The sequence below is a fragment of the Bradyrhizobium sp. JR4.1 genome, assembly GCF_040548605.1.
Taxonomy (GTDB): domain Bacteria; phylum Pseudomonadota; class Alphaproteobacteria; order Rhizobiales; family Xanthobacteraceae; genus Bradyrhizobium; species Bradyrhizobium canariense.
The window spans coordinates 228,362-282,828 of sequence record NZ_JBEPRY010000002.1 but is presented as its reverse complement, the minus strand read 5'-3'; the positions used below and the strand labels follow the sequence as shown (position 1 = coordinate 282,828).

The following is a 54,467-nucleotide window of genomic DNA, read 5'->3' as shown; positions in this document are numbered from 1 at the left end:
TCCGCCTCGCGTGCGGCGTCCAGCGCGCGATCAAAATCCCGCACGCAGATCGCATTGACCTTGCCGTCGTGCCGTTCGATGCGATCGATCGCATCGCGGGTGAGCTCGACCGCGGAAACCTTCTTGGCGGTCAACGCGGCCGACAGTTCGACCGCGCTCTTGAAGCTCCATTCGGATTTGGCCATGGCGCATCTCCTGTTCTTCTTGTCGAACGATGATGCGCAGTTTGGCGGAAGGCCGCAACGGTTGTTTGATCGCGATTGCTGTGCCGCTAGCTGTCATCGCCCGGCTTGACCGGGCGATCCAGTACGCCGAGACGGCTGTGATTGAAACGATAGGCCGCGGCGTACTGGATGCCCCGCCTTCGCGGGGCATGACGCCAGGAGTGGAGGCCTACGCCGCTCCGATCAAAATCCCCACCGCCAGCACGATCGCGCCGCCGAGCACGATCTGGAACACGGCCTGGAGGAACGGCGTGTCCATGTAGCGCGCGCGGATGAAGGCGATCGCCCACAATTCGAAGAACACGACAATTCCGGCAATTCCGGTGGCGATCCAGAATGCGTTGGCCCAGCTGTCGGGCACGAGATAGGGCAGGGTGTGCCCAAGCCCGCCGAGCGTCGTCATCAAGCCGCAGGTGAGACCGCGCAGCCAGGGCGAACCACGTCCGGTTAGCGAGCCGTCGTCGGACAGCGCTTCCGCAAAACCCATGCTGATGCCGGCACCGATCGAGGCGGCGAGGCCGACCAGAAATGTTTGCCAATTCTGATGCGTGGCGAAGGCAGCCGCAAACAGCGGCGCCAGCGTCGAAACCGAGCCGTCCATCAGGCCGGCGAGACCTGGCTGCACATATTGCAGCACGAACATGCGCCGGTTGGTGCGGTCTTCCTCGGCGCGCACGTCTGAACTCAGGATCTGGTCTGTCAGCTTCGCCGCCACCTCTTCGTGGCCTTTCTCGGCTTCGGCCAGATCGCCGAGCAGGCGGCGCACGCCGACATCTTGCGCCTGTTCAGCGGCCTTCACGTAAAAGCGCTCGGCCTGCAATTCCATTGTCTCGACTTCCCTGCGGATGGTGTCGAGCGGCAGGTTTTTGGTGAGCCAGACCGGACGGCGGCGCAGGAAGCCTTTGACATCCTCGCGGCGGATCGGGGGCAAATGCGGACCGAAGCGCTGCTCGTACATTTCCAGCAGCATGTGGCGATGGCCGCGCTCTTCCTCGGCCATCTGCTCGAAGATCTTGGCGGAGTCCGGATAGCGCTCCTTCAGGTCTTCGGCGAAGCTCATGTAGATGCGGCTGTCCTCCTCCTCGGAGGAGATCGCGACCGCAAGCACCTCGCGTTCGGTCAGATCGGCAAAATTCTTCACGGCGGCCCTGTCTGATTAGTTTAGAACAATTCTAAACTATATAGGGCGCTTGGGTTCCCGGGTCAAACCACGCCGCGGCTCTTTGCTAGGAAATCGAGTAGCAGTCGGCTTACCTCGGCCGGCTGCTCCTGCTGCACCCAGTGACCGGCGCCGTCGACGAGGCGGCAGCCGAGCAGCTTCGTGCAGGCCCGCGCCTGCATGGCCTCGAACACGCCGGGACGCTGGTAGGTGCCCCAATCCTGCTTGCCCGAGATGAAGCAGGAGGGGACGTCGATGGTGCGGCCGGCTAGCAACTGGAGCTGGTTGTTGAACGCACCCGATGTGCCGCAGCGATACCATTGCAGGCCGCCCTGGAATCCAGTGCGGCCATATTCGGCGCTGTAGTAGCCGAGCTCGCGGTCGGGCAGCCATTGATTGGCGGCGATCGCGGACGGCGAGGGCATCTCCTTTGCGACCGTCTCGGCCATGGTCTCGTTCAGGTCCATCACATAATAGGTCGGCAGCTTCGCAAGCTCATTCGCCGACCAGGACTTCAGCGGATATGGCTTGTTGTCGGTCCAGTCCGCGCTCTTATGGTGATAGTAGGCCCGCAGGAAATCATGCACGCCCTGCGCCGCGCGGTGCATGTCGGCATTGGCCGGGCGTGTCGCATAGTACCACTGATAATGCTTGCGTGGACGCGGCAAGGCGGCGAGCTCGCGATGCACGGGGTCTTCGGACGGTGGCTTTGCCGGCGCGTCGATCGTGTTGAACGGCAGCGGCGGCGCTCCGCCGAACGGCGCGCTCATCATCGCCACCGAACGGAACACGTCGGGCCGCATCAGCGCGCACCAGGCCGCGACTGGGCTGCCGAAATCATGTCCGACCACATCGACCTGCCTGTACCCGAAAGCCGACACCAGCCCGAGCGCATCCCGCACCAGGTTGAAGAGCGAAAACGGCGCGAGGTCGCCGTCATACTCCGCACTCCATCCCGTCGTCCGGCCATAGCCGCGCTGGTCCGGGGCGATCACGTGATAGCCGGCCGAGCTGAGCGCCGGCATCACCTTGCGCCAGGAGAAGGCTAGCTCGGGAAAGCCGTGCAGCAGCAGGATGCAGGGCCGCCCCTTGGTCTCGAAGCCGGCCTCCAGCACATGCATGCGCAAGCCGTTGATATCGTCGACATAGCGTGAGCGGATGCCGGCGGGGAGAGGGATCTCGGGGAGGTCGGTCATTGCTTTCTCCACACGGGTGGAATCGTAGGGTGGGCAAAGGCGCGCTTCGCGCGCCGTGCCCATCATCATTCTATAACGCGTTTGGCATGGTGGGCACGCTTCGCTTTGCCCACCCTACGGGATATCGGCTAGATCACACCGCCGCGCAGACGAAGCCGCTGCCCTTGCGCCGGATCTTCCCCACCGAAGGCGAGGGGAAATGCGCGGTGCAGCACAGCGTGTCGGTGTCGCAATAGCGTTCCAGGAAGCTGCGGCGCGTTGCTGCCGCCCTGGCCTGATCGAGGTCGAACTTGACCGACAGCTCCGGATAGAGCGTCTGGATCGGCGAGTGCATGAGGTCGCCGGAGAACACAGCGTCGTCCTTGCCGTGTCCCATGGTGATGGCGATATGGCCCGGCGTGTGGCCCGGCGTCGGCAGAATACGAACGTGGTCGCCGATCTGGTGATCGTTGCCGACGAGCTCGTGGCGTTTGGCCTCGACCACCGGCAGCACGCTGTCCACGAAGGGCGGCACTTCTGCCTTCGCGTTCTGCTCGGTCCAATGATCGAATTCCTGCTTGGCGAAGACGTAGCGCGCGTTGGGGAAAGTCGGCACCCAGCGGCCGTTCTCCAGCCGCGTGTTCCAGCCGACGTGATCGACATGCAGATGCGTGCACATCACGAAGTCGATGTCGTCAGGCGAGAATCCGGCAGCGTTGAGTCCGCGCAGATAGGTGTCGTCGGTCTTCATGTTCCATTTCGGACGCTGCGGCCGCGGCTTGTCGTTGCCGATGCAGCTGTCGACCAGAATGGTGTGGTGCGGCGTCTTGATCACATAGGACTGGAAGCACAGCATCAACGTGTCGCTGTCATCCAGGGCTTTCGCCTGCCTCATCCACGCCCGGTTCTCAGCCAGCAGCTCCGGTGTCAGCCCCGGCAACATCTCCAGCGCCGGCACGAACGAGGTTTCCTGCTCGACGACGCGATGGATGGTGAGGTCGCCAACCGCGTATTTCAGGCTCATGCTCGCTTCCTTGCACTCAGCGTGCGTCACGCACGGATGGAATGACGATGTTGGAGAGGACGTCGATCGCGGCCAGCCCTTCCTTCGGCTGGCCGTATTGGGCAGCGGTGGTCATCATGACGAGATCAAGCTCGGGCACGATGAAAATGCGTTGTCCGCCCCAGCCGAAGGCGCCAACCCATTTGATTTCCCTCCCGCCGGCCAGCGAGCGGCCCATCCACCATTGATAGCCGTAGAACAGCGTGCCGCCGAAATAGCCGATCGCCTGGAAGCGCGGTGCGATCGATTGTGCAATCCAATCGGCCGAGACGATTTGTTGGCCGTTCCACTGGCCGCGATCGAGCACGAGCTGGCCGAGCTTGGCGGCATCTCGCGGACGCAAGCGCAGGCCGGCGGCCGCCGCGATCTTGCCGTTCTTCGGGTAGGCCTTCCACACGAAATCGGCGATCCCGAGCCGCTGGAACAGCGCCTCGCGCGCAAACGTCTCCAGCGGCTTGCCCGAGACGCGTTCAAGGATATTGCCGAGCAGTTCAGTCCCGCCGCCATTATAGGTCCAGAGCACATCCGGCGGCGCGGCGACCGGCCTTCCGAGCACATAATCAATCGGATCGGCTTCAAAGGTGAGATGCGGCTCGTCGTTGTTCGGATCGGTCCATGCCCGCGCCTCGTCCCATTTCATTCCCGAGGACATCGTCAGCAGATGGCGCAGCGTGATGGCCTCCCAGCCCGCCTGCTTCACCGCCTGATGGTCGGGGAAGAATTTGAGCACAGGTTCGTCGACGCCTTCGATCAGCTTGCGATCGATCGCGATACCGATGAGCAGCGAAACGACACTCTTCGATGCCGAACGCATGTCGTGCTTCGTCGTCGCGGTGAATTCGTGCTGGCCTTCCGGTTGTCCCCAGGGTTGATCGTAGCCGGCGAAGTATTGCTCGAAGACGAGCTTGCCGTGGCGCGCCACGACAACCGAATGAACCGAAGTCGCGCGTTGTTCGAGTCGTGCGGCGATCCCGCAAAGTTTTGCGCCGTCCATGCCGACGCTGTCGGGCGACGCAGTCGTCCAGCCGTCGTCGGTTGACGATGGCGGCTCGCAGGCGAGGTTTCGCTGTCCAGGCACCATGCCGTCGGCTTGCACGGAAGTGGTTGAGACGGTCAACGCGAGCATGAGGCTCGCGCCGAGAATGCTGAGGCGGGGGAAGCGATCGCGCATCATCCTTCTCCCCGCAGTCGCGATACTACGCCGCCGGCGGCACCGAGATCTTCACGGAGGGCCGCTCCAGCATCTTCTGGTGGAACGCGTCGAGCTTCGGATAGGCCTTGCGCCAGCCGCAATCGGCAAAGCGGAAGTCGGCATAGCCGAGCACGCAGACGAGGCCGATCTGCGAGATGTCGAAGGGGCCGTTCAGCACCTCGGGCATGTTCTCGAAGCGCGCCATTCCGGTCCAGGCCCGGTTCCAATGGTCGTCCGACCACGCCTGCCATTGCAGGCCCTGCGGCCGCACCATCTTCTCGTAGCGGCACAGCAGAATGGAATCGAGCATGCCGTTGATCAGGGCGTGATTGGTCTTGGCCTTCCAGCGCCGCGGACCGTAATCGGGGATCAGGCTGCCGCCGGCCATCTCGTTGAGATATTCGACGATGACGTAGGAGTCCAATATGACATCGCCGTCATTGGTGATCAGCACCGGCAGCTTCTTCAGCGGCGTGATCTTCGAATAGTCCTCGTTGGCCGTACCGGGCGCGACGGCTGCCGGCGTGAACTCGATCTTGTCGATCAGCCCGAGCTCGATTGCGGCGATGCGCACCTTGCGGGCGAAGGGCGAGGCGGGGGAGAAGGTGAGCTTCATGGCGAGTATCCAAAAAAATGAAAGTTTTAGTTCGTCATTGCGAGGAGCACTTGCGACGAAGCAATCCAGACTGTCTCCGCGGATGGATTACTGGATTGCTTCGCTTCGCTCGCAATGACGGGGAGAGGGCCACGGCTTACGCCGCGACGATCTCCTGGCGCTGCTCGCCGAGGCCCTCGATGCCGAGCGTGATGACGTCGCCGACATTGAGGAAGGTCGGCGGCTTCATGCCGAGGCCGACGCCGGGCGGGGTGCCCGTCGTGATGATGTCGCCCGGCAGCAGCGTCATGAACTGCGAGACATAGGAGATGCACTTGGCCATCGAGAAGATCATGGTCTTGGTCGAGCCGGTCTGGCGGCGCTGGCCGTTGACGTCGAGCCACATCGGCAGGTTCTGCACGTCCTTGATCTCGTCCTTGGTGGCGAGCCAGGGGCCGAGCGGGCCGAACGTGTCGTGCGACTTGCCCTTGGTCCACTGACCCAGGCGCTCGATCTGGAAGGCGCGCTCGGAGACGTCGTTGCAGACGCAGTAACCGGCGACGTGGTTGAGCGCGTCGGCTTCAGAGACGTATTTTGCGCGCGTGCCGATGATCGCGGCGATCTCGACCTCCCAGTCGAGCTTGGTCGAGCCGCGCGGCTTCTCGATGGCGTCGTTCGGGCCGGACAGCGAGGTGTTGGCCTTCATGAAAATGATCGGCTCGCTCGGGATCTCCGCGCCGGTCTCCTTGGCGTGGTCGCTGTAGTTGAGGCCGATCGCCACGAATTTCGACATGCCGGTGACGGGGGCGCCGAACCGCGGCTTACCGGAGACGGCGGGCAGCGAGGCGGGATCGAGCGCCGCCAGCTTCTTCAGGCTCTCGGGCGAATAGGCCTCGCCGGTCAGGTCCTTCACATGCGCCGACAGGTCCCGCAACTGGCCGGATTTGTCGATCAGGCCGGGCTTTTCCGCACCCTTCTCGCCATAACGAACAAGCTTCATTCTCGTTTCTCCCTGGAATGGACCGATCGGTTGAACAGCTTCATGGAACAGGGCGGCGGGAAATTCAACCGCTCATAGAGGGGCGCATTGCAGCCCTCTCAATTCGGGAGGTTCGTCCGGGGCACGAGACTAGGCCAGCGCCTCGAACCTGAATGCGTCCCTGTCCCGCTTGATATGCCCGGCCGAAAAATGCCCGCCGATCACCAGCGTCGGGGTGTCGGCAAACCGGCCGAACAATTCGCGCCGCGTCGTAGCCGATTGGCTTTGGTCGGAATCCGCGGTCGAGGACCAGCCGAGATGCGCCATCTGGCAGGGATGATGGGCGACGTCGCCCGTCAGCAGTCCCTGCTCGCCTCCCGACTGGATCAGAATGCTCATATGCCCGGGGCTGTGGCCGGGGGTTGGGATCATGCTGATCTCGTCGCTGAGCCGGTGGTCGCTCGCGACCAACTCGGCCCGGTCTGCATCGACGATCGGCTCCACGGAATCGCCAAACACGGCCTGCTTGTCCGGCTCGGTGGAATGGTCGCGCCAATGCTCATACTCGGTCTTGCCGAAGACATAGCGCGCGTTGGGGAAGGTCGGCACCCATTTGCCGTCGACCCATTTCGTGTTCCAGCCGACATGGTCGACATGAAGATGCGTGCACAGCACGGTATCGATGCTGTCAGGGGGAAAGCCCGCCGCAATCATCGTCTCCAGGAACGGCGTGGTGCGATTGTTCCAGGTCGGGACGTTGCGGCCCTGCTTGTCGTTGCCAAGCCCGGTATCGACAACGATGCGGCGCGTCGGCGTCTCCACCACCAGCGAATGGATTGACATTTTCAGCCGGCCCTCTTCGGTGGCGAAATGCGGGATCAGCCAGGGCAGCTTCTGGATTTCTGCATTGCTCGCCAAGGGCAGAATGAAGCGGGTCGAGCCGACCGTCTCCAATTCCACGACCTCAGTGATTTTGACCCTGCCGACCTTCCACTGCATCCGGCGCATCCTCATGTTCTTGCTTTGGCGGGGAACATGCGCAGTTTCGCTGTCAGGCGCAATGGATCATCTGACGCGGTGCGGCGTTATCGCGGGAACCCAGGGAAAGACAAAGGGCCAGCCATGCCAGAGCTTGCGATTTCCGCGGAGAAGGTCGCCTTCATCATCGAAAAGGCGCGTGAATTCGACGTCAAGCAGGCGGATTCCGATCCGGATTCCGGCTCGAACGCGACTGATGACGATGCGGTCGACGTCCTCGAGGATGACGGCTCCGATCCGGTCGTCAACGAGCTCGGAAGTTTCATCGTGGCCATGAACGAGGACGAGCAGATCGATCTCGTCACACTGACCTGGCTCGGCCGCGGCGACGGCACGATCGACGATTGGGACGATTTGCGCGCACGCGCGGTGGAGGCGCGCGCCGAGTATCGCAGTCCCCGGCGCGAGACGGCGCATTATCTGCTCGGTGAGCCGATGCTGGGCGATCTGCTCGCCGACGGGCTCGACGAATTCGGCGTCGACTGGACCGACGGAAACCCAGTCGCCGATTCATCCAGTCCGAGCCAGCGGGACGAAGACGAGCCCACCAAGCAACAGCGGTGATTCCGGCCGATATCAGCGCGCGCAGTCAACGACCACGGTGCCGAGCTTGTCGCCTTTCTCGACGGCGATATGGGCCTGCGCCGTCTCCGACAGCGCAAACTGCGCCGCGACATTGTGGATTCGCGGCCCCGCCGCCAGCCATTTCGAGATGTCGGCCTGCGCCGCCGCAAGCAGCGCCGGCGGCAGCGCGAACAAGACGAGCGAGCGGAGCGTGATGCACTTTTCCATCAACTCGCGTAGCGGCACGGTCGGCGTGCGGTTGCCATTCGTGGCGTAGACCGCGATGGTCGAATTCATGGCCATCAACTTCAGCGTCGTCGCAATGTTGCCGCCGAAATCGACATCGACCAAGTGGTCGACCCCGCGTCCGCCGGTGAAGGCCATCGCCTTGGCAACGACATCTTCGTCCCTGTAATTGACCACGAGATCGGCACCGGCTTGTCGCGCCTGCTCGCCTTTCATCGCCGAGCTGACGGTCGCGATCACCTGCGCGCCGCCCCATTTCGCGAGTTGCACGGCGTAATGCCCGACGGCACCCGCGCCGCCGGTGACCAGCACGGTCTTGCCGACGATCGGCCCGTCCGCAAACAGGGAGCACCACGCCGTCATTGCGGGAATGCCCAGCGTCGCGCCTTCCGCAAAAGAGAGATTGTCCGGCAGCGGCGTCACCAGGTGCTCGGCAAGCGCGATATGTTCGGCCGCGGTGCCAAAGGCGCGGCCGTTGCGCTGGCCGTTGAACAGCCAGACCCTGTCGCCGATCTTGAACCCCGTCGCGCCATCGCCGATCTGGTCGATAAAGCCCGCGCCATCGCTGTTCGGAATGACACGCGAAAATTCCTTCGCGCGATAGCTGCCCCCGCGCCGGCCGACATCGGCCGGATTGACGCCGGAGGCTTCCAGTCGAACACGAACTTCGCCTGGACCTGCGACCGGCGTCGCCATCTCACCATAGGTGAGGACGTCCGCCGCCGGTCCTGTCTCCTCGTACCAGACTGCTCTCACAGCGTTCCTGGGAATGCACCGCCATCGAGCAGAAGGTTCTGCCCGGTGATGAAGCCCGCCTTGGCGCCGCACAGGAAGGCGCAGGCGTAGCCGAACTCGTCGGGGTCGCCGAAGCGGCCCGCGGGATTGAGCTTGGCGCGCTCGGCCAGAACCTGGTCCGGCGTGATGCCGCGCTTCTCGGATTCGCCTTTCGCGGTGCTGCGCAGGCGGTCGGTCTCGAACGGGCCCGGCAGCAGGCCGTTGATGGTGACGTTGTTGATCACGGTCTTGCGCGACAGGCCGGCAATGAAGCCGGTGAGGCCGGCGCGCGCTCCGTTGGAGAGACCGAGAATGTCGATCGGCGCCTTCACCGCGGCCGAGGTGATGTTGACGATGCGGCCGAATTTGCGCGTCATCATGCCGTCCACGGTCGATTTGATCAGCTCGATCGGGGTCAGCATGTTGGCGTCGATCGCCTTGATCCAGTCGTCGCGGGTCCAGTTGCGGAAATCGCCGGGCGGCGGTCCGCCGGCATTGTTGATCAGGATATCCGGCTCCGGGCAGGCCTTCAGCACGGCCTCGCGGCCCGCCGGCGTCGTGATGTCGCCGACGATCTCGGTGACGGTCACATCAGGATAGGCCTTGCGGATGTCGTCGGCCGTCTTCTTCAGGGCCTCGGCGCCGCGCGCGGTCAGCGTGACGTGAACGCCGGCCTCGGCCAGCGAGATGGCGCAGGCGCGTCCGAGGCCTTTGCTGGATGCGCAGACGATGGCGCGGCGACCTTTGATCCCAAGATCCACTGTTTCACTCCCGTAATGTCAGCTAGGTTTTTAGAGCCGCTATTCTAGCCAACCTTGGCGCCGCTGATAAGGGATTGGCTCGCATCAAAATGCATGCACGCTCGCGCGGCGATGCAAATGTGCGGGCATCATCAGATGTGCCGCTCCTGCTTGAGACGGTCGATCGCGGAGGCCGCCTCCGGCGGCAGCGACTTGAAGCCCATCCGGCCGACCGTCGAGAACAGCGGCCGCAGGTGCGAACCGGCGAGAAACGGCGGCTCGCGGTTAGCCGGCACGATCTGGTCGAACACCAGCACCAGGGTGGTGGCGACGAGGCCGACCCTGATGGCGCCGAGGGCTGCGCCGCCAAGCCGGTCGCCGATGCCGGCCTGCCGTATCGTGTCGCTCAGCGCCAGCCGGCCGAGATGTCCAAACAGCATGCCGACCACCACGAAGATAACGAAGAACCAGAGCCAGTTCTGCAACAGCGGCGCATTCGGATTGCCCGCGACCTGAGGGACGATCAGCGGCATCAACGCGACGGCGATGGGGGCGGCGAGGAGATAGGCCAGGATCGTCATGGCGCTGCCGAGCAGGCCGGTCCTGAAACCGAAGCCGATCGCGATGACGAACGCCGCATAGACGGCGAGATCGAAACTGTTCATGCGCGTGACCCTGCCATGGAACGAGTGAACGCAGAACCGATCATTCCGGTTTCAGATCGTTAAAGTCGTCTGTATTGATGGCTGCAAAGCTCAAGGAAAGCGTCATGTCGGACCTATTCGACGTCAGTCAGGAAACCATCCTCGTCACAGGTGCGAGCCAGGGCTTGGGGCGGCAATTTGCCCGGGTGCTGGCGGCGCATGGCGCGGCCGTCGCGCTCGCGGCGCGGCAGACCGACAAGCTGAAGAGCCTGGAAGAGGAGATCCGCGGCAAGGGCGGCCGTGCCGCAGCCGTCGCGCTCGACGTCACCGACACCGCATCGATCGCCAGGGCCGTCGATGCCGCGGAAGCCGCGCTCGGCCCGGTCACGGTGCTGATCAACAATGCCGGCATCGCCATCGAAAAGCTCGCGACCGAGCAGACCGAGGCCGATTGGGACGCGGTGATCGGCGCCAATCTCAAGGGCGCCTATTTCTTAGCGACCGAGATCGCGCGCCGCATGATCGCGCGCAAGCAGGCAGGCAACATCGTCAACATCGCCTCCGTGCTCGGCATCGGCGTGCTGAAGGCGGTGTCGCCTTACGCGATCTCCAAGGCCGGCATCATCCAGGCGACCAAAGCGATGGCGCTGGAGCTCGCGGGGCAGAACATCCGCATCAACGCGCTGGCGCCCGGCTACATCGACACCGAGATGAACCACGCGTTCTGGTCGACGCCGTCGGGCGAGCGCCTGACCAAGCGCATCCCGCAGCGCCGCATCGGCGCCGAGTCCGATCTCGACGGCGCGATCCTGCTGCTGGCCTCGAAGGCCTCGCGGTACATGACGGGCAGCGTGGTGACGGTGGACGGCGGGTTCTTGTTGAATTGAGGAGCTGCCGCACGCTCCGCCCTCATCCTGAGGAGCCGCGAAGCGGCGTCTCGAAGGATGAAGATGAGTGCGAGGTGCGTCCTTCGAGACGCGCGCAAGAGCGCGCTCCTCAGGACGAGGTCGGAGCAAGTGGCTGCCGTAGCCCGCGCAATGCTAGTTTACCCGCATCTCCGCCCTGATCATATCCGCCGCCTTCTCCCCGATCATGATGGTCGGCGCATTGGTATTGCCGCCGATCAGTGTCGGCATGATCGAGGCGTCGACGACGCGCAGGCCCTCGACGCCGTGCACCTTCAGCGCCGGATCGACCACCGCCATCGCGCCCGTGCCCATCTTGCAGGTGCCGACGGGATGATAGACGGTGTCGACCCGCGCGCGCAGGATGGCGCGGATGTCGTCGTCCGTTCTCACATCGGACGTGAACATGTCCTTCTTCTGCAACGCGCGCATCGCGGGCGTCTCCATCAGCCGTCGCGTGGTCTTGAAGCCCGCGACCATTGTCTCGAGATCCTCCGCCTCGCCCAAGAAATTCGGATCGATCATCGGCGCCGCCAGCGGATCGGCGCTTCTCAGCCAGACGCTGCCACGGCTCTTCGGTCGCAACAGGCAGACATGGCATGAAAAGCCCGCCTCCTTGTGCTTCTTGCGGCCGTGGTCGTCGAGCATCGCGATGATGAAGTGCAGCTGGATGTCGGGCACATCGAGGTCGGCTCGGGTCTTCAGGAAGCCGCCACACTCGGCGAAATTGGTGGTCATCAGGCCGCGCCGCTCCCGGCGGTAGCGCTGGATGGCGCGGAGCAGGGATGGCAGCCGTCCGATCGATGAATGGACGAAGTGCGGATAGTCGGAGGCGTAGACGAACACGAAATCCGGATGGTCCTGCAGATTGCGTCCAACGCCCGGCAAATGATGCACGACGCCGATGCCGTGCGCGGCAAGCGCCTCGCCGTCGCCGATGCCTGACAGCATCAGCAATTGCGGTGACTGGAATGCGCCGGAGGCGAGGATCACCTCGCGGCGGGCGCGCAGCTGTTTTGTCTGCTTGCCCTGGAGATATTCGATGCCGACCGCGCGCCCGCCTTCGAACAGGATGCGCGTGGCATGCGCCTGCGTCTCGACACGCAGATTCGCGCGCTTGCCCATGTGCGGATTCACATAGGCGCGCGCCGCGCTCCAGCGCTCGCCATTGTGCTGGGTCACCTGATAGCTGCCGAGCCCTTCATGGTCCTCCGCATTGAAGTCCTCGCGGATGCGGAACTGCGCCTCGCGCGCGGCCTGATGGAAGACGTCATGGATCGGATTGTCCGCGCGCAGCCTGTTGACGTGCAGCGGGCCGCCCTTGCCATGATACGCGCCGTCGAAATCGGCGTTGTTCTCCGAGCGCTTGAAATAGGGCAGCACGTCCGCGTACGACCAGCCGGCATTGCCGAGCGAGGCCCAGTGGTCGTAGTCCCATTTGTTGCCGCGGATGTAGACCATGGCGTTGATCGCCGAGGACCCGCCGAGCCCCTTGCCGCGCGGTTGATAGCCGATACGGCCGTTCAATCCCTTCTGCGGCACGGTATCGAAGCCCCAGTTCGCGACCTTGTACGGCAAAGCGAGTCCGAACGGCGTGGTGATCCGCCAATTGTCGTTCCGACCGCCGGCATCGAGCAGCGCCACGGATGTCCCCGCATCCTCCGACAGCCGCCCCGCCACCGCGCAGCCGCCGGAGCCCGCGCCCACGACGACGAAATCGAATGTGTCCGTCACTGATGTTTCCCCCTTTTATCGTCATTCCGGGGCGATGCGGAGCATCGAACCCGGAATCTCGAGGTTCCGGGTTCGCTTCGCGCCCCGGAACGACCACCCCTACGACATGAACCGCATCATCTTCTCCAGCCGCGCGATCTTGCCGCCGTAGGGGGGATAGAGGTCGGCGAGCCGGTTGAATTTCGAACGATAGAACACCGGCTTCAGCTTGCTGAAGGTGCGAAAGCCCCATTCGCCATGATAGGCGCCGGTGCCGGATGCGCCGACGCCGCCCATCGGCTGGTTGATTTGCGCGAAGTGGAACAGGCAGTCGTTGATGGTGACGCCGCCGGAGACCGTGCGCGCCAGCACCTCGTCGCGCGCAATGCGGTCCTTGCCGAACCAGTACAGCGCCAGCGGCCGGTCGCGGGCGTTGACGAAGGCGATGGCGTCCGCCGGTTCGCGATAGCCGAGCACCGGCAGCACGGGGCCGAAAATCTCCTCCTGCATGACCGCCATCTCTTCCGTCGCGCCCACAATCAGCGTCGGCGGGAATTTGCGGTGCGCCTTCCAGTTCGGATCGTCCGCCTTCGCCGGCTGCAGGATCTTGGCGCCGCGACGTGCCGCATCCGCGACGAGATTCTCCAGCCGCGCATAATGCCGGTCGGAGATCACGGAGGTGTAGTCCTTGTTGGCGGGGTCGGTGCCGAACATGCGTCGCATCTGCGCGCGCACTTTTTCGGCAAAGGCCTGCAGCGAGCGCTCGGGCACCAGCACATAGTCGGGCGCGATGCAGGTCTGCCCGGCATTGAGCAGCTTGCCGTAGGCGATGCGTTCGGCGGCCTCTTCGAGGTCGGCCGAGGCGTCGATGATCACAGGCGACTTGCCGCCGAGCTCGAGCGTGACGGGCGTGAGGTTACGCCCCGCCGCCTCCGCGACCAGCCGCCCCACCCGTGTCGAGCCGGTGAACACCAGATGATCGAACGGCAGCGATGCAAAGGCCTTCGCGACCTCATCCTCGATGCCGGTGACGAGCAACTCCGCAGCATCGAACCGCGCGGCGACCGTCTCCTTCAGCAGGCTTGCGAAATGGGCGACGTGTTCGCTCGGCTTGATGATGACGCGGTTGCCGGCGGCGAGTGCGCCGATCGCGGGCGCGAGCGTCAGCTGCAGCGGATAATTCCACGGCGCGATGATGCCGACGACTCCGAGCGGCTGCGGCATCAGCCGGTTGCGCGCGGGCATGAATTGCAGCGCCGTCGAAACGCGCTGCGGCGCCGTCCAGCTCTTGAGGTGTTTCGTGGCATGACGGATCTCGGAGAACACCATCATGGTCTCGGCGATATTGGTCTCGACCGCGCAGCGGTGGCCGAAATCGGCCGAGATCGCCTGCCGGAAGCGCTCCTCGTTGTCGGCGACGACAGTGCGCAGCCGCGCCAGCCGGTCGAGCCGCTCGGCAAGGCCAGGCGCCGGCTCGGCCCGCGACCGCGCGACCATGGCATGGAAGGCGTCTTCGAGGGCCCGAAGCGGGGCGCTTGTCGGGGACCGGTCCAGGGGGCGGTCAGAGGGGCCGTCCAAGGGACGTCCCAAGGCGTGGTCCATGGCGTTCTCCCCTTGAACTGGCATTTCCGCCTGGTTTTGTTGCCAGCAAGCTGGCCCCTTGGGGAACTTCTGGCAAGGGCGGGCCAAACAGGCCGCAAATTCGTCCACCACGCTGTCATAAAGTCGAAAAAAACGTCCCCGCGGCCCTTTCCAAAGCCATCCCGGGTTGGTACATACCGCCCGCACCCAACGGGCTTTGCCCGGGGTTGCCTTCCAAGGAAGCCTTCGGGACGGACGAAGCAAGCCACGCGAACAGCGCCGGCCCTTCATTCACCGTCCCCGGCACTTTCACGAAGGCAAAGCAACGGTTAACGCGGGGTGGAGCAGCCCGGTAGCTCGTCAGGCTCATAACCTGAAGGTCATAGGTTCAAATCCTATCCCCGCAACCAAGTTCGGACCTTACCGGTCCCGATCCGAAAATGGCCCGCATCGCGCGGGCCATTTTTGTTTTGGGGGGAGCCGTGCGTGAGTGTCACGGGCTCCGACGAATCCCTTGCGGCTGCCTCAGGTGGGTGAGCGTTGCGCCGACAGCGCCGAATTCGGACGTGGCAGCCATTGCGATTTCGACAACCGCTATCGAGCGCACTGTCCCCGTAGTCGCCGGCAGGCGAGCGTCGTTTCGCTGGCACTGCCGAGGAAATCATGCCGCGCCTTGCTCGACGTCGCGCCGAGCATCTGCTGGTGGGGAGGCGTGGTCTCGTGATTCAGCGTCCTTCGAAAGCACGCACGAAAAAAGGCGGGCCGGCAAAGTGCCGGCCCGCGCCAGATCAAATGGTATTACCGCCAGAGTGCGTCTTACTTTTCGGAGAGCTCCTGCCGGGCCTCGACTGAGGCATCCGCCTGTCGCGGCTTGGCTGCATGGGGGCAGACCATGGTCAGATTGAGCAATGTCGGCGCGTGATCCTCGCCATTGCCGTACTCCCAGACCAGACGAATCTCGTGTTGGTCGGAATTGGCGTCGTCCTTCTGGTGCTGCCTGATGTCCGCCTTCATCGGAATCGGCGGCTCCGAGTTGAAGCACTTGCGGATGGACGCATCCAGCAGCGCGCATTTGGTCGGCGGGACCACGACACGTTCGTCGTTCGACAGCGGCGTGGTGTTGGGCTGGGCGGTGAGCTGGAGGCGGGCATGGCCGAGCGCCTTGAACCACACCTTGCCGCTACCGTTCGGCCATGTCTCCAGCGGCGACAGGATCGGCTGATACTGGCCGTATTCCATCGTCTCGATGTCGATCTGCTTGGAGGCCTTAAGCCTGGCAACGCTCCGCTTCATGTTCTCGAGCGGATAGTAGTTGCCGTTCATCAGGTCTTTGTAGTTTTGATCGTCGTAGATTGTGCCCATTGATCGCTCTCGATTTTTCGCCGCGTACTGGCACAGATACTGGCAAGTATTCCACGGCAGCGAGCTCAACGACGAGCCACGCTTGTGCCCCCAAGCTTACCTGCGAACGCTATCATTCGCGAAGATGTGGCGTCAACGAAAGCAATCTGAGAGCGTCTCACTGTGCATGTCTTGCGCTCTTATTTGTCGGCCGCACCGGCCAAGGTCAGCGGGCCTTTCGCATCGGCGTTGCGAGGCCCCCAGCGTGTAAACGCAACTGCGGCGGAGGAAAGGAGGCCCAGCAACATCATTGAAGCAGCCGTGAGCGAGAAAAAGCTCTCGGTCGTTGCCGTCTGCGAGACCAGATACCAGCCGCCAAGCACGATGAAGAGCAGCCGTGCGGTCTGCGCGAGCACTGGACCGAGCACATTCCCGGCACCCTGCGACGAGAAATACATCGCCGAGGCAAGCCCGATGAAGGCATAGAACGGAGCGACGGTGCGGAGAAATTGCCGGCTGGCGGTGCCCGCCTCGGCGTCGTCCGTGAAGAGACTAACCCACGGTCCGGGGAAGAGAGCAACCGCGCACGCTAGCGTCCCGATAACAACCAGTGCCACGAGGCCGGTCGTCCAGGCGATCCGGCGGGCACGCGCGATGCGCCCCGCGCCGATCGCAACGCCAATCATGGGCACCGAGCCGATGCCAACAGAGAAGGCGATGGTCGCCAGCACGTATTCCAGGCGCGCGCCGATGCCATAAGCCGCGAGGACCGCGGTGCCGAACACGGCAAGCATGTGAGTCAAGACGAGGTTCGTCAGCGTATTTTGCAGTGGGGAGAAGCAGCCGACCACGCCGACCTTGAGGATGTCGGCAAACAACGGCCACCGCATACGAAACCCATTCAGCCGGGGAATGATGCCACCCCGGCCGGAGAACAGGTACCAGCTCATAATCGCAATATTGATCGAATACGCGATCAACGACCCTGTCGCGACCCCCGGCATCCCGAATTGGGGTACGGGTCCGAGACCAAGACCTAGCGTTCCGCCAAGGATGATCTGCAAGATCGCAGAGTTGACGATCATCAGCGACGGCAATTTCATGTTGCCGGTGCCGCGCAGGACGCCGGCTAGAATATTGACCAGCCAGGTGAGCACGGCTCCGCCGAAGTACACTTGGCTGTAGGCGACTGCCAGCGCCAGCACATCCCCCTTGCCGCCGAGCAACTCCAGCAGTTGCCGGCCACCGATGAGCATGCCAAGCGTGAAAACCAGGCCGAAGAAGACGGCGATCAGCAGTGCGTGCGTGGCCAGGCTCTCCGCCCGGTCGCGGTCACCCGCGCCGAGCGCGCGGGAAATGGCCGACGCCACACCGCCGCCCATCGACGCGCCCGACATGCTCATGGTCAGCATCACGCAGGGAAACACCAGCGCCATTGCTGCCAGCGCTTCGATCCCGAGTTTCCCAATATAGGAGGTTTCCGCGATCGCAACCAAGGTGCCGGCCGAAAACGCGAGCGCGTTCGGCCAGGCGAGCGAGAGCAGCGTCCGCAGGATCGGTCCGTCGAGCAGCGTATTCGCGACTGGGCGAGGGGGCGGCGACAACGGACCTTCCTTGTTGTCGAACTGTCGGGTCCGACCAGAGATCAGGACTTGGGTGGCTTGTGCGGACAGACCATCGTCAAATTGAGCAGTTTGGGCGTGTTGCTGTCGGCCTCGTACTCCCACTCCAGCCGGATCTCGTGCCGGTCGGCGTTCCGATCCGTCGACGCATGCGTGATGATGTTGGTCTTCATCGGAATCGGAGGCTCCGAGTTGAAGCACTTCCGGACACAGGCATCGAGCAAGGCACATCGCGTCAGCGGAATCACGTCCGGCTCGTCCTTCGACAGCGGCGTGGTATTCGGTTGGGAGGTGAGGTCGACGCGCGCACGGCCCTTCTCCTTGTGCCAGTGCTTCGCGCTGCCCTGCGGCCACTTGCTCTTCGGCGTCAAAATCAGGTGATACTGGCCGTATTCCAATGTCGGGAGATGGATATTTTCCGAGGCTTTGAGCTTCTTTACGCTCTTCTTCATGTTCTCCAATGGATAGTAATTACCATTCATCAGGTCCTTAAATGGCTTACCCGTGTAAACTCTCATGCCCATGTATTTTGTCCCTCAATCAATGCTTGGCTTCCCTGGGAAATATGCAGCTCTGCGAAGCTTGACGGTTAGAACACGAGCCTGTGCCCGTTACTCGTAGCATCTTCTTCGCTCGGCTTTTGGCAAGCTACCACCCAGGACTGTGAATCGTCCAGATCAGCAACCGTTTCTGGGGGCGCTTTGTCTGGGATGCATCGCATGCCCCGTTGCTAAGCGGGTTTTCATAGGCGATCCTGTCGCCATCGTTCGCAGTGGCCTACCGACCGTACCGCTGCAAGGTCTTGAGAGCACGGAATGCTTTGCACGGCATGTCAGTCGACGATCGAAGCAAGCGACAGCCGCTGCCCCAATTGCGGTGCAGGCGTGAGCCGCTCCGATCCCGACAGTGAACGACGGTTTGTCACAATTCTCCGGGCCGATGTCGTCGATTCCACCGGGCTTGTTGCAGAGCTCGATCCGGAGGAGGCGGTCTCGCGCCTGGAGCCAGCCCTGGCCGCTATGCGGGGGGCGGTTCGGCAGTTCGGCGGTATCGTCAGCAAGGAATTGGGCGACGGCCTTGCCGCCGTGTTCGGTGCCCCCATTGCGGACGACAATCATGCGCCCTTGGCCTGCCACGCTGCGATAGAATTGGTTCGGCGCGTCGCGAGCCTTGGTGATCCCGGGCTTCAGGTCCGGGTTGGTCTCCACTCCGGCCATGTCGTTGCCTACATGGTCGCCAGCGAGTTCTCCAAGGTCTACGAGATCGGCGGCGCGGCCCAGCATTTGGCCGCTCGGCTGGAGGCGACGGCTGAGGCGAACCAGATCTGCGTCTCCGAGGCCTGCCAGAAGCTCGCCGACGGGCATGTCCGCTTTGAATCCTTGGGCGGAAAATCACTGCGCGGCTTCAGCCAACCCGTGCCGGTCTATCGGATCGTGGGCGCGAGCGACTTGTCAAGCTGGCGGGTGCGAAGGGCTCGCAGCGTCTCCCGTTTCGTCGATCGCACGACCGAGCGCGCGCTGCTGGAGCGCAGTGCGGGAAGCGCCGCGACAAGCCGGCAGACAGTGCTGCTGCTGGGTGATGCTGGTATCGGCAAGTCGCGGTTGGCGCACGAGTTTGCCCAGCAGCTCAAGGCCGATGGCTGGAGGCTGATCGATGCCGAGTGCAGCCCGAACCTCCAGGGTGCCCCCTTCAGCACACTCAAGCGGATTTTGCTGTCGGCCATGGACGCGGCTGCAAGGGAGCCGGACAGCCCGGGAGATATTCGACAGGGACTGCCATCGATTCAGCAAAGTGCGCTCGATGCAGTGCTCGATCTCCCCATATCGAATTCGCATTGGGATGAACTGGAGCCTCATGCACGGGGACGAGCCATCTCCGATGCAAGCTGTGCCATCGCCGGAAGCCTGGCAAATCGCGGGCGAACGGTGCTCCTGCTGGAGGATCTGCACTGGATCGACCGGGCGAGCGACGGCGTCGTGGCTGCCATCGCGTCGTTGCAGGCGGCCGGCCTTCTCGTGCTTTTCACCTCCCGGCCAAATGGCATGCCGGTCTGGATTGCGCGCTGTCAGGCCGAGATCGTCGCAATGCGGCCCCTCGACGACGATTCGGGGCTCGCCATGCTGGCAGACATGCTCGGCTCCTCCGAAACCAACGCGGATTTGAAGAGCCGGATCATTTCTCATACCGCCAACGTTCCTCTGTTCATTGAGGAGGTCTGCCGCGGATTGAAGGACAGCGGCACGCTACGTGGCCAATGGGGCGACCTCGCACTCGTGCGTCCGATCGACGAACTCGGCATTCCCACAAGTATCCAAGGCGTGATTGCAGCACGCCTCGATCGGGTGTCGAAGCAGGAACGGTCCGTTTTGCAGATCGCCGCCAGTCTGGGGCCGAGATCGAGCGAAGTCATGCTGCGGAAGATCGCGGCCCTGCCCGAGGATGCTCTTCAGGGATGCCTCGTCGCACTCGATCGCGCCGAGCTACTGGTCAGGATCGACAGCGAATTGGAAGATGCGCTGGAATTCCGGCATGAAATGGTCCGGCAGGTGACCTACGACTCCATGGTCGAAAGGGCGCGCGAAGACATCCATGCGCGCATTCTTTCGGCCTTGGAAGGCGGCGAGGTTGGAGCCGACGATCCAGACAAGCTCTGCTATCATGCCACGCGAGCGAAGGATTGGACCAAATCGTTCAGCTACGGCAGAGCCTCGGGGCGCAAATGTCTTGCGCGGTCGGCGTTTGTCGATGCGGCTGACTATTTCGAGATCGCGATGAAATCGCTGGATCAGACCCCGATCTCTCCTTCGAGAGAAGCGAACGCCGTGGATGTTCGCATCGAGGCGCGTGCGGCGTTTATCGCCTCCGGCCAGATCGCCGACTGGTTGAATCTTGGCAAGGAGGCCGAGCGCCGCGCCGACGCGATCAACGACATCGGACGGAAGGTCGCCGCAATGACCGTGATGGCTGCCGCACAGAATTTCTACGGCACCCCGCTCGAAGCAGTTACGATTGGTGAGGAAGTCGTGCGCCTCGCGGAGGGGGCGGGCAATCCGGGTTGGCTCAATGCCGCGCAATACGGTCTGGGCCAAGTGTACTTCCTTGCCGCACGCTATCGTGAAGCTGACAGATTGTTCGCGCGAGCCTGTGCCCAACTGGCGGGGCCGGAGCCGAGTGCTCCTTTCGGCACGACACCGAAGCCTGCCCTGTTACTTTGCTGCATGATGAACAGCGTCACCCATACCGTCATGGGCGAGTTCGACACCGCCGAGCAGCTCCAGCAGCAAGCCGCCGCGATCGCGGAGGAAACCGGTCGCCCCTACGACCGCGTCGCCGCGGCCTATAGCGGCGGGTGGCTGATGCTCGGCCGCGGCGAGCCGGCGGCGGCCGCGGCCATTCTCGAGGATGGTTTTGTCCTGGCGCAGAAGCACGGCATCCGGCTGTTCGTGCCGGTGCTCGCCTGCCATCTCGGCATGGCCTATCTGGAGCAGGGGCTGTTCGACCGGGCGCGCGGCATGCTGACGGAAGCGCGCGAGGAGGCGAAGGCGGTCGGCTATACCTCGGCGGTGCTGCGCAGCTCGATCTACCTGGCGCTCGCCACCCACCGTCTGGGCGACGTCCAGGCCGCGCAGAACATGCTGCGCGAAGCGCGCAACACCGCGCGGCAACAGGGGTTCTCCGGCCTGGAGGCGGAGGCCCTGTTCGGCGAGGCCGTGGTGACGCCGCCGTCGGATGCGGAGGCCAAGGCGGCCATCCTTGGCGCCCTGCGCGCGGCCATCGCGATCGCCGCCGAGAGCGGCGCGCTGCCGCTGCGGCACAAGGCCGAGGCGATGCTCAACGAGATGCAGGCGACCGATGACGAGCTCAGCTGACGGCAGCGGCGGCCGGGCCGCCATCGCGGGCCAAATCTGCCCGACGCGTCAAATAAATTCAGTAGTCGTTGCAACGACTTAGCTACTGTGCATGGGGTTGTTTTTGCCCTTTTATTTTGGAGGGCCCCCATGGTGCAGCGCGGAGGAGGGCCCGCTGGTGCGGCCCGCTCCGATGACTATGCCCTTGCACGCGCAGCAAGGTCGGCTACCGTCGGCCCTGGCCACACGGCCAGGCGACTTTTGATTTCAATTTTTTAGCATCCGATTTTCCGGCGCCGCGACGGCGCGACGCCCACCGAACGAGGCGGGGCCATGATCACACGGGACCAGTCAGCGCTGCTCGCGCCGGTCGAGCGCGACCTGCGGCTCGATCTCTTCCGCGGCATCGGTCTGTGGATGATCTTCCTCGACCACATCCCGCACGACGTCGTGGCCTGGCTGACCTTGCGCAATTACGGCTTCAGCGACGCCGCCGAGTTCTTCGTCTTCATCTCCGGTTACCTGGTCGGCTGGATCTACGGGCCGATCGTCGCGGGCGGCTGGTTTGCCGCGGCGCTGAAGCGGCTGTGGCGGCGCGCGGTCGAGATGTATGTCGCCCACATCATGCTGTTCCTGCTGTTCACCGCACAGATCGCCCGTACCGCGCGGCGCTTCGACAATCCGATGTACGAGCACGAGTTCAACGTGTTCAATTTCCTGTCGCATCCGGACGAGCTGATCGGGCAGGCGATCCTGCTGAAGTACAAGCCGGTCAATCTCGACGTGCTGCCGCTCTACATCACCCTGGTGTTCGCCTCGCCTTTCATCGTGTGGTGCCTGGTGCGCCGGCCGAACCTGACGCTCGCCGCATCCGTGGTGCTCTACGTGCTGTCGCGCTGGTTCAACTGGAACATCGCCTCCTATCCGCCCGGCACGACCTGGTACTTCAACCCGTTCTGCTGGCAGCTGATGTTCGTGTTCGCGGCCTGGTGCGGCATCGGCCAGATCGACAAGGTCGCGAGATGGGTGTGGTCGAAGGCGGCGATGGCGCTGGCCGCGGCCTGGCTCGCCTTCGCGCTGCTGATCGTGATGACCTGGCACGTCCCTGCGCTCGAAGCCCTGATCCCGAAATGGATGATCAAGGCGATCTACCCGATCGACAAGACCGACCTCGACATGCTGCGCTTCACGCATTTCCTGGCGCTGGCGATCTGGGTGACGCATCTCATCTCGCGCAAATGGCGGACCCTGCACGGGGCCTGGCTGCGCCCCGTGATCCTCTGCGGCCAGCATTCGCTGCCGATCTTCTGCCTCGGCGTCTTCCTGTCGTTCTCGGCGCACTGGATCCTGACGCAATACACCAAGGGCGTCTGGGAACAGCTCGCGGTCTCCGTCGTCGGCATCGTCATCATGGTTGCAGCCGCCTGGCTGCTCGACCGGACCGAGCGGGTGCCGAATCTGTTCGTGAAGGTGACGGAGATCGAGGAGGCCGACACCGTCCTGGAAAGCGCGCCCGCGGACAGGTCTGCCGTGGCGCCCGCGGGTCATTGAGGATCGCCGGCCTGCATTTTCGTGGAGAGATCCAACGGAGAGGTTCATGTCCAGACTTGTGTTGACGATCGCCGGCGCCCTCCTGCTCCTGATCTCCGGTGCATCGGCGCAAGCACCGTCGCCGGAAGCGATGAGCGCGGCGCGCAAGCTCGTGGTCACCTTGAAGATCGCGGATCAGTATCGCGCGCTGTTGCCGCAGCTCCTGCTCAAGCTGAGGCCCGTGGTCGCGCAGGACAGGCCGGAGATCGAGCGCGACTATGACGCAGTGACGGCACCCGGCTCCGAGATCTACACCCCGGCCCTCACCTCGATGATCGACCAGGTCGCCGCTCTCTACGCCCAGAGCTTCAGCATCGACGAGCTGCGCCAGATCGAGGCCTTCTATGTCCAGCCGGCCGGGAAGAAGCTTCTGGAGAAGTCGGATGCGCTGGCGCAGGCAAGCGCGCAGATCGGCCAGGACGTCGGCCAGAAGACGGCCGACGAGTTGAAGCAGCGCCTCATCGAAGCGTTGCGCCAGAAGGGGCACAAGCTCTGATCTCAATTCTTGCGTAACTGCGCCGCGCTCGCTGGCTGATTTGACGCGGCCGGCGCCCGCGCGGCTCGACGTGTTCTTGGGGCCGCAAATCTATCTCGGCGCCTCCGGCGTGATCACGGGCAAGCCTGCGGCCGACAACATCCTCTCATTGATCCAGGCGCACAAGGTCACGTCGTTCTTCGCGCCACCGACGATCTGGATCGCGGGCAAGCGCGAGCTGCGCCAGCGCTTCGTCGGCGGTGAACGCTCGACAAGGCGATCCAGAAGAATTTTGGGACTTGACGCATTCCTCTTCTCGCTCTCCCGCAAGAACAGGGAGAGCGAAAAAGGACGCCTCAATACTTCTTCACGTGGGCACCGAACGCGAACCACAGCGCCATCGACGCGAGGCCAAAACCGCCGAGCAGCAGGAACGTCGGGCCGTAGCCGATCCATTGCGCGATCCAGCCACCAAGCGCGGGACTGAGGCTCGCGCCGATGCCCTGCACGGTGATCACGGCACCCTGGCCGAGATTGATGCGGCCGGTGCCGTTGAGCGCGCGCGCGACCATGCCGGGGACGGCAACCGTCTGGAGTCCCGTGCCGATGCCGTCGAGCACCTGCATCGGTACGACGCCCCACCAGCCCGTGACGAAGAAGGCGAGCACGCCGCGGATGGGCAGGAACATGAAGGAGACGAGGATGACAGGCCAGTAGTTGCGCTTGCTCGCCGCTTTCATGGCGATCAGCGACGTGATGATCATGACGCCTTGCGCGATCACCACGGTGGTCGCGACGAAGCTCGGGCCATTGGCTTGGCCTTCCGCGACCGCCGCCAGGCCATAGAGCGGAACGATGGCGGCATTGCCGAGATGAAACAGCGCGAGCGCCAATGCCAGCACCAGCAGCGCGCGGTGCTTGAGCAGCATCGTGAACGCGTCCGGCGCGCTGTCGGGATCGTCCTCCTTGCTGCCGCGCGCAGCGCGATCGTCGATCGCCTTGGCCGGGATCATCATCACGCAGGCGATCGCGATGGCGCCGAACACAGCCGCCAACACGAACACCGAGACGTAGCCGAACTTGTAACCCAGATAGCCCGACAGCGCGGCGCCGACCATGTTGCCGGCGTGGTTGAAGGCCTGGTTGCGGCCGTTGAGCGCGTTGAAGCCCTTCTGCTTGGCAATGCCGAGCGTGATGCCTGTGACAGCCGGCACGATCGCGGCGCTCGCAAGGGATTGTGCGACTTGCGAGAACGTCACTGCCCAGAAATTCTGCGAGATCAGGATGATCGCGGACGCGAGCACCACGCAGATGCCGGGAATCACGACCCACATCCGCTTGTTGCGGCTCGCGTCGATGAAGCCGCCGATCGGCGTCGTGATCAGCATGCCCGCGACATTGCCGATGGTCATCGCGGTACCGATCAACCCGCTCGCCCAGCCGCGCTCCTGGAGAAAGACGCCGACGAAAGGGCCGATGCCCGACTGCATGTCGGCCATGAAGAAGTTGAGAGCGAACAGGGGCCAGATACGAGACGAGGAGGGGGACCGCGATGTCATCGATACCAAAACGTGGTCTCAGCCGGGATACGGCGGGTGGGACATGATCCTTTCAGCCAATCGTTCTGGCGCGGACGAGAGTTTAACGAGCGCTGATCGGGTTGGTTCCAGGTTTCGCCCGGTCGGCGGGCCTTGCGGTCACGGCCAGCAATTCCCTATTGACGTTGCATCGTCTTTGTCGGGAGTACGGCATGCCCCTCTGGACCTGCGAAACCTGCGGCGCGCAATTTCCGGGCGAAAATCCGCCAACGTCCTGTCAAATTTGCGAGGACGACCGGCAATTCGTCGGCTGGAACGGCCAGACTTTCCTGACGCGCGAGGCGCTCTCGGAACGTCACCGCATGGTCTGGCGCGACGATCTCGGCCTGACCGGCATCGCGCTCGAGCCAAGCTTTGCCATCGGTCAGCGCGCGCTGCTGGTGCCGCTCGCGGACGGCTGGCTGATGTGGGACTGCATCCCGCTGGCGACGCCGGAGGCGATCGCGCATGTGCGGTCGCTCGGCGGGTTGAAGGCGATTGCGATCTCGCATCCGCATTATTATGGCGCGCTCGCCGACTGGAGCGAGGCGTTCGGGGGCGTGCCGGTCTATTTGCACGCCGATGATCGCCAATGGGTGACGCGTCCGCATTCCTCGATCGTGCACTGGACCGGCGAAAGCCATCGCATCTCCGACGATGTGCTGCTGCTGCGCACCGGCGGTCATTTCGCCGGCGCCACCATGCTGCACCACGCGAGTGGTGCGGACGGCAGGGGTGCGCTGCTCACCGGCGATATCGCGCAGGTGACGATGGATCGCCGCTTCGTCAGCTTCATGTACTCCTATCCGAACTACATGCCGCTCAACGCCGCCGCGGTGCGACGGATTGCGGCTGCCATCGAGCCGCTGGCCTTCGACCGTGTCTACGGCGCCTGGTGGGATCGCAATATCGCCGCAGGCGCCAAGGCCGCATTCGCGGCCTCTGTCGCGCGCTATCTGGCCGCCATCGCATGAGCCGGCGCGAGACCGCATTTATCTTGCTGGTCCACAATAAATGGACTATAAGTACAGTTATTAAGCGTGACGCGACGATGCGTCTGCGGGACCGGCATGATCGATGCATCGCTGTTTCCGCGGCGCGCTTGCCGCGTGAGCGGGAGTTCGGTCCATGACGGCAGGGCGCGACTACGAGATCTTCGAGGCCGGCGACGTCGCGCTCCGGTCCGGGGTCGTCGTCCCTTCGCTCAAGCTCGCCTACAAGACCTACGGCACGCTCAGTCCGGACAAGGACAACGTGATTCTCTATCCGACCTCGTTCAGCGCGCAGCACGCCGACACCGAGTGGCTGATTGGCCCCGACGGGATGCTCGACCCTACGCGGTACTTCATCATCATCCCGAATCTGGTCGGTAACGGGCTGTCGTCCTCGCCGTCGAATACCGCCGCGCCGTTCCCGATCCTGACCTATCACGATGCCATCGCGGTCCAGCACCGGCTGCTCACCGAGCGGTTCGGCATCTCGAAGCTTGCCCTGGTCTATGGCTGGTCGATGGGCGGCATGCAGGCCTATCACTGGGCGGCGCTGCATCCCGATATGGTCGAGCGGGCGGCCGTCGTCTGCGGCAGTGCCCGCTGCGCGGCCTATAATTACGTCTTCCTGGAAAGCGTGAAGGCCGCGCTGACCGCCGACCCCGCCTTCCGCGACGGCCGCTTCGCCGAGAAGCCCGTCGCAGGCTATCGCGCCATGGGGCGCGTCTACGCGGGTTGGGCGATGTCGCACGGTTTCTATCGCGACGAGATCTGGCGCGAAGCGGGCTTCACCTCGCTGGACGACTATCTCGCCCGCAGCTGGGACGCGGCGTTTGCCCGGCGCGATGCCAACGATCTCCTGGCGCAGATTGGGATCTGGCAGAACGGCGATATCAGTCGCTGCGCCACATTCGACGGCGATTTCGATCGCGCGCTCGGTGCGATCACGGCGCACATGCTGCTGATGCCCGGTGCGACCGACCGCTATTTTGACGTGCGCGACAACGAGGACGAACTCGGCCGGCTGGTCAATGCGCGCTCTGCGGTGCTGCATCCGATCCCGTCGCTGCACGGCCATCGCGCCGGCAACCCCGTCAACAATCCGCGCGATCAGGCCTTCATCAAGGCCGAGATCGCGGAGCTCCTCAGCAAGTAGGACAGGCATCCGATCATGAACGACGCAACGATTTCAGAGTCCGGCCATCGCTTGAAGCCGCTGGCGCCGACGATGCTGCGGGAATTGTCGGTGCGCTCCAATCTCAGAGCTGCCGCGCAAAGCCTCAGCCATTACGGCCTGGTCGTACTAGTCGGCGCGCTGATCTGGAGGGTCTCTTCGACCTGGGGTGTCTTTTGGGCGCTGCCGCTGATAGCGGTGCAGGGCTATCTCGTCGCCTTCCTGTTCATGGCCGTGCACGAGACCGCGCACAAGACGGCGTTCAAGAGCCGCGGTCTCAACCTCGTGGTCGGCTACCTCTCGGGTTTCATCATCGGATTGCCTTACGAATATTATTGCCTGTTTCACTGGGACCATCACCGCTACACGCAGGATCCGGACAAGGACCCCGAACTGGTCGTCGGCGTGAAACCGAAATCCGACACGCAGCTCGCGCTCGCCTATAGCGGCGTGCTTCAGGTCGCCGGACGCCTGCGGCTGATGCTCGGCCATGCCGTCACCGGCAAGGTCGTCGTGCCCTGGATTCCCGAGAACAGGCGCGCCATCATCGTCACCGAGGCGCGCGCCTATGCCGCGCTCTATGCGTTGCTGCTCGTTCTGTCCTTGTGGTTCTCGTCGGCGCTGCTGCTCTGGGTCTGGATCGTGCCGCTGATCATTGGGCAGTTCTTCCTGCGGCCCTATCTCTACGCCGAACACACCGGCTGCGAGCGTACCCGCAGCGCATTCCAGAACACCCGCACCACCTACACCGGCGCAATCGTCAAATGGATCGCGTGGAACATGCCCTATCATGTCGAGCACCACGCCTATCCCTCGATCCCGTTCCACGCGCTGCCAAAGCTGAACGGAATCGTCGACGGCGAGATCGTCCATCGTGGCCGCGGCTACATCAGGACGACGCGCGAGACCTGGGCCTGGTTTCGCCGGCAACGTCAGGGCGGCTAGCGGAAGAAAATTCGACGCGCAAAGGCCCCGATCGCGGTGCGATCGGGGCTTTGTCGTGAATGCGGCTGATATCAGTAGATCCCGTACGCGCACACGTTCACGACGCGGACGCGCAGGCCGTGGCGGGTCTGGACCACGCGCTCCTGATAGCAATTGTTGACGCCGCTGTTGACGTAGACGCCGCCAAAGCCCCAGCTGGGACCCCAATGATGGTGGAAGCCGTGGGCCGACGCGGCGGTGGGGGCGAGAGCGGCAACGCCGAGCGAGCCGGCGGCGATCAGACCAAGTGCAAGCTTACGAAACATCATTATTCTCCAGTGTGGCGCAAGGGCCGTTGTTGTGTCCCTGCATCTCGGTCGAGCCGAAACGCGGATGCGTTCATGCAGGCAGGGGAGAATCGTGTTTCAGGAGTGTTTCGTCGGTCGCGGAGCATTGCGCCGCCGTCCTCTTTTCCGCGCCGCGCGATAGCGCACAGCCATCGCCTCTGTCAGCTCGGTCATCTTCTCGCGCAGATCGGCCGGCTCCAGCACTTCGGCCTCGGGCCCGAGCCGCAACAATTCGGCCGCGGCATGCCATGACGTCTTGCCGGTCGGCACTCTGGCAATGCGCCAGCCGTCAGCATCTGCGGTCTCTTCGAGCTGCGTACGCGCCCTGACGTAAGGTTGGCTCAGTGCATCGAGCAGTTTCACGCCGAAGGGCGACAGCCGGACGACCGCCACATTGGGATGCATCTCGGCCTCGAGACGCAGCGTTGCGTCCCGCCAATAGCCGGCGAGATCGAAGCCGGCGGGCCGCTCACAGCGATCGTCGAGCGCCATGCAGTCGAGCACGCGCGCGACGCGATAGGTCCGCACGCTGCCGTCGACCAGACCTGCGAGATACCAGCTGCCGCCTTTCAGCACGAGACCGAGCGGCGCGACGCGGCGGTGCTTCTCGGCGCGCCAGCTCTGGTAACGGATTTTGATCAGTGTCCCGCGCAGGGTCGCGGCAGCGATGGTGCGCAGATGCTTTGGCTCTTCCGCCTCGCCGAACCAGCCCGGCGCGTCGAGGTGAAAACGCTCCTGCATCCGGCTGGCATCTTCGCGCAAATTGGCGGGCAGGGCGGCCATCAGCTTGTTCTGTGCGGCGATCATCGCCGCATCCAGCCCGAACGCCGCCGCCGGGCCCGGCAATCCCGCCAGAAACAGCGCTTCCGCCTCGCTTTGCGACAAACCATTCAGCCGCACGCGATAACCGTCGAGCAGGCGATAGCCGCCCTCCGCACCGCGGTCGGCATAGACAGGGACGCCGGACGCCGCGAGCGCGTCGATGTCGCGGTAAATCGTGCGCACCGAGACTTCGCAGGCCTCCGCGAGCTCGGGCGCGGTGACCTGCCCCTTGGCCTGCAGGGTGGTGAGGATCGACAGCATCCGGCTCGCGCGCATGATCCTTTAAACCATACCTGACACAGGATGTCAGGTATGGTCCGCTACAACGCCATCGCCAGCCGGCCAGATGGAGACCGCTATGACCGATCCGAACCGCATCACGTTATATTATTCGCCGCAAACCCGGGCCACCGGCACGCGGGTGCTGCTGGAGGAGCTGGGAGCGCCCTATGATCTTCATGTCCTCAACATGAAGGCCGGCGCGCAGCGCCAGCCGGCCTATCTCGCCATCAACCCGCTCGGCAAGGTGCCGGCGATCCGCCACCAGGGGCAGCTTGTGACCGAGCAGGTCGCGATCACCATCTACCTCGCCGATCTGTTTCCGGAGGCGGGGCTGACGCCTGCGCTGAACGATCCGCTGCGCGGCCCCTATCTGCGCTGGATCGCCTATTACGGCTCATCCTTCGAGCCGGCCCTGATCGACAAGTTCATGCAGCGCGAGCCGGCACCGATCACGCAATCGCCGTATGCCGACTATGACATCATGCTCGGCGCGCTCGAGGCGCAGCTGTCGAAGGGACCGTATCTGCTCGGCGAGCGCATGACGGCCGCGGATGTGCTGTGGGGCGTCGCGTTCAGCTGGACCATGATGTTCGGCATCGTGCCGAAGAAGGATGTGTTCGTCCGCTATGCCGAACGGATGACGGCGCGGCCGGCGTTCCAGCGTATCACTGCGGCCGATGCCGAGATGGCTGCGCATCATGCTGCGGCTGCTGGAGCGTGAGCGGCATGCATCGGTGAACGACGGCGCGCACCTCAAATCCGGTGTCGTCCCGGCGAAGGCCGGGACCCATAAGCACAGGATTACGTTTTGCGAAGACCCGGAGTTACCAGTTCGCCCTACAACTCCTTCCTGGGAGTATGGGTCCCGGCCCCCGTGCGCAATTGCGCACTAGGCCGGGACGACACTGAGGGTGTGGCGCGCTGTTGCGAAATAATGTCCATCTCACTCAAAACCGAGGCAGTCGTTTTTCCGCGAACGCCTTGATGCCTTCCTTGATCTCGTCGCCGCGCATGCTGTCGCGGTGACGGTGGTCGGCGGCTTGCTGGTCGAGTTCGCCGCGGGCAAATTCGTTGATCGCGCGCTTCATGCCGCGCATCGCCTGCGGAGCGTTGCCGGCGAGGATGTTGGCGAGCTTGTCGACCTCCTCGTCCAGAAACTCGACCGCCACCATATCGGTGAGGTAGCCGATCCGCAGCATCTCCGGCGCGCTGATCTTTTGCGCGGTCAGGAACAGCTTCTTCGCATTGTCGACGCCGAGCCGCGTCACATAGCGTTTGATGCCGCTGCTGTAATAGTGCAGCCCGAGCCGGGCCGCGGGCATGAACATCTCTGCGGTGTCGACGCCGATGCGGAAGTCGCAAGCGAGCGCGAGGTCGGTCGCGCCGCCATAGACGCCGCCGTTGAGCCGGCAGATCGTGGGCACGCCGAGATCCTCCAGCCGGTTGACGACGACCTCGAACGCCGAGCCCGCGCTCTGCTGCTCGTTGGCACTGACGGCACGCTCGGCAACGGAATTGAGATCGTAGCCCGCGGAGAAGGCCCGTCCCGTGCCGGTCAGCACCAGCACGCGGATGGCGGGATCGGCCTCGACCCGGTCGAACAGTCTGACCAGCTCGCCGAGATCCTCGGCCTGGAGCCGGTTGAGATGTTGGGGCCTGTTGAGGCGAATGGTGGCGCGTGCGCCGGTGATTTCGAGCACGGGGCCAGAGGCCGCGTCGGTGATATCCGACATTCTTGTCTCCATTTATTTGTTTTCGAGCGTGCGCCGCTTCGCCTCTGCATCGATGGTCTCGGCGAGATCGGGATGCCGTGCCATCAGCACGCGGAAGTCGACGAGGTCGAGCACAAGGAGCCGCGACACCTTGGTGGTCGAGACATTGGCGCCGCGCAAATTGTTGCCGAGCAAGGCCATCTCGCCGAAGAAGGCGCCGTCGCCGAGCTGCACCTTCTTGCCGGGCAGGTCGACCTCGACCTCGCCGGCGGCGATGAAATACATGCAGTCGCCCTGCGTACCCTTGCGGATGATCATGGTGCGCGCCGGCAGCTCCATGGTGCGCAGCATGTGGGTGACGTCGGCGATGGCGGCCGGCCCAAGCGCCGCGAAGAACGGCACCTTGCTGACGGATTCCCAGGTCTTGAGGAAGTTGTCACGCCGGGTCTCGGCGGCAAAGCCGGTCGCCAGGATGCCGGTCCAGAGGCCGAACACACCGAGGCCGGAGATCATCACCAGCGCGGCCACCATGCGGCCCAGCGGCGTCACCGGCACGACGTCGCCATAGCCCGTCGTCGTCAGGGTTGCGACGGCCCACCAAAGTGCGGCGGGGACGCTGCCGAAAGTCTGGGGCTGCACGTCCCGCTCCAGGAAATATTCCGCGACCGAGGCCAGGAAGACCACCATCAGGAAGATCACGAGCACGCTGACCAGCGGTCCCGATTCCAGCACCAGCACGCGGCGGAGCTGCCGCAGGCCGGGAATGCCGGGCACCACCTTCAGCACCCAGAGCACGCTGAGCAGCCACGCCGTCCTGGGCTCGATCCCGAGAATCAACGCGGCCGGCACAGCCAACGCTCCGACCGTGTCGACCAGCCCGGCGGAGGAGGACATGTAGAGTGCAAGGCGCCCCTGTCGCGCCATATGGCGTAGCCGGACCACCCATTCGAACACGAAGTAGACGAGGCAGGTCCAAAGCAGGGCATCGACCCAGCGATGCGCTGTCTCATAGGCCGGGTTGACCGTCAGCAGCACCATGGCGAGCACGCCGACGGCGACGGCCACGTAGGCCGCCCTGGTCATGTTGCGGCCGGCTGTGGCGGCCGCGAACTGGGCCATAGCGGAGATCAGCGGCTTGGACATGCGGGACGGCGGCTCGGTTTTGTCTTTGCGGTCCCCGGCTGGAACCTCGGTGCCAAAGTGCCTGCCCGGGCCGAGGTCGTCAACGACGGGCGCGTCCGCCGGCCACGCGCCGCTACTTGAAATGCGGCGGTTCGTCGTAGCCGCGACGGCTGCTGAAGAACAGCAGCACCATTAAGCCGATGCCGACAACAACGGAAAACCCGGCCCCCAGCGCCAGCGCCACATAGCCTTCCGTCGGGATCGGCTCGCCCTCGACCGTCATCGCGGAATAAGCGAAATAGCCAACCGCCGCCAACATTCCCAGCAGGAAGATGATGAGGAGTGCACGCATGGCGCGGTCTCCGGTTGATCCGAGAACAAACGGTTGTGGACGGGGACGGTTCCCGGACTAGGGCCCCCCGGTCGCTCGGCCCGCCGCAGGCGGGCGTCTCGAAGGATGGCCGCAGTCGAGCTTCGATAGGTCAGGCACTCTGAGCTGTCTTCACCACCACGACATTGCTCTCGTCGTGGTGGGGAGGGGCCACATCCTGAGCTGCCTTCTCGCTCTCGCCGGCATGGCGCTTGAGGTAGTCGCGGCGCATGCCGATCTCGTCGCGGACGAATTCGTAGCCGAGCTTGAACGTGTCGAGCCCGTCGGTACTGATCGTGCCGTCTCTGAGGCCGATGACGGCGCCGCGTAAAATGCCTTCCAGCTCGTCCTGGAGATATTCGAGCTGGTCCAGCGAATGAGCGTGTTCGATCCGCTCACCGATGTCGAGAATGGCGGTGGAGAGCTCGCTCGCCTTCTCCGGCGCGATCCGGGTGATCTTGGCGTAGATCGCGGCGAAGATCGAGCCGATGACGCTGAGCGCGGCAGCGCCCAGATACATCAGGTCGCTGTACTTATCCATGAACGACTTGGTGTCGTCGTTGATGTAGTCGGCCGCCCCTTGATGCGCCATCACGAAGGCGTCCTTCTCGACGGAGGCGGGCTCGATTCTGCTGGCAAAGCCGCTGTCGAGCCCGAGCGCGGACTTGTTCTCGTAGACGGTGCGCGCGAGTTCCCCGGCCGCCGTCGGCGACATCCTGGATTGGGCGACCAGCAACCATTCGAGACCGATCGTGTCGAGATCGTCGTCGGGAATTTCCGGCGATGCAGACAGCGTCCCCGCCGTCAGCGTCTCGCTGGAAATGCCGGGGATCCTGCGCGCCAGCGCTTTCGCCTCGTCGATCGCGTTCAGTGTGAAGCCGCCACGCCTGGCGACCTGCTCATACGCCTTGTCCCGCACCGCCCGCGAGGCGTGAACGATGGCGACGACCGCGCCAAAGCCGCTCGCCGGCGCGAACAGCTTGTCGAGCGTTGCGCCCTGCGGCGCCATCTGGATCTTCGCCGCGTCCGGACCGTCGGGAATGTCGAGGATGCCGCGGACGAAGGCGAGCGAGGATTCGCTGTCGGCGAGGACGGCGACCTTCTTCTTCTTCAGCTCGGCGAGCGACTTGATCTTCTTGTTGCCGGGCCCGAGCAGCAGCACGAGATCGTGCTCGAGGATCGCGAGCGTGCGTGCCCGCAGCGGCACCTTGGCGTCGGTGCGGAGCACCGCGAGGTCGGCCTGCTTGCGGTCGAACTGGGCGATCGCCTTGGCGTTGTCGGCGTTGTTGACGATCTTGATCCGGAAGCGCGAGGCGTTGTTCTTCAGGACGGCGGCGAGCTTGGCTGCGAACAGCGCCTCATCGCTGTTGGGCGCGCCGACGGCAAAGGTCAGCGTTTCCGAATTGTGCACCAGCATGCGGCCGCCCCAGACGGTGGCAAGCGACAACAGCAGGGTCAGCACGACGTAGAGGAAGACCTGCTGCTGGTTGGTCTTGATCACCTTGGGTCGCCAGGGCGGTGGCTCGATCGGCGATGAGGTCGGGCCCTCAGTACTCATGGCAGCACTCTGGCCTTATGCTTCCGGTGGCGGGCGGCTCGCGGATGTGATCGCTGCGGTCGCCCTGCAATTCGTAAACGTCTGAAAAAAGAACGATATTCTCTACCGGCGATGATAGCGCGCAGCCCGCGGAATGCAAATTCCGAGCCGAAGGTAACCTTACTCAAGTCGGCCGCGGCGATTGGCCATCCTATCACCAGTTAGCCACAGTTGGCGATTTTCCGGTTCCCCCCGGCTGCATTCCGCCGCGGGAGGTGTCATAAATCGCAAGTCCCGGCGATTTGACCGGTCCAGGAAGAGATTGCGCTGAACGCTCCAATTCTTCTTGTCACGTCAACGAGGGCGCCTTGTCGTTTCCACCCCTGTCATCGGCGGTTCCGGTCGAAGCCCTCATTGGTTGGATGTTGCTGCTGACGTTCAAGCACATCATCGCCGATTTCGTCCTCCAGACCGCCTGGATGGCGCACGGCAAGGACCAGAAGCACGGCTGGGCCCTGCCGCTCCTGGTACACTGCCTGGTTCACCTCGCGGTTGCGCTGCCGCTGATCCTGATCGTGGCGCCGAAATTCTGGTTCGTGGCGTTGATCGACTTCGTGATCCACATCACGATCGACCGCGCCAAGGGCCTCGTCTCGGCCAATTTCGGCGTCGACCTTGCGCATCCCTGGTTCTGGACCCTGATCGGTGTCGACCAGGCCCTGCACCATCTGACCGGCTTCGGCCTCTCCATCTTCATGGCGGCGAACTGACGGACGACGGCCCTCTGAAGTGGCTGTCGGGCCTGCATGGTTCGAGACGGCGCTTCGCGCCTCCTCACCATGAGGGTGAGAATCTTTCAGCAGAAAACAGACCTCACCCTGAGGGCACGCCGAAGGCGGGCGTCTCGAAGGATGGCCACAGAGAAACCCTTTCCAGCCCATTGATTCGCTGCCCACGCGCAAGCACCCCGGGCGACTACCGGGCAGCGTGGTTAACCTTTCATTAGAGAATTGCACTGCATCTTCGCCCACGAGGGAGAACTGCAATGTTTTCAAGCCGCGATACCTTTGAAGGCGATTCGTGCCCGGTCCGCGACGAGCTCCTTGGCGAGATGTACCGCGCCAGCGAGAGTGGCCTGCCGAGGTTGGTTGAAAGTGTTTCCCCAGACGCGCGCGCCAGGCTGGCGCTGTTCTGCTATCGCCGCAGCCATTTGCACTCGCTGGCGGTCGCGATCGCCGGCAGCTGTAACGAGCGCGACCTGATCGAGAACGGCGGCCGTGTCGGTTCGACGCTCTACGCGCTCGCGCGCGAAGGCGCGGCGAAATCCTCGCCGTCGCTGTCCGGTGGCCGCAAGCCGATCACGCTGTCGACCAAGCCGCTCTCGGTGCTCGCGCCGCTGGACGACGAGATCGACGACGAGATCAGTGAAGCCGTCCCGGCCTAAACGCTCGCGATAATTGGCAGCCCGAATTTCCGTCGCGCCATCGCGCATTCGGCATCACCCGGCATGCATGTGCGGCACACCTCCGGCCGCACTGCGTAGATGCCGCACGCGGTCGCTTTTCCAATTTCTCCCTGCAACGCCGAACAGCGATCGCCTTCGCAGCGCATGCCGGATTGACGCGCATTGACGAGCGCTTCGGGAATCGCGGCGAGCTCCTCGTCGCTCTCGATCGAGAAGCGAGGCCAGTTTGCCGAATAGCCGCAGCAGGCGCCGCAACTCTGGCAACAGCTCGACAGGTCGACGGGGGCGTTCTCGTCCATCGTCACGTGTCCTTCACGTATCCTTGGGCGGGCCCCAGACCAGGCTTTGCCGCCATTTCGCGCGCAGCACGTCGCGCCTTTCAGGATATCTCTCGTCGGGATAGCTCGCATCCACCACGCGGTCAGTGCGGAAGCTGCGGAAGTCGCCGCGCAGCTCGCACCAGGCCGCGAGCAGGCGCACGGCTTCGAGATAGCCGATCGAAATCGGCCAGATCATGCGCTCGCTGGCGCGGCCCTGCTCGTCGCGATAGCGCAGCATGATCTTCTTGCCTTCGTGGATCTGGGTGCGCGTGCGTGCCATGTCCAGGCGGTCCGGCTCCCTGTTCCAGCTCGGGCGGGCCCGGCTTGCCGGCTCCAGCACGAAGGGACGCAGGCGTTCGGGGACAGTGTCGGCGATCTTGGCCATCAAGTCTTCGGCCGCGCGCGCCAGCGCGGGATCGGCATGGCCGGCGACCCATTGCGCGCCCAGCACCGCCGCCTCGATCTCGTCCGGTGTCAGCATCAAAGGCGGCAGGTCAAAGCCCTTCTCCAGGATGTAGCCCATGCCGGCTTCACCACGGATCGGCACGCGTTGGCCGATCAGCGTGGCGATGTCGCGATAGATCGTGCGCTTCGAGGTCTCGAGCTCGGCCGCGATGGCGTCCGCCGTCAGCGGCTTACGCGTGCGCCTCAGCACCTGGATGATTTGAAACAGCCGGTCGGCGCGTCTCATGACGGGTCTCTTATCGGTGGTTTTTTCAGAAGGTAGCGCGCGGCTGCTGACAGGATGTTGGCAGCAGGGGAGTTCTATACCGGGTCAACACGTCGACTGAAGAGGATTTGTCCATGATCATTCCAACTCATTTCGGCCCGGCCGCTGCGCTGTGGCGGACCCAGCCTCTACGGGTCCAGCCTTTGCAAGTCCTGCGTTTGCAAGTCCGAGCCTGGTACGCATGGGCGTTCGGCCGCCTCGTATCGCTTGATCTCATGGTCCTCGACCTCCGCCTTGCGCTCGCGACCGTGGTGGCTCGCTTCCTGGTCCAGGCCGCGGACGGGCTGGTTCGTCATGTCATGGCCCGCGCCTGGCGGGGGGCCCGTTTCGCAGAAGATATCACGGCTGCTGCCACCATGGTGGCAGCAGCCCGCGGCTAAGTTCCCTCAACTCTTTCGGTCGTTTCAGGAGAGCCTTCATGATCACGCTTTACGGCTTTGGCGCCGGTTTCGGCCTGCCGGAAATCAGCCCCTTCGTCACCAAGACGGAGGTGCAGCTCAAGATGGCGGGATTGCCCTACCGGAAGGAGCGGGCGATGCCGCCCGCCTCTCCCAAGGGGCAGCTTCCTTTCATCGACGATGGCGGCGAGGCGGTGGCCGATTCCACCTTCATCCGCGCCCATATCGAGCGCCGCTACGGCTTCGATTTCGACGCCGGCCTGTCGTTGCAAGAGCGGGCGCAGGCCTGGGCGTTCGAGCGCATGATCGAGCATCACGTTTATTTTGCGCTGGTCGGGGCGCGCTGGGTCGACCCGGTCAACTTCGCCAAGGGGCCTGCGCATTTCTTCGACGGCGCGCCGGAGCACAATCGCGAGAAGTTGCGCGAGGACGCGCAATTCCGTGTCGCCGAGAACTATTTGCTCTCCGGATTAGGCCGTCACGCGCCCGATGACGACGTCGATCTCGCCGTGCGCTCGCTGTTTGCGCTCTCGGTGCAGCTCGGCGACAAGTCCTATCTGATGGGCAACAAGCCCTGCGGCGTCGATGCCACCGCCTTCGGTGCACTCGCCGGGATCCTGACGCCGTTCTTCGAATCCGCCCTGCGCCGTCGCGCCGAAGGATTTCCGAACCTCACCGCTTATGTCGACCGGATGATGGACACTTACTATCCGGAGTTCGCCTGGACCCCGCTGCGGCAGGCGGCTTGATGCCTGATGGAATGAGACTGATCTAGCGCCCCGAGAAAGGTGCGTTCCCTCCCCCCTTGTGGGGGAGGGCTAGGGAGAGGGGTAGCCCAGGAAAAGGTACTCGTTGTCGACGATGCACTGGTCGGTGCGCGATCGAAAAAATCCCCGTGTGGCACCCCCCTCCCTGCCCCTCCCCCACAAGGGGGAAGGGAACGGAGAGAGTGCTGCTGCTGGCCGAACTCTATTTGACTCCACGCTCGCCAATCACAAACCCAAAAGAAAAGAGCCGGCCCATCGGGCCGGCTCTGTCGTCTCGAAACTATCGCTGCGCTTATTTCACAAGCATGTACTTGCCGTTCTTCACCGTGAGCAGGATGCGCGAGCGCTCGTCGAGGCCGTAGCGGTCCTTTTCGGTGAAATTGTAGACGCCCTGACTTGCGGCCAGCTCCTTCTCCGACAGCAGGGCCTGGCGAATCGCTTCGCGGAATTCCGGCGTGCCGGGTTTCGCCGTCTTGAGTGCCGCCGGGATGATGCGCTTGAGAATCTCGAACGCATCGTAAGAGTGACCGGCGAACTGGCTGCGGCTGTTCGGGCCGTACTTGGCTTCATAGGCCGAGTTGAGCGCGAGGCCCGGTTTCTTGGTGGCGGCTTCGTCCGGCTGGTCCTCGGGATCCATGACGGGACCAGAGGCCATCAGCACGCCTTCCGCCGCTTTGCCGGCGATGCGGATGAAGTCCATGCTGGCGGCGCCGTGGGTCTGGTAGATCAGGCCCTGATAGCCACGCTCGCGCAGCTCGGTCTGCGGCAGCGCGGCTGCGGTGCCGGAAGCGCCGACCAGAATGGCGTCGGGATTCGCAGCCACGAGCTTCAGCACCTGTCCGGTCACCGACGTATCCGGGCGAGCGAAGCGCTCCTCGTCGGCGATGGTTATGCCCATCGGCACGGCCTGCGCCTTCAAATCGTTGAACCAGAGGTCGCCATAGGAGTCGGAATAGCCGATATAGCCGATGGTCTTCACGCCCTTGGCCTTCATGTGATCGTACAACACCTTGCCCACGATCGGGATCGGCTGCGGCATCGCCACCGACCACTTCATGCGCTCCGGCGTGATCGGGAACGGCGCCAGGCCGAAATGCGGAATGCCGGCTTCGTTGGCGACGTTCGACACCGCGATGGTCGGCGGCGTCAGCGCCGAGCCCATGATGATATCGGCCTTGGATTCGGTCACGAAGCGGCGGGCGTTGGTGGTCGCGGTGGTGGGATCGCCGCCGTCGTCGAGCACGATCACCTTCAGCGGCACGCCGCCGATCTCCTTCGGCACGAACTCCAGCGCATTGCGCTCGGGAATCCCCAGCGCTGCGCCCGGGCCGGTCGTGGTGGTGGTGATGCCGATGGTGACCTCGGCGGTCTGGGCCAGCGCGGGCACGGCCGGCAGCGCAAGCGCGGCCGCGGTGACGGCGGCGGTCAGGTAAAAGCGTTTCATCTATTCCTCCCTTTATGTGTTTCTTTGAAAGCAGAAATCGGGGGGTAATTCAGCCCCCTCTTTTGGTGATGTGGCGATTTAGCCCCGGGCCTCGCTCCCCGTGAATTTGGCTACCATTTCCGCGGGAAACGGTGCCGATTTCAGTTTGTCGGGGTTAACGGGGTCGCGGCCGACCAGCACGCGCGTCTCGAAACCTTCGATCGCCAGAGCTTCGCCCTTGAAGACGTTGTGCTTCACCTCGAAGCTCGAGCGCTTGATGCTCTCGACCTTCGTTTCGATGGTGATCCAGTCGCCATAAGTCGAGGGGATGTAGAACTTGGCACGGGTGTCGACCATGGGAATACCCACCAGGCCGTATTTGCGGACCAGGTCCTGCTTGGAGAACCCGGCGACTTCGAACAGGGTCGATGTCGAATCGTCGAACATCGCGAAATAGCGCGGGTAATAGACGATGTTGGCGGGGTCGCAGTCACCCCACTGGATCTGGACGTCGCGCCGGTTCACGAACATATGTCGCGCCCTATTTCGGTGCCATGCGCAGCGATCCGTCGAGGCGCACGACTTCGCCGTTCAGATACGAATTCTCGACCATGTGCAGCGCCAATGCCGCGAACTCGTCGGCGTGGCCGAGCCGGCGCGGGAACGGGATTGCGGCGGCGAGTGAGTCCTGGGCTTCCTGCGGCAGGTTGGCGAGCAGCGGCGTGAGGAACAGGCCGGGCGCGATCGTCAGCACGCGGACGCCGAACTGCGCCAGCTCGCGCGCGATCGGCAGCGTCATGCCGACAATGCCGCCCTTCGATGCCGAATAGGCCGATTGCCCGATCTGGCCGTCATAAGCGGCAACCGACGCCGTGTTGATGATGACGCCGCGCTCGCCGGTTGCCTGCGGCTCGAGCTTGGACATCTCGTTCGCGGCAAGGCGAAGCATGTTGAAGGTGCCGATCAGGTTGACCTTGATCACCTTGTCGAAATCCGCGAGCGCCATCGGGCCGTCGCGGCCGACGACGCGCTTGGCAACGCCGATGCCGGCGCAATTGACCAGCACGCGCGCGGGTCCATGGGCCTTGGTCGCCTGGGCGATCGCAGCTTCCGCGGAGGCCGCATCGGAAACATCGCAGGTCACCGCGACGCCCTTGATCTCGGCGGCCACGGTTTCCGCGAGCTTGGCATTGAGGTCGCACACCGCCACCCGGGCGCCCTGCGCCGCCAGCTTACGCGCGGTCGCCGCGCCCAGTCCCGATGCGCCGCCGGTGACGATGACTGCCTGATCCTTCAACAACATGGCGTTCTCCCTGTAGCGATGTTTTCTTAGCCGACCGATATCACACGGTCCGATGGATTGGCAGCGTAGAGCTCCTCGATCAGCAGGCTGCGATGCTCGAGCACCGCGCGCTGGTTGATGGACCCCTTGTCGGTGACTTCGCCCTTGTCGATCGAGAGCGGCGTGTCCATGAGGATCGCGCGCGTGATCCGCGTCGAGGATCCCGTGGCCGCGCCGAGAAAGCGGGTCAGCCGTTCGCGAAATGCCTCGCGCACCAGCCGGTCGCGGGTCGCGACGACGAGATCGTCGGTCGGCAGCGTCGGGTTGATCAGCCGGCAGCCGTCGAGATCGAGTACGACGAGCGCGGAAACCTCGTCACGGTTGATGCCGGCGATGACGACGTCGCGCACCAGCGGTGCGCAGGCCGCAACGAAGCGCGCGCGCAACGGGCCGACGCTGACCCAGGTGCCGCTGCCGAGCTTGAAATCCTCACCGATGCGGCCGTCGAAATCGAAGCCGGCGTTGAGATCGTCGGGATCGACAGGCTTGAGCGCATCGTCGAGCTTGTAGAAGCCTTCTTCGTCGAACGAATTCGCGGTGATGTCGGGCTGGCGCCAGTAGCCGGGCATCACGTTCGGTCCCTTGCAACGAACTTCCATCTTGCCGTTGTTCGGCACCAGCTTGGCGTCGTTGCCGGATACGGGAAGCCCGACATGACCGGAGCGGCTGGTGCGCGGGTTGACCGACATGAAGAACGGCGCGGTCTCGGTTGCACCGAGGCCGGTCAGCATCGGAACGCGGTAGCCTTTTTCCTTCACCGCGAGCTCGTCGAGGCTGTTCCAGACGAACGGCGACAGCGCCGCGCCCGAGAAGAACATCGCGTGCAGCCGGTCGAAGAATTTCGCGCGCAGGCCCTGGTCGTCGCGCAGATAAGGAAGCAGCGACTCGTATCCCTTGGGGACGTTGAAATAGACTGTCGGCGAAATCTCCTGGAGATTGCGCACGGTTTCCTCGATGCCTCCAGGCACCGGCTTGCCGGCATCGAGATACATCGAGCCGCCATTGTAGAGCGTCAGCCCGATATTGTGGTTGCCGCCAAAAGTGTGATTCCAGGGCAGCCAGTCGATGATGACGGGCGGCTCGTCCTTGAGGAAGGCGAGCGTCTCGCGCAGCATCACCTGGTTGGCGCAGATCATGCGCTGGGTGTTGATGACCGCCTTGGGGTTGCCGGTCGAGCCCGAGGTCAGCAGGAATTTCGCGATGGTGTCGGGACCGATCTTGCCGTGGACTTCGTCCAGATCGCCGCGGATCGGGGTTGCCATGAGGTCGGCGAGCGAGGTGACGTCGCGGCCCGGCACGTGGCCGTAGGACGCGGCGATTTCGGTGCCGAGCGAGAGGTTGGCCGCGAGCGCGTCGGCGAACTTGTCGGCGTCCTCGGCGAAGACGAGGCCGGGCGTCAGGAGCTTCATCAGGTAGGAGAGCTTGCCGTAATCCTTCGAAACCAACGAATAGGCCGGCGACACCGGGCAGAACGGAATGCCGGCATAGAACCCGCCAAACGCGAGCAATGCATGGTCGATCGAATTGCCGGAGAGGATGACGACCGGCCGCTCCGCCGACAGCCCGCGCGCAATGAGTCCTGAGGCGATGTGCCGGCTCGCGGCGAGCAGCTCGGCGTAACTGATCTTGCGCCAGCCGCGACCGCCTTCGCGCTCGGCCATGAAGATGCGATCCGGCGTCGTATTCGCCCAGTGATGCAGGCGGTCGGTGATGCGGGCCGGATAGTCTCCGAGCGGCTGTTTGGGCCGCAGGTAAATCGTGCCGTCGTCGCGCCGCTCGATATTCACGACGGGATCGCCGAATGAAATGGGCCGCAGCGGGGAAGTGCTCGCGCCGCGCTCCATGCTGGAAGAGGACGGCTGCGCGCTCATGATTTCGGCTTCACCTTTGCGGTCTTGTGCTCGAGGAATTCGCGGATCCTGCGCTTGGCTTCCTTGTCGCTCTGCGCCACCGTCGCCATCAGCGATTCCATCAACAGGCCGGTCTGCGGATTGGCCTCCGCGATCATCGGCAGCGCCTGGAGCACGGCGAAGTTGGTCAGCGGCGCGTTGGAGGCGACCTTGGTCGCAAGCTCCATCGCCTTGCCGAGGCCGTTGCCGGCTTCCGTGACATATTGCGCAAAGCCGTAGGAGGTGCCTTCGGTCGCGGAATAGACGCGGCCGGTCAGCATCATGTCCATCGTCCTGGCGACGCCGATCAGGCGCGGCAGGCGCACCGAACCGCCGCCACCGACGAAGATGCCGCGCTGTCCCTCCGGCAGCGCGAAATAGGTCGACGGTTCGGCGACACGGATATGCGCCGCGCAGGCGAGCTCCAGCCCGCCGCCGATCACGGCGCCCCTGAGCGCCGCGATCACGGGCACGCGGCTGTACTGGATGCGGTCGAACACCCGGTGCCACATCTGGGAATGGAGAAGGCCGCCGGTGGCATCATGGTCGGTCAGTTCGGAGAGGTCGAGACCGCTGGAAAAATGGTCGCCGATGCCGTGGATGACGACCGCGCCGATATCCTCGGGAAGGGACGCAAAACACTCGCCGATTTCCAGGATGATGCCGTCGTTGAGCGCATTGCGCTTGGCCGGCCGATTGAGGCCGACGGTCAAAACCCGGTCCGCCCGCTCGATCTTCAAAAGCCCGGAGGCGCCCGCGTCGGCGGTCTCGGCGTTTCCCTGTGTCATTTGCGTCCTTGTCAGAATAGTTATGTTGTATAACGAATTCAGGGGGAGTCAATACGGCTGGCAGCGGGGAAGCCGATGCATCGTCCGGAAATGGGACGACAGTCCGGGTACAGAGCCCGTACCCGAATGCCCGATGCGCAAGATTGGGATGAATATCACCGACGCCGATGCTATCCGGCCGCTACGCCGCCTTGGTTCCGCTTTGGGGTTGCGCCACAAGATTGATACCCATGGCGTGGAGAACCTTTATCACAGTGCCGAATTCGGGTTTGGCCTCGCCGCCAAGCGAGCGATACAAGTTCTCACGGGATAGACCGGCTTTTTCGGCAATGGCGCCCATGCCCTGAGAGCGCGCTACGGCGCCGATTGCCATCGTTATTGCGGACGGATCGTCGGATTCAAAGGCTTCGGTGAGATAGGCCGCAACCATCTCCGGACTGTCGAGGTACTCCGCAGTATCAAAGGATTTCACTTTTGCCATTGCTCAGACCTCCAATTCGCTCGCGATCTTCTTTGCCAACGCTATGTCCCCTGGCTGAGAGCCTTTATCGCCACTGCAAAGAAGAATGATGATCTCCTCGCCTCGGGCAACGTAGTAGATCCGGTATCCAGCGCCCTCGTGAACTCTCATTTCGCTGATGCCGCCTCCGACCGGAGCAACGTCTCCGGGATTGCCGAGCGCCAGCCGATCGATCCGGGCCAGGATTTTTGCCTTCGCTCTCCGGTCTCGCAGGTTTCTAAGCCAGTCAGAGAATTCGTCGGTTCTCTTGATCGTCGGCATCTGTAGCGTATACGCTACATAAGTGGCAATGTCAATGGACCAGCCGGCCCTTGGTGCGGCGCCACGCGTTCACATCACCTGATGCACGTCGATCACGACGCGGTCCGCATGCCGCGCGGCTGAACCGACAAAAATGTGCTGCATCAGCCAGCGGTACTTCTCATGCCCGGTCTCGAACTTCGGCACGGTGCGGAAATAGATCAGTTTAGGATCCACCGGCTCGCCGCGCTTGAGCTTTTGTAACAGCTCGACCGGGCCGAAGCGCATGCCCTTGTTCTCGACATAGACGATGGCGCCGTCGTTGGTTTGGAAAGCGTACTTCGCTTCGAGATCAATCAGCTCGTTGGGGCGGATGGTCTGGAAGTCGGCGCCGAACGGCAGCACCTTGCCGGTGATCGCGCCCGAGACCTCGCCGCCGATGATCGGGATGATGCGGCGAACGCCGATGCCGGTCTCGCCGGCGGTGACGACGTCGCCGATACGTGCAGTGACGGTGAAGACGTATCTGGTTTCGAGCGCCGGCGTGGTCATCGCTTCACCTCCTCAATGCGCCATCATCCGCGTCGGCAGCCATGTCGCCAGCAGCGGGAAGGCGATCAGGATCACGAGGCGCACGAGGTCTGTCGCCACGAACGGAATCACCCCCTTGAAGATGGTGGAGAAGGAAACGTCCTTCACCACGCTCTTGATGACGAAGACGTTCATGCCCACCGGCGGGTGAATCAGGCCGAGCTCGACCGTCATGACGATGATGACGCCGAACCAGATCGGGTCGAAGCCGAGATGCATGATCACGGGGAAAATGATCGGCACGGTGAGGATGATCATCGCCATGGCGTCCATCAGGCAGCCGAGCACGAGATACATCACCATGATCAGCGCCAGCACGCCGTAGGGGCCGAGGCCAAGGCCGGTGAGGAATTCCGTCACCTTCTGCGGGGTCTGCGTCACCGTGAGGAAATAGCCGAAGATCAAGGCGCCGATCAGCACGGTGAACACGGCGGCCGCCGTGCGCGTCGCCTGCAGCAGCGAGGCCAGAATTTTCTCGCGGTCGAGGCGGCCGGTCGCCACGCCGATGATGAAGGCGCCGGCAGCGCCGACGCCGCCGGCTTCGGTCGGCGTGAAGCGCGGCAAATAGGGCAGACCGTAAAGGCCGCCGATCACGAACACGAACAGCAGCACCGGCGCCCAGATGTCCTTCAGGCCGGCGAAGCGCTCGCGCCATGGCAGCACCTTGCCCTTGGGCAGAAAGTCCGGCCGGAAATAGCCGATCAGGAAGATCGTGATCATGTACATGGTCATCGCCAGAATGCCCGGGATGATGCCGGCGATGAACAGCTTGCCGATGTCCTGCTCGGTGATGATGCCGTAGACGGCGAGCACGGTGGAGGGCGGCAGCATCGCGCCCAGTGTGCCGCCGGCCGCGATCACGCCGGTGGCAAACGACTGCGGGTAGCCGAAACGGCGCATCTCGGGGTAAGCGACCGCCGAGAAGGTCGCTGCGGTCGCGACCGAGGAGCCGCAGATCGCGGCAAAGCCGCCGCAGGCACCGACGGTGGCGATGCCGAGCCCGCCGCGCAAATGGCCGACAAAGCCGTTGGCGGCGCGGAATAGCTCGCGGCTCATGCCGGAATTGCTGACGAAGGAGCCCATCAGCAGAAACATCGGAATGACGCCGAAGGTGTAGTCGGTCACCGTGCGCATGGAGGTCTGGCCGACCAGCTTCAGCGCCGGCGTGGCGCCGACGAGATAGGAGAAGCCGGAGACGCCGACGAGGCCCATGGCCATGCCGACGGGCACGCGCAGCAGCATCAGGGCGAACAGGGAAACGAAGCCGATAACGGCGACGGCATCGGTGCTCATGATTACTCCGTCGCCTTCAGCTTGGGGTCGTGCATCTCTTCGGGATGGAAGATCAACCGATAGGTGCGGATCGCGATCAGCAGCACGGCGGAGACGTCGCCGATCCAGGCGATCGCGAAGAACGGCCAGGTCGGCATGTGCATGTCGAAGGTCTGGACGTTGTCGTTGTAGGTGCCGCGGACCTTGTCGAACAGCGTCCAGGTCTGCACCGTCACGACGAACAGCAGCACCAGTGTCGCGAACACGTCGATCCAGCGCTGGTAGCGCGGCCCGACATTGCCCCAGACCAGATCGACCGTGATGTGGGTGCCGCGATAGGAGGTCGCGGCGATGCCCCAGAAGATGAGGATGCCGAGCAGCATGCGGCCGATGTCGAAACTATCGGGGATCGCATAGTTCAGCGTGTTGCGCAGCAGCACCGACAGGAAGATGTCGAGTGCGACAATGCCGACGAAGGCGGCTGCGATCCACTCGATCGAATCGATAACGCGATCCATCCAGCTGCGCTTCATGGGAGCTTCCTGCTCGAGATGAGTGCGAGTTGCATCAACAGCGATGCTGCACTCCCTCTCCCGCTTGCGGGGGAGGGCTGGGGTGGGGGTGTCGCCGCAATGAACGGACCCCGAGTGGAGAGAGCCCCCACCCGGCGCTTCGCGCCGACCTCCCCCGCAAGCGGGAGAGGTGCAGCGAGTCTGCGGCTCCGATTCAGCGTCACTCCGCCAGCGCGTTGTACTTCTTCAGCGAGGCCTTCAGCTCGCTAAGCGCCGCATCCGGATCCGCGCCGGCCTTCTTTGCGCCGTCGGCCCAGGTCTTCACCAGCGGCTCGGCAGCCTTCTTCCAGGCGGCGGTCTGCTCGGGCGTCAGCTTGTAGACCTCGTGGCTGGTTTCCGCCTTGACCTTGTCGATGCCGGCGTCCTCGAACTTGCCCCAGTGCTCGCCGACCACACCGGCCATCTCGACCGTGCAATTCTTGTCGATCGCGGCCTTCTGCTTGTCGGACATCGCATTGTACTTGTCCTTGTTCATCACGAACACGAAGGTCGTGGTGTAGAGCGGCGCCTCCATGTCGTACTTGGTTACCTTGTCGATGCCGAACAGCACCAGCGAACCCCAGGGGAAGGTGACGCCGTCGGCGACGCCGCGCTCGATGATGTCGCGTACTTCGGGCGCGGAGGATTGCACATTGGTGCCGCCGAGCGAGGTGACGAAATTCGCCATGGTGGCGTGGGCGGGGCGGATCTTCAGGCCCTTCACGTCCTCCGGCATCACGATCTTCTTGGTGCGGGAGTGGAAGGAAGACGGCGAGTGGACGAAGGCGAGGCAGTACTTGACGTCCTTCATCTCCTTCTCGGCGTATTTGCGATACCACGCATCCAGCCCCATCGAGCCGCCCTTGGCATCCGAGATCAGGAACGGCAATTCGCCGGCGCCGATGATCGGGAAGCGGCCGGGCTGGTAGCCGGGATTGACATAGGTGACGTCGGCGATGCCGTCGCGCGCCATGTCGTAATGATCGAAGGCCTTGCCCATCTGCTGGGCCGGAAACACCTTGCCCTTGATGGTGCCGCCGGAATCCTTCTCGACCGCGGCGGCCCAATCCTCGAGCGATTTCTGCAGCGGATGCGAGGCCGGCACCCAATGCGAGATCTTCAAATCGAAGGTCTTGTCCTGCGCGAACGCAGGGCTCACGCTTGCTGCCAGCAGCAACGCCAGACAGGCTTTCCTCATCACGCGTCTCTCCCTCTTTTGACGGCGGGCTTCGATGGCCCGGTCTCGTTATTTAACATGTTATCTAATTGGCCGGCGCGTTCAAGCCGGAACTGGCGTGACGTGCCGCCGCGCACTCCCTTTTTGCCTAACCGTTATATGATATAATTATCGTGTGCGGACAGCTGCGACAAGCGAGCCACGCCGAAAGCCTACCGGATCGGGAGGAGCAAGTATTGCGGACAAAAGTCGCAATCATCGGGGCAGGGCCGGCTGGATTGTTGCTTGGGCAACTGCTGCACCGCTATGGCATCGACAATGTCATTCTGGAGCGGCAGAGCCCGGACTATGTGCTCGGCCGCATCCGTGCCGGACTGCTGGAGGAGGGAACAGTCGCGCTGCTCGACCAGATCGGCGCCGGCGCACGGGCGCATGCCGAAGGGCTGGTGCATGAAGGGATCGAGCTCGCCTTTTCGGGGCGCCGGCACCGCATCGACATGAAGGCTGCGACCGGCAAGACGGTCATGATCTACGGCCAGACCGAGGTCACGCTCGACCTGATGGATGCGCGCAACGCCGCCGGTCTCACCTCGGTCTACGAGGCCAAGGACGTACAACCGCACGATTTCGACGGCGGTCACCCGCGCGTAACCTACATGAAAGATGGCGTCACCCACACGATCGATTGCGACTTCGTCGCCGGCTGCGACGGGTTTCACGGCGTCAGCCGCGCCAGCGTTCCGGCTTCGGCCATCGAGGAGTTCGAGCGCATCTATCCGTTCGGCTGGCTCGGCATCCTCTCCGAGACGCCGCCGGTCAGCCACGAGCTGATCTATTCCAACCACGTCCGCGGCTTTGCGCTGTGCACCATGCGTTCGACCAGGCGCAGCCGCTACTATGTGCAGTGCGCGCTCGACGACCATGTCGACCAGTGGCCGGACGATCGATTCTGGGACGAGCTCAAGCGCCGCCTCGACCGGGACGCCGCCGACAGCCTGATCACGGGCCCCTCGATCGAGAAGAGCATTGCGCCGCTGCGCAGCTTCGTCGCCGAGCCGATGCGTTTCGGCAGGTTGTTCCTGTGCGGTGATGCCGCCCATATCGTGCCGCCGACCGGCGCCAAGGGGCTGAATCTGGCCGCGAGCGATGCGCATTATCTGTCGAGCGCATTTCGCGAGTTCTACGACGAAAAATCCAGCGCCGGCATTGACGCCTATTCGGCGAAGGCACTGGCGCGGGTCTGGAAAGCCGTGCGGTTCTCCTGGTGGATGACCTCGATGCTGCACAAATTTCCGGACACCGGTACGATTGGGGCGCGCATCCAGCTCGCCGAGCTCGACTACGTCACGCAGTCCCAAGCCGCGATGACATCACTGTCGGAGAACTATGTGGGGCTGCCGTTTTAGGACGGTGCTGTAGGGTGGGCAAAGCGAAGCGTGCCCACCAGCGTTGTCTTCGCGCGAGATGGTGGGCACGGCGCTGCGCACCTTTGCCCACCCTACGAGTGCTCGCGCCGGCGCCACTTCTTTCAAACACCCGCGCAAATTCCGTTTAAAACTTTGTAGGTGGTGCAACCGTCACGTCCCTCGCGTTCAATGGCGGCAGCCACCAACGCGAGACGGACATGACCAGCACCGACATCCCCGCCGGCTTCGAGCCGCATTTCCGCAAAGCCCCGCTCACCGACCCCTGGGAGCCGCTTTACTCCAGGAAGACCGACAACGGCGTCACCGTGGGATTGCGGCTCGCAACACCGCACACCAACGCGCGCGGGCTGATCCATGGCGGATTGATCGCAGCGCTGGCCGATGCCGCCATGGGCTACAGCTGCGCGCAGGCGACCGGCTGGACCACCTCGTTGGTCACGATCTCGCTGTCGGTCGACTATGTCGGCGCCGGCGAGATCGGCCAATGGCTCGCGGTCGAGGGCGAGGCGATCAAGACCGGCAGCACGATCTGTTTCGCGCAGTGCCTCGCGAAGGCCGACGGCGCCGTGATCGCGCGCGCCAGCGGCACCTTTCGCGTCGTGCCGAAAAAGGGGTGAGGGCGTCACCCGAATTTCCACTCCGCGGTCTCCACCACGAGATCGACGAAGGCGCGCACCTTGGCGGAGAGCAGGCGCGAGGTCGGGTACACGATGTGGATGGGCAGCGCCGGCTGCTCGTAGTTCGCCAGCACGATCTTGAGCCGCCCACGCCGCAAGCCCTCGGCGGCCTGATAGGCCAGCACCCGGGTCACGCCGCCGCCGGCCTCGGCATATTGCAGGGCGGCGTCGGCGCTGTTGCTGGCGAAGCGTGGGTTCGGCGCCACCTCGATGTCGCGGCCGTCCTGCACGAAGCGCCAGTTGGCGGATGGACCGAACGCGATGGTCTGGTGCGTAAGCAGTGCCTCCGGCGTCTTCGGTTCGCCATGGCGCTTCAGATAGCCCGACGTCGCCACCACGATCCGACGCATCTCGCCGACCTGGCGCGCGACGAGCGAGGAGTCGGCGAGATGGCCGATCCGCACCGCGACGTCGACGGCGTCTTCCACGAGATTGACGAGGTTGTCGGACAGCCGTAATTCGCAGGCGACCTCGGGATAGCGCTTGAGGTAGGCGGTCATGACAGGCCCGACATGGAGCCGGCCGAAGCCGACCGGCGCCGACACCACCAGCCGCCCGCTCGGCCGGTTGCGCTCCTCCCGTGCCGAGCCGTCGGCCTCCTCGACATCGGCCAGGATGCGACGCGCACGCTCCAGATAGCGCGTGCCGACGTCGGTCAGGGTCACTTGACGGGTGGTCCGCTGCAACAGCCGCGCGCCGAGATGCTCCTCCAGCGCCGCGATCAGCCGCGTCACCGCGGAGGGGGACAGCCGCAGTTTTCGTGCCGCCGGCGCGAAGCCGTGCAAATCGGCGACGGTGACGAAAACATGCATGGCTTCGAGGCGATCCATGGTATTGTTGCATATACCGCAATGATGAAGTGTCAAGCTGGCCGATTGTTTTAGCCGGCGAAAAGTCCATTTTAGGTGGCGAAGACGCAGGGATGCGCCGGGATTTCAGGAGATGGTCCGATGACGGCAACTCACACCTACGCCAGCGACGTCGCATTCACGCCGGCGGTGAAGTCGATCCAGACCCGAAAGGGATCCCGCGAAGGCTATGCCAATGCCGAGCAGCGCGGCTGGCGCACCGAGGTCGATGAGAACCTCGCGGCGTTCCTGGCCGACGCCAACAGCTTTTATCTTGCCACGGCCTCGGCCGACGGCCAGCCCTACATCCAGCATCGCGGCGGCCCGAAGGGCTTCTTGAAGGTGCTGGACAAGCAGACGCTGGCTTTCACGGACTATGCCGGCAATCGGCAATACATCACGCAGGGAAATCTGTCCGAAAATCCCAAGGCCTACATCTTCGTGATGGACTACGCCCATCGCCGCCGGGTGAAGATCTGGGGCGAGGCGCGGGTGGTCGAGGACGACGAGGCGCTGACGACATCGCTGATGCCGAAAGGCTACCGCGCCCGGCCGGAGCAGGTGATCCTGTTCAAGATCGAAGCGTGGGACACGAACTGCCCGCAGCACATCCCGCAGAAGTTCGACGCGACGGATGTGGCAGCGGCGCTGGCGGCAAGAGATGCGAAAATCACGGAGCTGGAGGCGGAGGTCGCGGCGCTGAAGGGGGAGAAGGCCGCGAGTTGAGCTTACCTGCCAATGAAAGCTAGAGCGACTTGCGGCGTGCACCCTCTCCCCTTGCGGGAGAGGGTGGCTCGTCGCGGAGCGACGAGACGGGTGAGGGGGCTCTCTCCACGAATGAAGCACTTTCCGTTTAGATAGATACCCCTCATCCGGCGCTTCGCGCCACCTTCTCCCGCAAGGGGAGAAGGGAAGAAGACAGCGCGTGCGGCGTCAGCAATTTCTCGAACTTACAGCCCGCTCGCGCCTTCGTGCTGGAAGCCGAGATAGCTGGCGGCGACGCGCTCGTTCGCCGCAATGTCGCTGGCCTTACCGCTGAGCACGAACTCGCCGAGCTCCATGACATAGGCCTGATCCGCGATCTTCAATGCGGCCTGCGCGTTCTGCTCGACCAGCAGTACGGAGACGCCGGCGGCGCGCAGTTCGGTGACGATGCGGAAAATGTCGGCGACGATGATCGGGGCGAGGCCGAGGCTCGGCTCGTCCAGCATCAGGAGCTTGGGCTCGCCCATCAGGGCGCGGCCCATTGCGAGCATCTGCTGCTCGCCGCCGGAGAGCGTGCCGGCGAGCTGCTTGCGCCGTTCCTTGAGCCGCGGAAACAGCGCGTAGACCCGCTCCATCGAGGCTTTCGCCTTGCTTCTCTCGATGCGGAAGGCCCCCAACTCGAGATTGTCCTCGACATTCATGGTCACGAACAATTCGCGGTGCTCGGGAACGAGGCCAAGTCCCATGGCGACGCGGTCCTCGATGTCGAGTCGCGACAGATCCTGACCTGCGAATGCCACGCGCCCCTTCAGCGGAAAGATGCCCATGATGGCGGAGAGCAGCGTGGTCTTGCCGGCGCCATTGGCGCCGACGATGGTGACGATCTGGTTCTGGCCGACTTCGAGCGAGACCGAGCGCACGGCCTCGACCTTGCCATAGGCGACATGGGCGTCGGCGACGGACAACAGCGCGGTCATGCCGCCACTCCGAGATAGGCCTTGATCACTTCGGGATTGGTCTTGATCGTGGCCGGCGTTCCTTCTGCGATCTTGGTGCCGAAATCGAGCACCACGATGCGGTCGGCGAGGTTCATGACGAAGCCCATGTCGTGCTCGACAAGCAGCACGCTCATGCCGCCGTCGCGCAGCTCCCGCAGGAGGCTCGCGAGCCGCTGCTTCTCCATGTGGCGCAGGCCGGCGGCCGGCTCGTCGAGCAGCAGCAGCATCGGATCGACGCACAACGCACGGGCGATCTCGACGATCCGTTGCTGTCCCAGCGAAAGCGAGCCTGCGAGCTGATGCATCTGCTCGCCAAGTCCGACCCGCTCGATCTGGCGGGCGGCTTCGGCGAGCAGCTTTGCCTCATCAGTGCGGTCGAGCCGCAGCATCGAGGAGATCGGCCCCGAATGGCCGCGCAGATGGGCGCCGATCGCGACGTTCTCCAGCACGGTCATGTCAGGCACCAGCTTGACGTGCTGGAAGGTGCGGGAGATGCCGAGCTTGACGATCTCCTGCGGCGGTGCCCTGTCGACCTTGTTGCCGAGCACGGAGATCGAGCCTGAGGTGGCCGACAGCACGCCGGTGATCAGGTTGAAGGTGGTGCTCTTGCCGGCGCCGTTGGGGCCGATCAGCGCGACGATCTCGCGAGCCAGGACGTCGAAGGAGACGTTGTTCACCGCGACCACGCCGCCAAATTGCTTCCGGGCCTTCTCGACCTGAAGCAGGACGCTGGATTGGCCGGGGGAGCGGGTGCGCTGCTCCAGCTTGAGCGAGGTGTCCGGCTTTTTGCCACCGGTGCGCTGTGGCAGGAACGACATCAGCCAGGGCCAGACGCCGCCGGGTGCGAGCTGGAGCAGCGCCACCAGCATGATGCCGAACACGATGGTCTCGACCTGGCCGGAGCCGGGCAGGATCAGCGGCAGATAGCTCTGCAGCACTTCCTTGAGGACCACGACGAGCGCTGCGCCCAGGACGCCACCCCAGACATAGCCGGCGCCGCCGACCACGGCGATGAAGAGATACTCGATGCCGGCCTGCGCGCCGAACGGCGTCGGGTTCACCGCGCGCTGAAGATGGGCGTAAAGCCAGCCGGAGAGGCCGGCGAGCACGGCCGCATGGATGAACACCAGCATTTTCGCCCGCGGCGTGTGCACGCCGAACGCCTCGGCCGCGACATGGCCGCGCCGGAGCGCGCGGATGGCGCGGCCGGTGCGGGAGTCCAGCAGGTTCATCGTGAGCAGCGCCGAGAGGATCACGGCAACCCAGATCGCGTAGTAGATCGAGCCGGGCGAGAGCATTTTGAACGAGCCGATCGACAGCGGCGGGATGGCCGAGATGCCGTCGTTTCTTCCCAGGAATTCGAGCTTGCTGAAGAGATAGAACAAGCCGAGTCCCCAGGCGAGCGTGCCGAGCGGCAGATAATGGCCGGAGAGACGGACCGTGACGAGACCGAGCAGCACCGCCAGCAATCCGCTGACCACCAGCGACAGCGGTAGCGTTAGCCAGGGCGACATGCCGTAGGTCGTTGACAGCACCGCGGTGGTGTAGGCGCCGAAGCCAACGAAGGCCGCTTGTCCGAACGAGGTCAGGCCGCCGACGCCGGTCAGCAGCACGAGGCCCATCGCGACCAGGGCGGTGAGGCCGACATTGTCGAGCAGCACGATCCAGAACGGGGGCATGCCCGGAACAAAGGGGATCGCCGCCATAATCAGCGCGAAGATGAGGATGGGGAGCCGGCTCTGCATTTTGGCGTCAGTCCTTCTCTTCCTCGACCGCAGGCGCTGCGAGCGAGCGCAGCAGCAGCACGGGAATCAAGAGCATGAAAACGATCACCTCCTTGTAGTTGGAGGCATAGAAGGACGAGAACGCCTCGACGATGCCGACGACCAGCGCCGCGACCGCGGTGAGGGGGTAGCTGACAAGCCCGCCGATGATCGCGGCGACAAAGCCCTTCAGGCCGATCAGGAAGCCCGAGTCGTAATAGAGCGTCGTGATCGGCACGATCATGATGCCCG

The 54,467-nt window shown here is 64.0% G+C and carries 56 protein-coding genes and 1 tRNA gene (2 of these 57 running past the window's edge); 17 read left to right on the top strand and 40 right to left on the bottom strand.

Going from position 1 to position 54,467, the window contains the following annotated elements; all coding sequences use genetic code 11:
- The 8 genes from ABIB90_RS06595 to ABIB90_RS06560 form a co-directional block, all read right to left on the bottom strand.
- Positions 1 to 185: the 5' portion of an amidase gene (locus ABIB90_RS06595; protein WP_354200484.1), read on the bottom strand. 1,288 nt of this gene lie to the left of the window's left edge; the window shows 185 of its 1,473 coding nt (coding positions 1-185); the start codon lies at positions 183 to 185; the stop codon falls past the left edge of the window.
- 208 nt (positions 186 to 393) lie between these two features.
- Positions 394 to 1,365, bottom strand: coding sequence for an iron exporter MbfA (gene mbfA / locus ABIB90_RS06590; RefSeq protein WP_219682962.1), 972 nt, complete (start codon positions 1,363 to 1,365; stop codon positions 394 to 396).
- 62 nt (positions 1,366 to 1,427) lie between these two features.
- Positions 1,428 to 2,579 (bottom strand): alpha/beta hydrolase, encoded by a 1,152-nt coding sequence (locus ABIB90_RS06585; protein WP_354200483.1) that lies wholly within the window; start codon positions 2,577 to 2,579, stop codon positions 1,428 to 1,430.
- A gap of 133 nt (positions 2,580 to 2,712) precedes the next feature.
- Complete coding sequence (locus ABIB90_RS06580; RefSeq protein WP_354200482.1) at positions 2,713 to 3,582, bottom strand: MBL fold metallo-hydrolase; 870 nt, start codon at positions 3,580 to 3,582, stop codon at positions 2,713 to 2,715.
- Between the two features lie 16 nt (positions 3,583 to 3,598).
- The gene (locus tag ABIB90_RS06575) at positions 3,599 to 4,792 is read right to left on the bottom strand and encodes a serine hydrolase domain-containing protein (RefSeq protein ID WP_354200481.1); all 1,194 of its coding nucleotides are present in this window, start codon (positions 4,790 to 4,792) and stop codon (positions 3,599 to 3,601) included.
- 25 nt (positions 4,793 to 4,817) lie between these two features.
- A complete protein-coding gene (locus ABIB90_RS06570; protein ID WP_354200480.1) occupies positions 4,818 to 5,429 on the bottom strand; it encodes a glutathione S-transferase family protein in 612 nt (203 codons plus the stop codon).
- A 136-nt stretch (positions 5,430 to 5,565) separates the two neighbouring features.
- Positions 5,566 to 6,408 carry a fumarylacetoacetate hydrolase family protein gene (locus ABIB90_RS06565; protein ID WP_018457567.1) on the bottom strand — a complete coding sequence of 281 codons (843 nt, stop codon included), beginning with the start codon at positions 6,406 to 6,408 and terminating at the stop codon, positions 5,566 to 5,568.
- Between the two features lie 129 nt (positions 6,409 to 6,537).
- Complete coding sequence (locus tag ABIB90_RS06560; RefSeq protein ID WP_354200479.1) at positions 6,538 to 7,386, bottom strand: MBL fold metallo-hydrolase; 849 nt, start codon at positions 7,384 to 7,386, stop codon at positions 6,538 to 6,540.
- 123 nt (positions 7,387 to 7,509) lie between these two features.
- On the opposite strand from ABIB90_RS06560, the gene ABIB90_RS06555 reads away from it, so the two are divergent.
- The gene (locus tag ABIB90_RS06555; protein WP_354200478.1) at positions 7,510 to 7,989 is read left to right on the top strand and encodes a DUF3775 domain-containing protein; all 480 of its coding nucleotides are present in this window, start codon (positions 7,510 to 7,512) and stop codon (positions 7,987 to 7,989) included.
- Between the two features lie 12 nt (positions 7,990 to 8,001).
- On the opposite strand, the gene ABIB90_RS06550 is transcribed toward ABIB90_RS06555, so the two are convergent.
- From ABIB90_RS06550 to ABIB90_RS06540, 3 genes are all read right to left on the bottom strand, one after another.
- Positions 8,002 to 8,991, bottom strand: a complete 990-nt coding sequence (locus ABIB90_RS06550; RefSeq protein WP_354200477.1) for an NADPH:quinone reductase — start codon at positions 8,989 to 8,991, stop codon at positions 8,002 to 8,004.
- Entirely contained in the window at positions 8,988 to 9,770 is a 783-nt protein-coding gene (locus ABIB90_RS06545; RefSeq protein WP_007599602.1) for an SDR family oxidoreductase, read from the bottom strand. Before ABIB90_RS06545 ends, ABIB90_RS06550 begins: the two co-directional genes overlap by 4 nt.
- Before the next feature lie 131 nt (positions 9,771 to 9,901).
- Positions 9,902 to 10,414 (bottom strand): CvpA family protein, encoded by a 513-nt coding sequence (locus ABIB90_RS06540; protein ID WP_007599604.1) that lies wholly within the window; start codon positions 10,412 to 10,414, stop codon positions 9,902 to 9,904.
- Positions 10,415 to 10,518: 104 nt separating this feature from the next.
- Here ABIB90_RS06540 and ABIB90_RS06535 point away from each other — a divergent pair, with 104 nt between their 5' ends.
- The gene (locus ABIB90_RS06535; RefSeq protein WP_354200476.1) at positions 10,519 to 11,280 is read left to right on the top strand and encodes an SDR family oxidoreductase; all 762 of its coding nucleotides are present in this window, start codon (positions 10,519 to 10,521) and stop codon (positions 11,278 to 11,280) included.
- A 153-nt stretch (positions 11,281 to 11,433) separates the two neighbouring features.
- On the opposite strand, the gene ABIB90_RS06530 is transcribed toward ABIB90_RS06535, so the two are convergent.
- Both ABIB90_RS06530 and ABIB90_RS06525 read right to left on the bottom strand, forming a co-directional pair.
- Complete coding sequence (locus ABIB90_RS06530; protein WP_354200475.1) at positions 11,434 to 13,032, bottom strand: GMC family oxidoreductase; 1,599 nt, start codon at positions 13,030 to 13,032, stop codon at positions 11,434 to 11,436.
- Between the two features lie 99 nt (positions 13,033 to 13,131).
- Entirely contained in the window at positions 13,132 to 14,613 is a 1,482-nt protein-coding gene (locus ABIB90_RS06525; RefSeq protein WP_354200474.1) for a coniferyl aldehyde dehydrogenase, read from the bottom strand.
- 312 nt (positions 14,614 to 14,925) lie between these two features.
- Between ABIB90_RS06525 and ABIB90_RS06520 the strand changes: the two genes are divergently transcribed.
- Positions 14,926 to 15,002 (top strand) — tRNA-Met (locus tag ABIB90_RS06520).
- 406 nt (positions 15,003 to 15,408) lie between these two features.
- On the opposite strand, the gene ABIB90_RS06515 is transcribed toward ABIB90_RS06520, so the two are convergent.
- The 3 genes from ABIB90_RS06515 to ABIB90_RS06505 all read right to left on the bottom strand — a co-directional run bounded on the left by ABIB90_RS06515 (position 15,409) and on the right by ABIB90_RS06505 (position 18,079).
- Complete coding sequence (locus ABIB90_RS06515) at positions 15,409 to 15,954, bottom strand: hypothetical protein (protein WP_354200473.1); 546 nt, start codon at positions 15,952 to 15,954, stop codon at positions 15,409 to 15,411.
- Between the two features lie 179 nt (positions 15,955 to 16,133).
- Entirely contained in the window at positions 16,134 to 17,537 is a 1,404-nt protein-coding gene (locus ABIB90_RS06510; RefSeq protein WP_354200472.1) for an MATE family efflux transporter, read from the bottom strand.
- 41 nt (positions 17,538 to 17,578) lie between these two features.
- Positions 17,579 to 18,079: a hypothetical protein gene (locus ABIB90_RS06505; protein ID WP_354200471.1), complete on the bottom strand. Its 501-nt coding sequence runs from the start codon at positions 18,077 to 18,079 to the stop codon at positions 17,579 to 17,581.
- Positions 18,080 to 18,370: 291 nt separating this feature from the next.
- Between ABIB90_RS06505 and ABIB90_RS06500 the strand changes: the two genes are divergently transcribed.
- The 3 genes from ABIB90_RS06500 (at position 18,371) to ABIB90_RS06490 (ending at position 23,489) form a co-directional block, all read left to right on the top strand.
- Positions 18,371 to 21,424 carry an ATP-binding protein gene (locus ABIB90_RS06500; protein ID WP_354200470.1) on the top strand — a complete coding sequence of 1,018 codons (3,054 nt, stop codon included), beginning with the start codon at positions 18,371 to 18,373 and terminating at the stop codon, positions 21,422 to 21,424.
- Between the two features lie 312 nt (positions 21,425 to 21,736).
- On the top strand, positions 21,737 to 22,954 hold the full coding sequence (locus tag ABIB90_RS06495; protein ID WP_354200469.1) for an OpgC domain-containing protein: 1,218 nt from the start codon (positions 21,737 to 21,739) through the stop codon (positions 22,952 to 22,954).
- Between the two features lie 46 nt (positions 22,955 to 23,000).
- Entirely contained in the window at positions 23,001 to 23,489 is a 489-nt protein-coding gene (locus ABIB90_RS06490; RefSeq protein WP_354200468.1) for a DUF2059 domain-containing protein, read from the top strand.
- Between the two features lie 335 nt (positions 23,490 to 23,824).
- On the opposite strand, the gene ABIB90_RS06485 is transcribed toward ABIB90_RS06490, so the two are convergent.
- The gene (locus tag ABIB90_RS06485) at positions 23,825 to 25,027 is read right to left on the bottom strand and encodes an MFS transporter (RefSeq protein WP_007599621.1); all 1,203 of its coding nucleotides are present in this window, start codon (positions 25,025 to 25,027) and stop codon (positions 23,825 to 23,827) included.
- A 191-nt stretch (positions 25,028 to 25,218) separates the two neighbouring features.
- Here ABIB90_RS06485 and ABIB90_RS06480 point away from each other — a divergent pair, with 191 nt between their 5' ends.
- From ABIB90_RS06480 to ABIB90_RS06470, 3 genes are all read left to right on the top strand, one after another.
- On the top strand, positions 25,219 to 26,019 hold the full coding sequence (locus tag ABIB90_RS06480; protein ID WP_354200467.1) for an MBL fold metallo-hydrolase: 801 nt from the start codon (positions 25,219 to 25,221) through the stop codon (positions 26,017 to 26,019).
- 154 nt (positions 26,020 to 26,173) lie between these two features.
- Positions 26,174 to 27,190 carry an alpha/beta fold hydrolase gene (locus tag ABIB90_RS06475; protein WP_354200466.1) on the top strand — a complete coding sequence of 339 codons (1,017 nt, stop codon included), beginning with the start codon at positions 26,174 to 26,176 and terminating at the stop codon, positions 27,188 to 27,190.
- Between the two features lie 15 nt (positions 27,191 to 27,205).
- Positions 27,206 to 28,153: a fatty acid desaturase gene (locus tag ABIB90_RS06470; RefSeq protein WP_354200465.1), complete on the top strand. Its 948-nt coding sequence runs from the start codon at positions 27,206 to 27,208 to the stop codon at positions 28,151 to 28,153.
- Between the two features lie 71 nt (positions 28,154 to 28,224).
- Here the strand turns inward: ABIB90_RS06470 and ABIB90_RS06465 are convergent, their stop codons facing one another.
- Both ABIB90_RS06465 and ABIB90_RS06460 read right to left on the bottom strand, forming a co-directional pair.
- Positions 28,225 to 28,458, bottom strand: a complete 234-nt coding sequence (locus tag ABIB90_RS06465; RefSeq protein ID WP_007599629.1) for a hypothetical protein — start codon at positions 28,456 to 28,458, stop codon at positions 28,225 to 28,227.
- A gap of 99 nt (positions 28,459 to 28,557) precedes the next feature.
- Positions 28,558 to 29,577, bottom strand: a complete 1,020-nt coding sequence (locus ABIB90_RS06460; protein WP_354200464.1) for a helix-turn-helix transcriptional regulator — start codon at positions 29,575 to 29,577, stop codon at positions 28,558 to 28,560.
- A gap of 82 nt (positions 29,578 to 29,659) precedes the next feature.
- On the opposite strand from ABIB90_RS06460, the gene ABIB90_RS06455 reads away from it, so the two are divergent.
- The gene (locus ABIB90_RS06455) at positions 29,660 to 30,304 is read left to right on the top strand and encodes a glutathione S-transferase family protein (protein WP_354200463.1); all 645 of its coding nucleotides are present in this window, start codon (positions 29,660 to 29,662) and stop codon (positions 30,302 to 30,304) included.
- 226 nt (positions 30,305 to 30,530) lie between these two features.
- Here ABIB90_RS06455 and ABIB90_RS06450 read toward each other — a convergent pair whose 3' ends face one another.
- The 4 genes from ABIB90_RS06450 to ABIB90_RS06435 all read right to left on the bottom strand — a co-directional run bounded on the left by ABIB90_RS06450 (position 30,531) and on the right by ABIB90_RS06435 (position 34,345).
- The gene (locus ABIB90_RS06450) at positions 30,531 to 31,316 is read right to left on the bottom strand and encodes an enoyl-CoA hydratase/isomerase family protein (RefSeq protein WP_354200462.1); all 786 of its coding nucleotides are present in this window, start codon (positions 31,314 to 31,316) and stop codon (positions 30,531 to 30,533) included.
- A gap of 12 nt (positions 31,317 to 31,328) precedes the next feature.
- Positions 31,329 to 32,438, bottom strand: coding sequence for a cyclic nucleotide-gated ion channel (locus tag ABIB90_RS06445; RefSeq protein WP_007599633.1), 1,110 nt, complete (start codon positions 32,436 to 32,438; stop codon positions 31,329 to 31,331).
- A 112-nt stretch (positions 32,439 to 32,550) separates the two neighbouring features.
- Complete coding sequence (locus tag ABIB90_RS06440) at positions 32,551 to 32,769, bottom strand: hypothetical protein (RefSeq protein ID WP_007599638.1); 219 nt, start codon at positions 32,767 to 32,769, stop codon at positions 32,551 to 32,553.
- 130 nt (positions 32,770 to 32,899) lie between these two features.
- The gene (locus tag ABIB90_RS06435) at positions 32,900 to 34,345 is read right to left on the bottom strand and encodes a TAXI family TRAP transporter solute-binding subunit (protein ID WP_354200461.1); all 1,446 of its coding nucleotides are present in this window, start codon (positions 34,343 to 34,345) and stop codon (positions 32,900 to 32,902) included.
- A gap of 401 nt (positions 34,346 to 34,746) precedes the next feature.
- On the opposite strand from ABIB90_RS06435, the gene ABIB90_RS06430 reads away from it, so the two are divergent.
- Complete coding sequence (locus tag ABIB90_RS06430; RefSeq protein WP_018458457.1) at positions 34,747 to 35,094, top strand: DUF3307 domain-containing protein; 348 nt, start codon at positions 34,747 to 34,749, stop codon at positions 35,092 to 35,094.
- 275 nt (positions 35,095 to 35,369) lie between these two features.
- Positions 35,370 to 35,768, top strand: coding sequence for a hypothetical protein (locus tag ABIB90_RS06425; protein ID WP_007599645.1), 399 nt, complete (start codon positions 35,370 to 35,372; stop codon positions 35,766 to 35,768).
- Here ABIB90_RS06425 and ABIB90_RS06420 read toward each other — a convergent pair.
- Both ABIB90_RS06420 and ABIB90_RS06415 read right to left on the bottom strand, forming a co-directional pair.
- Positions 35,765 to 36,088, bottom strand: coding sequence for a YkgJ family cysteine cluster protein (locus tag ABIB90_RS06420; RefSeq protein ID WP_007599647.1), 324 nt, complete (start codon positions 36,086 to 36,088; stop codon positions 35,765 to 35,767). The genes ABIB90_RS06425 and ABIB90_RS06420 overlap by 4 nt on opposite strands.
- Positions 36,089 to 36,101: 13 nt before the next feature.
- Positions 36,102 to 36,800, bottom strand: coding sequence for a helix-turn-helix transcriptional regulator (locus ABIB90_RS06415; protein WP_007599649.1), 699 nt, complete (start codon positions 36,798 to 36,800; stop codon positions 36,102 to 36,104).
- 113 nt (positions 36,801 to 36,913) lie between these two features.
- Here ABIB90_RS06415 and ABIB90_RS06410 point away from each other — a divergent pair, with 113 nt between their 5' ends.
- Both ABIB90_RS06410 and ABIB90_RS06405 read left to right on the top strand, forming a co-directional pair.
- Positions 36,914 to 37,219 (top strand): hypothetical protein, encoded by a 306-nt coding sequence (locus ABIB90_RS06410; RefSeq protein ID WP_354200460.1) that lies wholly within the window; start codon positions 36,914 to 36,916, stop codon positions 37,217 to 37,219.
- 38 nt (positions 37,220 to 37,257) lie between these two features.
- Positions 37,258 to 37,986: a glutathione S-transferase family protein gene (locus ABIB90_RS06405; RefSeq protein ID WP_354200459.1), complete on the top strand. Its 729-nt coding sequence runs from the start codon at positions 37,258 to 37,260 to the stop codon at positions 37,984 to 37,986.
- Between the two features lie 310 nt (positions 37,987 to 38,296).
- Here ABIB90_RS06405 and ABIB90_RS06400 read toward each other — a convergent pair whose 3' ends face one another.
- The 11 genes from ABIB90_RS06400 to ABIB90_RS06350 form a co-directional block, all read right to left on the bottom strand.
- The gene (locus ABIB90_RS06400) at positions 38,297 to 39,448 is read right to left on the bottom strand and encodes an ABC transporter substrate-binding protein (RefSeq protein ID WP_354200458.1); all 1,152 of its coding nucleotides are present in this window, start codon (positions 39,446 to 39,448) and stop codon (positions 38,297 to 38,299) included.
- A 78-nt stretch (positions 39,449 to 39,526) separates the two neighbouring features.
- Positions 39,527 to 39,958, bottom strand: coding sequence for an acyl-CoA thioesterase (locus ABIB90_RS06395; protein WP_354200457.1), 432 nt, complete (start codon positions 39,956 to 39,958; stop codon positions 39,527 to 39,529).
- A gap of 10 nt (positions 39,959 to 39,968) precedes the next feature.
- On the bottom strand, positions 39,969 to 40,730 hold the full coding sequence (locus ABIB90_RS06390; RefSeq protein ID WP_219682940.1) for an SDR family NAD(P)-dependent oxidoreductase: 762 nt from the start codon (positions 40,728 to 40,730) through the stop codon (positions 39,969 to 39,971).
- Between the two features lie 26 nt (positions 40,731 to 40,756).
- A complete protein-coding gene (locus ABIB90_RS06385; protein ID WP_354200456.1) occupies positions 40,757 to 42,640 on the bottom strand; it encodes a feruloyl-CoA synthase in 1,884 nt (627 codons plus the stop codon).
- The gene (locus tag ABIB90_RS06380) at positions 42,637 to 43,446 is read right to left on the bottom strand and encodes a crotonase/enoyl-CoA hydratase family protein (RefSeq protein WP_354200455.1); all 810 of its coding nucleotides are present in this window, start codon (positions 43,444 to 43,446) and stop codon (positions 42,637 to 42,639) included. Before ABIB90_RS06380 ends, ABIB90_RS06385 begins: the two co-directional genes overlap by 4 nt.
- A gap of 181 nt (positions 43,447 to 43,627) precedes the next feature.
- The gene (locus ABIB90_RS06375) at positions 43,628 to 43,927 is read right to left on the bottom strand and encodes an addiction module antidote protein (RefSeq protein ID WP_007599661.1); all 300 of its coding nucleotides are present in this window, start codon (positions 43,925 to 43,927) and stop codon (positions 43,628 to 43,630) included.
- A 3-nt stretch (positions 43,928 to 43,930) separates the two neighbouring features.
- Positions 43,931 to 44,227, bottom strand: a complete 297-nt coding sequence (locus ABIB90_RS06370) for a type II toxin-antitoxin system RelE/ParE family toxin (RefSeq protein WP_007599663.1) — start codon at positions 44,225 to 44,227, stop codon at positions 43,931 to 43,933.
- 69 nt (positions 44,228 to 44,296) lie between these two features.
- Positions 44,297 to 44,758, bottom strand: a complete 462-nt coding sequence (locus tag ABIB90_RS06365; RefSeq protein WP_007599665.1) for a DUF3237 domain-containing protein — start codon at positions 44,756 to 44,758, stop codon at positions 44,297 to 44,299.
- Between the two features lie 12 nt (positions 44,759 to 44,770).
- On the bottom strand, positions 44,771 to 46,090 hold the full coding sequence (locus ABIB90_RS06360; protein WP_007599671.1) for a TRAP transporter large permease: 1,320 nt from the start codon (positions 46,088 to 46,090) through the stop codon (positions 44,771 to 44,773).
- A 2-nt stretch (positions 46,091 to 46,092) separates the two neighbouring features.
- On the bottom strand, positions 46,093 to 46,602 hold the full coding sequence (locus ABIB90_RS06355) for a TRAP transporter small permease (protein WP_007599673.1): 510 nt from the start codon (positions 46,600 to 46,602) through the stop codon (positions 46,093 to 46,095).
- Positions 46,603 to 46,801: 199 nt separating this feature from the next.
- Positions 46,802 to 47,818, bottom strand: coding sequence for a TRAP transporter substrate-binding protein (locus tag ABIB90_RS06350; RefSeq protein ID WP_007599675.1), 1,017 nt, complete (start codon positions 47,816 to 47,818; stop codon positions 46,802 to 46,804).
- Positions 47,819 to 48,033: 215 nt separating this feature from the next.
- On the opposite strand from ABIB90_RS06350, the gene pobA reads away from it, so the two are divergent.
- Together pobA and ABIB90_RS06340 are read left to right on the top strand one after the other, a co-directional pair.
- On the top strand, positions 48,034 to 49,203 hold the full coding sequence (pobA, locus tag ABIB90_RS06345) for a 4-hydroxybenzoate 3-monooxygenase (RefSeq protein WP_354200454.1): 1,170 nt from the start codon (positions 48,034 to 48,036) through the stop codon (positions 49,201 to 49,203).
- 218 nt (positions 49,204 to 49,421) lie between these two features.
- Positions 49,422 to 49,841, top strand: a complete 420-nt coding sequence (locus ABIB90_RS06340) for a PaaI family thioesterase (protein WP_007599679.1) — start codon at positions 49,422 to 49,424, stop codon at positions 49,839 to 49,841.
- A 5-nt stretch (positions 49,842 to 49,846) separates the two neighbouring features.
- On the opposite strand, the gene ABIB90_RS06335 is transcribed toward ABIB90_RS06340, so the two are convergent.
- Complete coding sequence (locus ABIB90_RS06335) at positions 49,847 to 50,731, bottom strand: LysR family transcriptional regulator (protein WP_354200453.1); 885 nt, start codon at positions 50,729 to 50,731, stop codon at positions 49,847 to 49,849.
- A 120-nt stretch (positions 50,732 to 50,851) separates the two neighbouring features.
- Here ABIB90_RS06335 and ABIB90_RS06330 point away from each other — a divergent pair, with 120 nt between their 5' ends.
- Positions 50,852 to 51,475 (top strand): pyridoxamine 5'-phosphate oxidase family protein, encoded by a 624-nt coding sequence (locus tag ABIB90_RS06330; protein ID WP_354200452.1) that lies wholly within the window; start codon positions 50,852 to 50,854, stop codon positions 51,473 to 51,475.
- A gap of 224 nt (positions 51,476 to 51,699) precedes the next feature.
- Here ABIB90_RS06330 and ABIB90_RS06325 read toward each other — a convergent pair whose 3' ends face one another.
- The 3 genes in view from ABIB90_RS06325 to ABIB90_RS06315 are tightly spaced (at most 7 nt apart) and all read right to left on the bottom strand, a layout consistent with a single transcriptional unit that may run on beyond the window.
- On the bottom strand, positions 51,700 to 52,431 hold the full coding sequence (locus tag ABIB90_RS06325; RefSeq protein WP_007599691.1) for an ABC transporter ATP-binding protein: 732 nt from the start codon (positions 52,429 to 52,431) through the stop codon (positions 51,700 to 51,702).
- Positions 52,428 to 54,197 carry a branched-chain amino acid ABC transporter ATP-binding protein/permease gene (locus ABIB90_RS06320; RefSeq protein ID WP_354200451.1) on the bottom strand — a complete coding sequence of 590 codons (1,770 nt, stop codon included), beginning with the start codon at positions 54,195 to 54,197 and terminating at the stop codon, positions 52,428 to 52,430. The genes ABIB90_RS06325 and ABIB90_RS06320 overlap by 4 nt, the downstream gene beginning before the upstream one ends.
- A gap of 7 nt (positions 54,198 to 54,204) precedes the next feature.
- A protein-coding gene (locus ABIB90_RS06315) for a branched-chain amino acid ABC transporter permease (protein WP_354200450.1) crosses the window boundary here: on the bottom strand, positions 54,205 to 54,467 show its final stretch. Its footprint extends 778 nt past the window's final position; 263 of the gene's 1,041 nt are visible here — the last part of the coding sequence; its start codon lies off the right edge, out of view — the gene reads right to left on this strand; it ends in the stop codon at positions 54,205 to 54,207.

What these genes read in the sequence shown, in the direction of transcription:
- ABIB90_RS06320 (WP_354200451.1), bottom strand. Translation starts at nt 54,197, where the DNA reads ATGCAGAGCCGGCTCCCCATCCTCATCTTCGCGCTGATTATGGCGGCG.
- ABIB90_RS06480 (WP_354200467.1), top strand. Translation starts at nt 25,219, where the DNA reads ATGCCCCTCTGGACCTGCGAAACCTGCGGCGCGCAATTTCCGGGCGAA.
- ABIB90_RS06540 (WP_007599604.1), bottom strand. Translation starts at nt 10,414, where the DNA reads ATGAACAGTTTCGATCTCGCCGTCTATGCGGCGTTCGTCATCGCGATC.
- ABIB90_RS06515 (WP_354200473.1), bottom strand. Translation starts at nt 15,954, where the DNA reads ATGGGCACAATCTACGACGATCAAAACTACAAAGACCTGATGAACGGC.
- ABIB90_RS06435 (WP_354200461.1), bottom strand. Translation starts at nt 34,345, where the DNA reads ATGAGTACTGAGGGCCCGACCTCATCGCCGATCGAGCCACCGCCCTGG.
- ABIB90_RS06585 (WP_354200483.1), bottom strand. Translation starts at nt 2,579, where the DNA reads ATGACCGACCTCCCCGAGATCCCTCTCCCCGCCGGCATCCGCTCACGC.
- ABIB90_RS06575 (WP_354200481.1), bottom strand. Translation starts at nt 4,792, where the DNA reads ATGCGCGATCGCTTCCCCCGCCTCAGCATTCTCGGCGCGAGCCTCATG.
- ABIB90_RS06360 (WP_007599671.1), bottom strand. Translation starts at nt 46,090, where the DNA reads ATGAGCACCGATGCCGTCGCCGTTATCGGCTTCGTTTCCCTGTTCGCC.
- ABIB90_RS06430 (WP_018458457.1), top strand. Translation starts at nt 34,747, where the DNA reads ATGTTGCTGCTGACGTTCAAGCACATCATCGCCGATTTCGTCCTCCAG.
- ABIB90_RS06410 (WP_354200460.1), top strand. Translation starts at nt 36,914, where the DNA reads ATGATCATTCCAACTCATTTCGGCCCGGCCGCTGCGCTGTGGCGGACC.
- ABIB90_RS06370 (WP_007599663.1), bottom strand. Translation starts at nt 44,227, where the DNA reads ATGCCGACGATCAAGAGAACCGACGAATTCTCTGACTGGCTTAGAAAC.
- ABIB90_RS06350 (WP_007599675.1), bottom strand. Translation starts at nt 47,818, where the DNA reads ATGAGGAAAGCCTGTCTGGCGTTGCTGCTGGCAGCAAGCGTGAGCCCT.
- ABIB90_RS06420 (WP_007599647.1), bottom strand. Translation starts at nt 36,088, where the DNA reads ATGGACGAGAACGCCCCCGTCGACCTGTCGAGCTGTTGCCAGAGTTGC.
- ABIB90_RS06425 (WP_007599645.1), top strand. Translation starts at nt 35,370, where the DNA reads ATGTTTTCAAGCCGCGATACCTTTGAAGGCGATTCGTGCCCGGTCCGC.
- ABIB90_RS06580 (WP_354200482.1), bottom strand. Translation starts at nt 3,582, where the DNA reads ATGAGCCTGAAATACGCGGTTGGCGACCTCACCATCCATCGCGTCGTC.
- ABIB90_RS06400 (WP_354200458.1), bottom strand. Translation starts at nt 39,448, where the DNA reads ATGAAACGCTTTTACCTGACCGCCGCCGTCACCGCGGCCGCGCTTGCG.
- ABIB90_RS06570 (WP_354200480.1), bottom strand. Translation starts at nt 5,429, where the DNA reads ATGAAGCTCACCTTCTCCCCCGCCTCGCCCTTCGCCCGCAAGGTGCGC.
- ABIB90_RS06405 (WP_354200459.1), top strand. Translation starts at nt 37,258, where the DNA reads ATGATCACGCTTTACGGCTTTGGCGCCGGTTTCGGCCTGCCGGAAATC.
- ABIB90_RS06470 (WP_354200465.1), top strand. Translation starts at nt 27,206, where the DNA reads ATGAACGACGCAACGATTTCAGAGTCCGGCCATCGCTTGAAGCCGCTG.
- ABIB90_RS06375 (WP_007599661.1), bottom strand. Translation starts at nt 43,927, where the DNA reads ATGGCAAAAGTGAAATCCTTTGATACTGCGGAGTACCTCGACAGTCCG.
- ABIB90_RS06485 (WP_007599621.1), bottom strand. Translation starts at nt 25,027, where the DNA reads ATGACATCGCGGTCCCCCTCCTCGTCTCGTATCTGGCCCCTGTTCGCT.
- ABIB90_RS06455 (WP_354200463.1), top strand. Translation starts at nt 29,660, where the DNA reads ATGACCGATCCGAACCGCATCACGTTATATTATTCGCCGCAAACCCGG.
- ABIB90_RS06445 (WP_007599633.1), bottom strand. Translation starts at nt 32,438, where the DNA reads ATGTCCAAGCCGCTGATCTCCGCTATGGCCCAGTTCGCGGCCGCCACA.
- ABIB90_RS06535 (WP_354200476.1), top strand. Translation starts at nt 10,519, where the DNA reads ATGTCGGACCTATTCGACGTCAGTCAGGAAACCATCCTCGTCACAGGT.
- ABIB90_RS06355 (WP_007599673.1), bottom strand. Translation starts at nt 46,602, where the DNA reads ATGAAGCGCAGCTGGATGGATCGCGTTATCGATTCGATCGAGTGGATC.
- ABIB90_RS06475 (WP_354200466.1), top strand. Translation starts at nt 26,174, where the DNA reads ATGACGGCAGGGCGCGACTACGAGATCTTCGAGGCCGGCGACGTCGCG.
- ABIB90_RS06465 (WP_007599629.1), bottom strand. Translation starts at nt 28,458, where the DNA reads ATGTTTCGTAAGCTTGCACTTGGTCTGATCGCCGCCGGCTCGCTCGGC.
- ABIB90_RS06555 (WP_354200478.1), top strand. Translation starts at nt 7,510, where the DNA reads ATGCCAGAGCTTGCGATTTCCGCGGAGAAGGTCGCCTTCATCATCGAA.
- ABIB90_RS06335 (WP_354200453.1), bottom strand. Translation starts at nt 50,731, where the DNA reads ATGGATCGCCTCGAAGCCATGCATGTTTTCGTCACCGTCGCCGATTTG.
- ABIB90_RS06395 (WP_354200457.1), bottom strand. Translation starts at nt 39,958, where the DNA reads ATGTTCGTGAACCGGCGCGACGTCCAGATCCAGTGGGGTGACTGCGAC.
- ABIB90_RS06380 (WP_354200455.1), bottom strand. Translation starts at nt 43,446, where the DNA reads ATGACACAGGGAAACGCCGAGACCGCCGACGCGGGCGCCTCCGGGCTT.
- ABIB90_RS06440 (WP_007599638.1), bottom strand. Translation starts at nt 32,769, where the DNA reads ATGCGTGCACTCCTCATCATCTTCCTGCTGGGAATGTTGGCGGCGGTT.
- ABIB90_RS06505 (WP_354200471.1), bottom strand. Translation starts at nt 18,079, where the DNA reads ATGGGCATGAGAGTTTACACGGGTAAGCCATTTAAGGACCTGATGAAT.
- ABIB90_RS06525 (WP_354200474.1), bottom strand. Translation starts at nt 14,613, where the DNA reads ATGGACCACGCCTTGGGACGTCCCTTGGACGGCCCCTCTGACCGCCCC.
- ABIB90_RS06340 (WP_007599679.1), top strand. Translation starts at nt 49,422, where the DNA reads ATGACCAGCACCGACATCCCCGCCGGCTTCGAGCCGCATTTCCGCAAA.
- ABIB90_RS06490 (WP_354200468.1), top strand. Translation starts at nt 23,001, where the DNA reads ATGTCCAGACTTGTGTTGACGATCGCCGGCGCCCTCCTGCTCCTGATC.
- ABIB90_RS06390 (WP_219682940.1), bottom strand. Translation starts at nt 40,730, where the DNA reads ATGTTGTTGAAGGATCAGGCAGTCATCGTCACCGGCGGCGCATCGGGA.
- ABIB90_RS06495 (WP_354200469.1), top strand. Translation starts at nt 21,737, where the DNA reads ATGATCACACGGGACCAGTCAGCGCTGCTCGCGCCGGTCGAGCGCGAC.
- ABIB90_RS06325 (WP_007599691.1), bottom strand. Translation starts at nt 52,431, where the DNA reads ATGACCGCGCTGTTGTCCGTCGCCGACGCCCATGTCGCCTATGGCAAG.
- ABIB90_RS06565 (WP_018457567.1), bottom strand. Translation starts at nt 6,408, where the DNA reads ATGAAGCTTGTTCGTTATGGCGAGAAGGGTGCGGAAAAGCCCGGCCTG.
- ABIB90_RS06365 (WP_007599665.1), bottom strand. Translation starts at nt 44,758, where the DNA reads ATGACCACGCCGGCGCTCGAAACCAGATACGTCTTCACCGTCACTGCA.
- ABIB90_RS06385 (WP_354200456.1), bottom strand. Translation starts at nt 42,640, where the DNA reads ATGAGCGCGCAGCCGTCCTCTTCCAGCATGGAGCGCGGCGCGAGCACT.
- ABIB90_RS06415 (WP_007599649.1), bottom strand. Translation starts at nt 36,800, where the DNA reads ATGAGACGCGCCGACCGGCTGTTTCAAATCATCCAGGTGCTGAGGCGC.
- ABIB90_RS06500 (WP_354200470.1), top strand. Translation starts at nt 18,371, where the DNA reads ATGCTTTGCACGGCATGTCAGTCGACGATCGAAGCAAGCGACAGCCGC.
- ABIB90_RS06450 (WP_354200462.1), bottom strand. Translation starts at nt 31,316, where the DNA reads ATGTCGGATATCACCGACGCGGCCTCTGGCCCCGTGCTCGAAATCACC.
- ABIB90_RS06460 (WP_354200464.1), bottom strand. Translation starts at nt 29,577, where the DNA reads ATGCGCGCGAGCCGGATGCTGTCGATCCTCACCACCCTGCAGGCCAAG.
- ABIB90_RS06330 (WP_354200452.1), top strand. Translation starts at nt 50,852, where the DNA reads ATGACGGCAACTCACACCTACGCCAGCGACGTCGCATTCACGCCGGCG.
- ABIB90_RS06560 (WP_354200479.1), bottom strand. Translation starts at nt 7,386, where the DNA reads ATGCAGTGGAAGGTCGGCAGGGTCAAAATCACTGAGGTCGTGGAATTG.